We start from the raw sequence: 55429 nt of genomic DNA, 5'->3' as shown, positions 1-55429 counted from the left end.
GCGTGGTTTCTCCCGAGGGAGCCCGGTCGCTCTATGGCGAGCTGGATGACTATGATGAACCCGATCGGCGCAGCTTCGCCCATCCTTATCATTGGGCGGCTTTCAGCTATGTGGGTGTTTAGGTCACGTTGACGGCCATCATAGGAGTATGCCATGTCCCCCGCGATCAGCATTCTGGACGTTGCTCGTGAGATTCTCCCGGAGCTGCCGAAACTGTTGGGAGAAGATGCGGCAGCGGTTCGGCAAGAATTAACCAATTTGTTGGCACGAGCGCACTCGGGGAAAGCAGTCGATCATGAGATCCGCGTTGTGTTGGGGAAAAATCCAGCAACGGACCGCTGGAAGCGCGACCGTCTGCGAGAAAACGACGCTGATGGGGGCGACGAAAAATCCTACCAGCCCCTTCCCGGTCTGAGGAGCACACCCCGAGCCGTGAAATATGCGTGCCCCGTGTCCGGTTGCAATACCCCTCCGTGGTTTCCGATCGATGCCGGGGATGAGATTCCTTCGTGCGAGATTCACGGTGTCCCGTTCGAGGCCGTCTCCGATGACTGAGGCCATACGGTCGGCGGCCACGCCGGGGAGCTTTTGAGGCATGCAAGCCAAGTTCGTTGAGGGCGTCGGCGGCAAACTGGCGGAACAGTGGGTCGCCACCTTACTGACGCCCGCGTTCGCGTTTTGGGCAGGGGGATTGGCGGCCTGGGGGTATCGCCACGGTTGGGCCTCCCTGCAAACCCCGTTCACCGCGCTTTCCGAACCCCTCCAGATCGCCTTGCTCGTAGCCCTTTTTTTCGGAGTGACGACTTCCGCCTTTGTTGTCCAGCGCTTCGACCTCATGGCCTTGCGATCCCTGGAAGGTTACTGGCCGCGTTGGTTCCCGCCGCGCCAGCCGCTGCTTTGGTGGCAGAAAAAGCAGTACGAAAAATCCCGTCAACAGTGGCAAGCATTGATGGGTAAACGGGAACAGCAGGCATTGACCGCGAGGGAATCGGAGCGCCTTGCCAGACTAGACGAGTGGTTGATCCGCATGCCTCGGCGACCCGAGCAACTGCTGCCCACTCGCTTGGGCAATCTTCTGCGCGCGGCCGAACTGCGTCCGGAATACAAATACGGACTGGATACCGTCATTTGCTGGTCGCGCCTGTGGCTTCTCCTGCCCGATGCCGTCAAAAAAAGACCTGCAAGAAGCCCGTGCTGACCTCAATACCGCCGCCCGCACCTGGCTTTGGGGACTGCTCTTTATGGTCTGGACCCCGTGGGCTTGGTGGGCGGCTCCGATCGGCATCGGGGTCGCCCTCTTCGCCTATTATTCCTGGGCGCTGAACGCCGCCAAGAACTATGGAGAATTGATCGAGGCTACGTTTGATGTGTACCGCCACCTGCTTTATGAATCTCTCCGCCGGGAGTTACCTGACCCGGGTAAACCATCAGACGAGCGCGAGCGGGGGCGGAAACTGATCGAATACCTGTGGCGGGGTTAAACCGCACATCAAACAACGATCTGAATATCCTAAGAAATTATTAAACTTTTCATCAGCGGTGTCCTAACACCTCATTCACGTTCCTGTCGCGGTGCGAGCACCAATACGGTGCTGGAATAGCGTTTACCATCGATCAGTTCGCAATAGCGTTGCAACGCCTGATCGGGTGCATCTGAAGATCGTTGTTTGCCGATCCTGGCACTGGCCGACGAGGTGGTGGCCGGCGCGGGGAGTTGAGGCGGTCAGCTTTCGTCCGACGAGCGAGCCTCTGACCAAAGGCGACGCGTGAAAATGTCGTCGACGCCGCGCGCGCGGGCCTCCCGGTCGATCAGCTCGCAATAGCGCTGCAAGGCTCGATCGGGATCGTCGCGGGTCTCGAACAGCCTTTGCAGGTGATGGACCAGCGACAAAATCTTGCGGGCCGGCACCGCCCGGCCTTGATTCCAGGTGGTCGCGGTCCGGGCATTGCGGCCCAGCATCAAGCCCACCAGGTTGGACGAGGCCGGGATGGGCAAGGTCATCTCGGGATAGTTGCGCTTAATCTGTTTGATGGTGTGGGTCAGTTCAATCACGTCGGGGCCGGGCGCCAGCAACTCCGGGTACTCATCCAGCAAGCGAATGTGCAGGCACAATCCCGGATCGCTGATCGGTTGCGTTAGATCCAGGGTTATCAGGTAGTGCTCCTTGACCGTGATCCCCATCAGCGCTTGATAGTCGCCCAAGTCGAGCTGGAGCTTCTGTTGCAACCGCACATAATGCTCACCGGTGATCGGACCGGGGCCGGTCACCCGCACGTTCGCGTCTTTTTTTGGTTTTTCGGGCCATCGGATCACTAAAGGTGGTGATGGGTCGATCACAGGATAGTCAACACTGCCATTATGACAACAAATAATGAGGGCGGCCGGTTTGCCGACCGCCCTCGGAGGTCACCGCACCTCCACGGTACCCTCGACGGTCACGTCGTTACTGCTGGAGCCGAACAGGGTCGCGCCTCCCACGCCCACCACGGTGGAGTGGTAGACCATGAGCGAGCCGGCCACCACGGCGGCGATGCAGCTAAACAAGGTGGCGGGCGAGTGCATGCCCTGGTGCCGGCCCATGCGCCAAATCAGGAACACCCCGATGCCGACCAGCAAAAAGCCGATCACAAAGACCGTGGCGGTGCCGAGTTTCAACACCTCGTCCAGGTTGCCGCGTACATTGTCGGCCACCGTGCCCAACGGATCGGCGGCGTACACCGCCGTACTGAGGAGTATCAGTACGGCGCCGACGATGAGCGTCATCGGCGCCCGCGTCGGGGATTGCGGCGAAAGGGATGGATTCGTCACGACATTAACCTCCGGTGCGTGGATTAGTCCAAGGGACTGGTGGTGCCCAACGTGGCGAACACCACGCGGACGGTTTGCAAGATATTGAGGGCCAGCACGCCGGCGACGAAAAAGACGGCCGCTCGCGCCATCGCATGGCGGCCCAACTCGCCCGAACCCACCAGACGCAACAACCAGGACGCCCGCAACAGCGCGAGCACGCCCAAAAACTGGATGATGGCCAGACACGCACCCATCATGAGCGTGGACCAGTCGCTCGTGGCCGGGGCGTACATCAAGGTATCGTCGATCCCCAAGAAGGTCAGACTGGCCGCGCGATACCCTTGATTGAGGTACACCAGACTGACGCCGGCCACGACGAAAAACAGCGGCGTCCACGGGCTGCGTTGCGGATCGCGGGCGCAGGTATAAAAGCGATAGCCACCGAACCCGACCAGCAAAAAGCCGACGACAAATCCAACGTACTCGAACAGCCGATGAAAATGCCGAGCCGCCTGGGTCACCAAGGCCGCGACGGTTTCCAGACTGGGGATGTTGTCCATGCGGGTCTCACTCACCGTCCGGGGTCGGTGTGGCGGCCAGGGGCCACTCGGCGGTGGACCGCGCCTCGTCTTGAACCGGCGTGCTCGGCATCGCCGCTGGATGCCGCGCCGCCGCCGCTTGCAACACGGCGCGGGGCGTGGCCAGCGAGGCGCGCGCCTCCGGGGTCGCGGCCGTCGTGCCGACCCAACCCTCGTGGACTCGGCTTGGCGGTCCCAAGAACAACACCCCGACCAATTGCCGCGCCGGATCGACGTAGACGGTCGGTGATCGATTGAAGTAATCCGTGGCCACCCGTCGGGTGCGGGTGCCGATCTCACCCAAGGCGATGCCGAGAATCTCCCGGTCGTCGAAGTCGTGGGTCGTGGTCTGGCCCCACAAATAGCTGTTTTGGGTGCCTTGGCTCAGGTAGGCGCGTTGCGCGCCCTGTAAAACGGCCGATCCCAACAGCGCGGCCCAGCGGGTGAAGGTGCGCCGGTCCACGTCGGTGGCCAGGCCCAAGCGTCCCGTCGCCGGATCGAGGGCCACCGCCTCCACGCGATACCATGCGCCCTGAAAGGTCATTCGGTCGAACTGGATGACCACCTTCTCATCCGCCCGCTTGAAATGGCCGATCAACCGCGCGCCGTTCAGCGCCCCGTCCTTGATCGCCACCACCACCGGACCGGGTTCATCGGAACTGATGTAAACCCGCAACAGCCCGTAGTAGACGCGATCCACCGGCCAGGTCGCCCAGGGATCGGATAACGGCGTCGTGGCCGCCGCGTGGGGTTCCGGCATCGGGGCTTGCAAGGTGGCCTCGGCCGTCTGATGAATGCCACCCCACACCGCCAGGACTTTGGTCATCCCCTGGGCTTTGATCTTGATGCGCTGTTGCCGCTGTTTTTCCTGTTCAAGGTCGGCCTTGTGGCGCTGCCGCTCCAAAGCCGCCTGATCACCGGGGCGTAGGGTTTGCGGATTCAAGGTGTCCGCCGGTTGCAAGGTATCCAGCGGGGGAACGGAAGCGCCGGGACCGGGTTGACGTTCCGCCTCGGCGCGATTCCGACGCTCCGATTGGTCGTAAGCGTTTTCCACGTCGGGCATCATGCGGTCGCCGGGCAGGGAAGGGGGCGCGGGCGGCGGGCTTGCCACCCGACTGTGGATCGAGTCCGGGTCCGGGGAACGCTGCGCGAGGTGGTAGGCCACCACGCCCCCACCCAGCAACACGGCCACGCCGCCCGCGCCGACCCAGGCCACCCGTAGCATCGGGGTCATCAGCCGCTCCTCATTGCACCCGCGCGCGAAGTTCGCGGCCCTGGTCACTCAAGACCAGCACCGGAATCGGCGTCAATTTGTAGACGGTGGTGCCATCGCTGGCCTCGGCCCGGTTCAGCCACCCCGGACTGATCAAGGTACTGGCCGTTCTCAGGTAATAAGCTTGCTTGTACATCCAGACCGTCCCGGTGGCCCCACGCAAACGCTTGGCTTGTGCGCCCGCCGGGGGAATTCCATCCAGGAAGTCGTACATCTCGGGTTCAATCTCGGGCGCGGGCGCGGCGGCGGTCACGGCCGGTTCCGCCAGTGGGCCGCGTCCCGGTAACTGAAACTCCTTGTTGTAATCCACCACCCGGCTGGCGCCTTGCGCCAAGGTGATCGTCACCGGCGTATTCAGGTCCTTGAACTTGATGGCGATATTGCCGACCGTAAACAGCTTGGGGCTGCTCAGACTCAGGATGTTGACGCCCAACTGAGTGACGTTGAAGGTGCCGGCTTGTGGCGTCTGGTTGCTGACCGCCCAGCGTTCAATCGGCCACGCCGCGCCGGTCGCATCCAGAAAAGTTGCATTCGCCACCATGCCGCTGGCCAGAAACAAGGTCGGCGGCGCGTGGCCCGGCGCGAGCTGCACCGGGACGCTGGAGGTCATCGGTTTCGGGGGCGGACCGGGTGGAATCGCCAGGGCTTTGGACACACCCGCCGCCCGCGCTTTCAGTGCGCGGATCTCTTCCGGCGTCAACTGCAAGGTGTCCTCGATGGCCGCCGCCGTGTCGGCCGACACCGGCGCCGTCGAGGCCGACGGTGAAGCCGGCGGTGGCGGTGTCGCGCCCTCGATCTGTGGGCCAAGATCAGCGCCGCGCGCGCCGGTGGCGATGCACCACACCGCCAGTGAAAGCAGCGAAAGCAGCGAAAGCAGCGAAAGCGGTTTGTCACGGTATCGCACGACTAATGCCCTCCACCCACCGCCGCGACGTACTTCTCGATCCCGATTCCTTGCTCGGTTTCGGTCACCGCTCGTCGAATCACCACGACCTGGACGATCAGGCTTTGCGTACTCTGCTCGGACGAACTGAGATAGCTCGCCATGATTTCCATTTGCAGGTGCCAGGCGAACCGTTGGGTCTGCCCCTGGATCACCTTGTTCAAAATAATGGGCGGCTTGACCACCACCGCCCGCACGGTCAGCCGCTTGGTTTTCACCGACTCCAGATTGCCGATCCGAATCAAGGCGTCCCGATATTCCTGACAACCCGCCGGGGTGAAATAACGGTTGCACGCCGCCTGGAGCGCTTCGCGATAGTTGGCGAAATTCCAGTTATTGGCGGCGACGATGGCCTCGGTCGCCCATTGGGTCACCCGCTCGTCCGAATACGAGGGTTCGTTGAGCGGCACCACCCCCACCAACTGATGATCCGCCGTCTGGATGAAATAGCGCGGCGACGGTTGATAGGCAAACAGGTACACGTTCAAGCCCAATGACAAGGCCAGAATCCCCGCGCCGATCAACAGCAAGGCCAGCAGCAATCGGAAGCCGTCGCGATACCACTCGAAACGGATACCGGCCGCCAGCAACAGGTCGGTTTCCTCGGGCGGCAGTCCCGCCGGCGGCGTGGCGGTGAAATCAGCGGGTAAGGCGGTCGAGTCCGGTGGGTTCATCAGGGTTCCTTTCCGGGGTCACGGGATCAGGGGAAGACGGGGTGAGCACCGGAGCCGGGACGGATGGGACGGGGCGGCCGGCGTCTCGGGTCTGCTCTTGAATCGACTCTAGCGGTTGCTGCTGGGCAGGGGATGGAGCGAGCGCCGCTTTCGAGGACACCGCGCCCGGCGGCACCACCGCGTTCTTGAGCCGGGTGGATAAAGAGGACACGGCCGCGTTCATCTGTTGGGTCTCGCAGTATTCCGGCCCGATCCCCAACAGACACAGTGCGCCGATGGCGGGACTACTCAAGCGCGCGAACGCCCCGGCAATCCACTGTTTCAGCAAACCATCGATCCATTCGCCGATGGAAAAGCGCATCGTCAACCGGCAGAACATCGGATCGAAGCGAACCAGAAAGGGGGAAACCACCTTGGACGGTGCGCTCAAGCCGCACCGCTGGGCGGTATCCAGAAAATCCAGGCCGCAATTCACCGCCTCCCGCAAGCCGCTCAGGGATTCGAGTGCTTCGCTCGGTCGCAAACCCGGCGCGGGCGGTAAGTCCTGAAGGTGCAGGTCGATCCCGACCGCCGACCGGACCCCCAGCACACCCAAGCAAGCGATGATCAACAGACGTCGCGGCCACCCTTTTCGAGACATATTCTTAACCAATGGGTTGATAGGATTATCATAGTGTCATTAAATATACTTCAATAATGCGTAAATCAATAGTAGAAATGAAGACAACGATCCACTTTATTTTCTGGAGAAGGGTGATGCATGACGGTTTCAAGGTCGTATCCGCCACCCTGGCCGTCGCGGGCGTGGGGTTGGGAATCACCCCCGCCGCCGCGCAATCGACGGCCGGCGGCTCGACCTCGTTCTGGGCGCACGTCCAATCCTTCCTGCCATCCTCGACCGACGTGGCGATGACCCAAGTGGTGTCGTTGTTCGGTCCGGCCGTGACCACCGCGACGGGCTTTGAAGCCGCCGCGAATCACGCCGTCTTGGGGGATACCGTGGGGTATTTCCTGGTCGGGGTGTTCGTGGTGTCGATCCTGATGGCGCTGTATCTGGTGTTGGCCGGGACCGCGCAAAGCGCCCATTCGGGCGCGTTTTTGGGCGAACGCTGGCATGGGTTGTGGGTGCCGCTGCGGGCGGTGCTGGGCTGGATGCTGCTGCTACCGCTGCCCGCCCTGGGGGGATTGGCGGGGATTCATGCCCTGTTGTTTTGGGTGCTGGCGATTGGCAGCGGCTTTGCCAACCAAGTCGGGTTGGCGGGCCTCGAATCCACCACCGCCGACGGCTTCGTCGCCAACGCTTCGACCCTGACCGCCGAACCGCTCGTCAGTCAGTTGGCCCGGAACACCTTCAACTCGTTGACCTGCGTGGAAACCATCAACCGCGTGGAATCCCTCCCCGGCGGCTATTCGCCGCTGGGCGTGAGCACGCAAGACGTGGCGCCGGAACCGGGGCTGTGGAGTCGGCTGCAAGACTTGTTTTCGAGCACGCCGCGCGCGGCCCAATACAACGATTTGATCAACGCCGCCGCCGCGCAATACGGCGTGCCGGCCGCCTTGATTCATGCCGTGATTCAACAGGAATCGGGGTATGACGCTGCGGCGAGAAGTCCCGCCGGCGCCCAAGGATTGATGCAGTTGATGCCCGATACTGCTCGGGATCTCGGTGTCAGTGATCCCTTTGACCCGGCTCAGAATATCAACGGCGGGACTCGCTACTTAGCGCAACTGCTGGAGCGATACAACGGCAATATGACCTTGGCTTTGGCCGCCTACAACGCCGGGATGGGCTCTGTCGATCGGTACGGCGGGATTCCGCCGTTTCCCGAAACTCAGAATTACGTGCGGGCGGTGCTGGCGAACTACAACCGCCTCAGCGGCGGCTTGCCGGGTGACGTTGCCGGCACCACGTTGCGCCACTATCGGTTCGGCGGCGGCCAGTATGCCGTCGATCTGTGTGGCGACATCCCGGTGCCCATCCGGACCGCTGCGGAGGACACCGCCGTCAACGGCGTGCAAACCGCGATGCGCAACGACGTGCAGACCGCGCACTGGGATGCTTACGAGCGGATGCTGGAGGGCATGCGCGAGGTGGTGACCCTGATGCAGGCTGGGAGCGAAGTCGCCGCGCGCGATCGCTACGCCCGGCTGATTCAAGCGTACGCGGAAACCGTCTTTCAAGCGGGGATGGACGCCTATCAGTCCCGCCAAGCCGACATGATCGCCCAATGGAAGGAGGCCGCCACCAAGGACGGGTGGGCCACCTATGGGATGTGGTTCTGGCAACTGTCCGAAGCCAGTCTTTCCGTATCCACGGCCCTGAACGACATGATGCCGGAACAAACCGGGTTCAAGTCGGAGCTGACCTCGCTGACCCAGGAAACGGCCGATCAGGTCCGCATGGCCGTGGCGCGCAACGACGCGATGGTCGATTCACTCCAGACGGCGGCGGCGACCGGCACCCAAAATTTCGCGAGCTGGCGGGCCGTCCAGAACGGCTCGGCCCGCTTCAACTACGCGGTGCCGCGCGGGGGCCGGGTTTTTGAGGAGGAAATGACCAACAGTCTGCTCAAACAATTGAGCGCCAAGATTCAGGCCGTCTTTCGTTGGGCGCTGCCCAGCCAGACGAATGAATTTCCGTTGCTGACCTGGTATCGGTTCGGCCATGCGTTGATGGAAGCCGGCGTTGGCGCCCTGTTGGCGGGTGTCGGCGCTGGCCTGTTTTCGACCACCGGCGGTTTGTTGGTCGCCGGCCTCGGCGGCGGCTTGTACGCGCTCGGCTGGACGCTGTCGATTTACCTGAGCTATTTGCCGCTGCTGATCTGGCTGGTGCAGTTCATGGGCTGGCTGATCACGGCGGTCATCGCCGCGTTCGGGATGCCGTTGTGGATGTTGATGCACTTGAGCGGGGAAGGGGACGGCATCAGCGGCGCGCGCGCCCAATCCGGCTACGGCTTGCTGCTGTCCTTGCTGCTCCGTCCGGTCCTGCTGATCTTCGGACTGTTGGCCTGTATCGCCCTGCTCTATGTGTTGGGGTGGTTCATCGAGCAAACCTTGGGCACGACCTTACAAAATCCACCGAACTCGGTGTTCGAAGGCCTTGGCCTGATCGTCCTCTACGTCATGATGGTGATCACCCTGGCCACCCTCTGCCTGCGGACCATCACCCTGATCCCGGACATCGCCTTCAACTGGATCGATGTCGCCTTGGGGAATGTGACGGCCTCGGCGGAAGCCGAAGCCGGCGCGGGTCTGCAAGGCGGTGGACGCGGCGTGCCGGGCCTGGGTGACCGGGTGGTCGGTGCCGCGCGACCGGTCGGCAAAAAGTTCGGCGGGTGGTGGCGGCATCGTGGGAATCCAGGGAATACTGAAGCGAGGTAGGTAATGAGAATCACGATCGCTTGGAACCACAGGGTGGCCCGCTTGGCGTTGCTGGCCGTCGTCAGCGGCGTCGTACAGGCGCGGGGTGTTCATCAGGACTCGCGAAACAGTATCGATCCCCACGCCGATCGACCGCTCAACGGCGTCTGGCAATGCCATTTTCTCCAGGCGCGCAACGCGCTCGAAAAGCGCTACTACAGTCATTGGACTTTCGATGCCGCCAAGAAAGTCATGTTCATGATGTGGAGTCCGGTGCATAAAGGCAATCAGTTTCGCTATGCATGGGACGGAATCACACTGATTCTCGATGATCCTTGGGGTCCGCCCAGCCCGCGCGTCGGCACGTTCGACGCGCGCTTGCGGGATGATACCGAGTTGACCATCAAAATGCCGGCGCTGCGCTGGAAGGGTTGGATTTGCAACCGCGCGCCCAGTGAGCAGTGGCCGGACGACAAATTGCAATTTCTCGACTATACCCGGTATCCGTGGCTCTCCGGCTTGGTGGAGGATGGACCCTCGATCATGAAATATCGTGATCCGAAACAATACGAGGAATGGCTGAAAGGCCAACCGCGCTAATTTCCGGCAAGCCAGGCAGAAGGGGACAAGCAGCCATGTTTCGATCACCTTGGATTGCGGTAGCAATTTGGATAGCCTGCGCGATCGGTTTCGCGGTGGTTTATCTCTACCTCGGGCGGCGGCGGTTTTACCGAACCAACGCGGCGGGTGTCGAGGAGTTCGAGAGTTATCGTGGCGCGGTTCTCAGTCATTTGTTCGAGGTGTTTATGAGACTGATTTCCGGCATTCTTTTTATCGCGAGTTGGGTCGCCTTGTTCGTGTTTATGAAGACTCCTTACAAATACTGGTAAATCGCGACTCCAACCCCGTCCCCCGATCCTGGTGGAATCGCAGCACGGGATGGGGGACGTCCCGCGCCGCCGAAGCGAGGACATCGCTAAAAATCCAGTGGGCTTTTGGCTTCCTTCAGGGTGACGCTCCGCACCGTGTGGGTGTAAATCATGGTGGTGCGCACGTCGCTGTGCCCCAACAACTCCTGAATGGTGCGAATGTCGTAGTTTGATCTTGCCATCTTCTTGTGGACACCCGGTTCATTAAGCGGCCTTCCGATTCTCGAAATCCCTGGGTGACAGGTAATCCAAGGTCGAGTGCCGCCGGATCGGGTTGTAGTAGGTCTCGATATACTCGAAGATGTCGGCCCTGGCCTCTTCCCTGGTGCGATAGCGGCGGTCGTGGACCTGCTCGACCTTCAGGGAATGGAAGAAGCTTTCCATGGCGGCGTTGTCGTAACAATTGCCTTTTCGACTCATGCTGCACAGGAAGCCATGGAGTTCCAAGGCGGCCTGGTAACCCCCGGAGGCGTACTGGCTGCCCCGGTCGGAATGGGCGATCAACCCCGGCGCGGGACGGCGCCGCCAGACCGCCATGGTGAGGGCCGCGATGACCAGATCGCGGGTTATCCGCTCCGCCATGGCCCAGCCCACCACCGCGCGGGAATAGACATCCAGTACCACCGCGAGGTAGAGCCAGCCCTCGTCGGTTCCGACGTAGGTAATATCCGCCAGCCACACCCGGTTTGGCGCGGCGGCGGTGAAGTCCTGTTCCAGCCGGTTTGGGGCCGTGGGCAAGCCATGCTTCGACTGGGTGGTGGCCTTGAACTTCCGCGCCGCCTTGGCCCGAAGACCCAACATCCGCAGCCGCTTCGCCACCCGTCGGCGACTCGCCCGCCAGCCTTCGGCCCGCAGGTCCAGGGTCAGGCGCGGCGCCCCGTAGCGACCTTTGTGAAAGTTGTAAAGCCTTTGGAGGTCGGCGTCCAGCCGACGGTTTTCCTCGTCACGGGGACTTTCCCCACGACGCTTCCAGGCGTAGTAGCCGCTCCGCGTCACGTCCAACACCCGACACATCGCCAACACCGAAAACCGATCCTCATGGGTTTGCAGGAAGGCGTACCTTACCGGGATTCCCGCACAAAGTACGCCATCGCTTTTTTTTAAGATCGCGGCTTCCTCCTCCTTGTGGGCCAGTGCCCGCTTCAGCCGTGCGATCTCCGCCGCCTGCTCGACTTGCAACGCCCCGCCGCCTTCTGTCAGGCGGTGCCGCGTCACCCAGTTATGCAGCAGGCTCTCCCCGATCCCCAATTCCCGTGCCACCGCCGCCACAGGATGGCCCGCCAATACACGCTTCACGGCCTGCAACTTGAATTCTGGCGTGAACCTCCGCCTCGTTTTCTTTTTTTTCGCTCGTGCTCATTGAACACCTCGTTGGCTTCCATCATAAGTGAGGTGTCCACGTAAGGGGGGGCAGGATCAGTTCGCCTGCAATAGATGGCTGGCGAAGCTGTGGCGAAGTGTGTGCGCGGAAGCTCGCTTGAGAATCCGGGAGCGGCGCACTGCGTCCTTGATGGTGTGCCTCCCGCATCGCTGCGGTTTTATACGGTAGCGTATTGCACGCTAAGTCACCCCGATAGATTCAACCCTAGACGAGCCGGATAGGGAGGGCCTTTCATCGAGAGTACTGTTTGTATTGCACGCCATGTTGACCCCCCTGATACAGACCCTGTTTATGGCGTGCAATACGGAAGATGGCCTTGAAACATGGCATACATTCCATATTGTACGCCATGATTGCACGCCACAATTACTGCTGGGCAACCAATTCCCACCCGGTCAGGGCCAAATCAGCCCAAAAAGGGGCTTCTTACCGTATAAAAATGCCGGGATGCGGGAGGCACACCAACTCATGCGTCAGGTGATTGATCGGGCGGCCGATATCGCCGTCCAGGATCCTGAACGCCCGACGAATCTCCGGAGTAAAGCGACGCACGGTCAGATTCTCGTCGAGAAACAGCGTGGCAATGCGAGTGCTGGCGATCAGGTTGTCCAAATCGTTGTTGAGTTCGGTCAATTCAAGGATCTTGCTCTGATATTCGGTATTGACCGTATGCAGTTCCTCGTTGACCGATTGCAGTTCCTCATTGCCGGCCAGCAATTCTTCGTTGCCGGCCAGCAATTCCTCGTTGGAGGTTTCCATCGGGCGTCGATGCCCGGGATACTGCCACCCCCTACAATCTTCAGGACCGGCCCCTGTCTGTCTCCACTTCGGGCCACTATTGGACAGGCACGACCTTCGGCAGAAGTTTCGCCTTCGTCGGATCCTTGAGTGCATCGAACGCCGCCTTGGTGGGCGCGTAGTTCCGCATCGCCATGTAGAACGGACCTGCTGGCGCAGGCAGCCAATTGGGCTCCTTGTCCTTGCCTGGGCTATCCTTCTGCAAGTAGATCGTAATGGATCCGTCGTCGTTCTTCTTTAGATCATTATCGCTACCAAGCGTATACCGGTTTATTGGATTCTCAACAGTGAAATTGGTATTCAGGTCGTACATGGTTACAGACCAAAATCCTGGCGAAATGACTTGGAAATACGGGAAATCAGCCGGCAGTGTCATAGTGTACTTCTTCTCACCAGTCAACCTATCCATCTTGTAATCATACTGACCCCACAGGTAGAGCGCCTCCACGGCGGTATTGGCTGTAAGCCCGACGACGGCGCTGATTGCGGCAGTGAGATAATCGGCATTAGGCGGAGTGGTGGGCTCGGCGAGATTATATGGCGTGGCCATCCAACCGTTGGCGTGTGGCCCAATCACATAGACCATATTGGCCATCATGGGGCCGATTTCCGGAACCACCTTCTTCATTTCCTCAAGAAAAAGCGGATCGACATTATCCGGATTCCATTTCTTTCCCAATTCTATTCCCAAATATTTGAAGTTCTGCAATACTGCATTTATCATTGATTGTGGCGGTGGATTCTCATTCATCGCATCAACAAAGATTGTCCAGAACTGTAGTGGATCAACAAAAGTTAGCTGACTGCTGGCTACTTTTGGATTCAGTTGAGGATCTACATAATTATAAGCCTTCGGCGCAGGAGCTGCTTTACCTTCATATTCTGAAAGCCCCTTAACTTTAATTGCTTCAAGAACCTCCTGAGCTCCTTTCAGATCATCCTGATTCTTCACATGCACGCGGGGCTGGAGCTCGATCCAGGGTGTGGGAGCATCGATACGTTTTACACCCTTAGGCAGCGTTCCTTTCCAACCCGGCCCTACCAAGGCATATGTTCCACCTTTGTAGCCGGCCTCCTTGCCCGCAGCATAGGCGAAGGCGTTGTTCCACATGTCGACAATCTCGATCATGTAGTAACGGCCGTGCGAGTCAGGCGCGGTGAGGATGATAGGCTCCTGGGAAAGATCCATGAAACCGAAACCGTAGATGGTGTTGACGTTTGGCGTCACATAGCCCGATTCTTCTGCCAACTGGGGCGTGCTGATGTTTGGCATCCGCCACAACGTGCCGGGTTTGGCCTTGGGATTGGGTCCCGTAGCGACGGTCTGCCGCAGGTTGTACATGCCGACGATCGGAGCGGCGAAGGTCGCCGCCTGGACGGCAAGCGAATGCGCCCATTTAGAAACCGCCGCAGCCTGCTCGGGCGAGTATTGCGACGCCGACTCGGCAGCACTTGCGACGTCGTGTTGGGTGACGACAAAGCATGACAATGCCACGGTGACAGCACCTATGGCCATGCGATGCGTAAAGGAAAATTTCCTCTCATTGAACATTTGCTAACCTCCGATATTTGGAATCAACGAGTTGAGATGACCCAGTTACCTGCTCAAGACACACCTTGAGCACAGGCATTCGGTCCTCCATGTCCCTAGCCTCCTTGAGGCCAAAGAATGCGGGCAGTTGGCCTGGACCGCAGCATCACCCGGCTGCTCGGCTCGGACCGCCGACTCGGTCAGCACTGCGGCGAGCGATAGCGCATTTGCGGCCGCATGAGTGTTGGTGTCGTGACATTGACGATCGAGCATCATGGGTGCCGATGGTTCGCTAGAATCTAGAATGTCCGGTGCAAGGTCCGAACGAGGGCGACTCTCTCTGGCGCGGGACGGCACAAACCGTCCGGGACCGAGCGAATTCCGCAGTGGGTCATTCCGTGTTGCGAGGCCCAAGAGATTTTGCGCCAGCCAGGTAGGATGCCGATATGCAATTCCGGCAAAGTGTCATGCCCTTTCAATAACGCACGGGGATTGTTTCTTGTATCCAAAGGGGGCAGGCGAAGAATGGTTGCGACGCGTTTGGCAAGTCCTTATGGGAGGCATACATGGAATGGATCATCGAGTCTGGCCAACAGCACAATCCTACGGATACCGGGCCTCGATCCTCGATCGGACACATCGAGGTCGGAGATGTGTGCCTGTGGGAGGAGACCTCGCGCCCCTGGGAGCTGATTGCCCGCCAGCTCGACGGGGGCAAGCTCCGCAATCGAAAGGACTATCTGGTAACCCCTTCGGTCGTCCTCTACCGGGAGACCCTGACCCCGGCCGTGCGGGTGCAGGGCCTTTCCCCGGCCGGCCACTTGTCCTTTGCGATCCTCCTGACGGCGGGTCTGCGCACAGCCTATTTTGGTGTTCATCCCGACTCATCTCGGCTGATCGTGGCCGCGCCTGGCGGAGTCGACGTGACCTTGGACGCCGAATACAGCCACCTGATCCTGCTGGTACGAATGGAGCTGCTCCAGCGGCGCCTGCCGGCGCAATGCCTGGCCCGCCTGACCCGGGCCGCCGATCGGCATGGACTGTCCCTGGCACCGAACAAGCTGGCCGGATTCCGTGACTGGCTGACTCGCATCCTGGAGCACGCCTTCGCCAATCCCCAGGCCTTCGAGCATGCTGCCGTGATCGCGTCCCTGGAAGAAGGTCTGTTGCACTGGCTGGCCTGGCTCTGCGTACCGTCCGACAGCCGCCCTCACGCCGCCCGCAGGCGGTGGGGTCTTAACCGGGCCTTGGAGTACCTGCGTAATGCTGACGTCTCCCGGGTATCCGTCGCTGACCTGTGCCGCGTGGCGCAGGTCAGCGAGCGGACCCTGCGATACGCCTTTCGCGACGAGCTGGACCTGAGTCCGCTGGCCTTTCTGCGCCGTTTGCGGCTCCACGCCGCCCGGCGCGAGCTGATGAATGCCGAGAGCGTGCTCCCCCGAGTCACTGACGTTGCCAACCGACAGGGCTTTCTGGAGCTGGGGCGCTTCGCTGCCGACTACCGCCGCCTGTTCGGCGAGCTCCCCTCCGAGACCCTGGTCCACCGCCGCGCGGTCGAGCCCTCCCCTTTGCTTCTAGACGGGGTTTAGGGAGCAATGGAACGTAAAACCCGGTTAATGTAGCGCGGGTAGCGTTGACGTAGCTCACTCCGCTTGCCGGGGAATAGGGGTCATCGCAGAATCTTCCCGAAAGAGCACGCTAAGACCTGTTGCGTTAACCTGTTGCCATTCAAGTTGATTTAGCAACCGAGTTGTGCAACACAAAAAGCCTGTTTTGTTAGTTCCTACTGAATTGGTGCATAAACAAACGTTTGCGCAACACGCTGATGGAGCGTTGATTCTCGCTTAGCGTGCTCTTTCGGGAAGATTCTGCGATGACCCCCACCAATGCGGCGGGTGTCGAGGAGTTCAAAAGCTACGGCCACGCCGTCTTGAGCCAGCTCTTCGAGGCGTTTTTTGACACTGCTCAACCTCGTGTTCCTGCTGGGCGGCACGATCGCCATGATCCTAACGATCGGTGCGCCGCACCGTTATTGGTGAAGGATATTGAATCGTGATTAAACCGAAAGTTGCCGTGGTGACGGGTGGGGCGCAAGGGATTGGCAAGGCCATCTGTGAGGCTTTTATCGAGCAAGGGGTTTCGGTCTGCTCCATCGATCGGCAAGACAACGACGACTTTGTCGGCGATATCGCCGATGAAACGGTGCTCAGGGCCTTTGCATCCAAGGTGATCGCGGAGCATGGCGCCATTGATTATCTGATTAACAATGCATGTCTATCCAGAGGCGGTCTTCACACCTGTTCTTATGACGACTTTAATTACGTGTTACGTGTCGGAATTACCGCTCCTTTTCTTTTAACCCAATTGTTGATGGATCACTTCAACACCCCGGCCAGCATCGTGAATATCTCGTCGACTCGCCATGTGATGAGCCAAGCGAATACCGAAAGCTATACCGCCGCCAAGGGCGGCATCAGCGCCCTGACTCATGCCATGGCCATCACGCTGGCCGGAAAAGCACGGGTCAATTCCATTTCCCCCGGATGGATCGACACCACCCACACCTCGTTTGCAGGGGCTGATGCCAGTCAACACCCCGTGGGTCGCGTCGGCACGCCAGCGGATATTGTCCATGCCGTGATGTTCTTGTGCGATCCCAAAAGCCGTTTCATCACCGGACAAGACATCGTCGTGGATGGCGGCATGACCAAATTGATGGTGTATCACAACGATTGCGGATGGACCTACAACCCGGAAGCCAAGCCGACCTAGCCGGGATCGGGTACGGCGTTAGGTTTCTTCAAAACAGCGAAATCGGTCAACGAGTTGCACAGCATTGCCGAGATGCGGGCGGTGGTGGTGATCTCGATCCGGGTGTTCCCGTTCCGAGGAGCGGGGATTGGAGCAAGGGAAGAACAGCGGGAGGAGCGAATACCGATACAGCTTGCCCGGTTCCCGTGAGCCACGCTATCAAGGGTGTGAAGGAATTTTCTGTCGGTTTTGATATGAAGGTCTTGAAATGAGATTTATATCTCACTAAGATACTCACATATCGAAACCACCAGGAGGTTCACCATGTCACTGACACCCCAACAGATGGACCAGAAAATCGATGAGCATTTTGCTTATGAGCATCATGATGATGTCGAAGGCGTTCTTGCGACTTTAGCCCCGGACGCGATCCACGATGTCGTGGGTTGGCCCGATGGTCCCAGCCATGGCCGTGAAGCCGCGCGGAACTTCTATCAGACGTTGTTTGCGGATCTATCCGGAGATCAGGTGACCCCCTTGCGGCGGTTGCATGGCGAGGGTTTCCTAGTCGATGAATCACGGTGGCGGGGTCAGGCACCCGGACGTCCCTTTGGCCTCGAAGGTCGCGGGCGTCCCCTCGATTTCCGCTTGCTGCATGTGGTGGAGTTCACGGAAACCGGGCAGATTCAAAAGGAGCAAGTTTGGATCGATCTGGCGGCGATCCTCCAACAGCTCCCGCAAGCACAATGACGCGTCCACGGAAGCCGAGTAACCAGGAGTTGCGCACGCGCAAGGATTTGTTGTTGGCCGCTAGCCGGTTGATGAAGCAGGGCCGCACCCCCACGATGGATGAAGTGGCGGCGGAGGCCCTGGTGTCACGCGCCACGGCGTATCGGCACTTTCCGAAGATCGAGGCGCTGTTGGTGGAGGCACCGCTGGATGCGGCGGTTGCCGACCCGAGGACACTTTTTGCCGACGATCCTTCGGACGACGTGGAGGAACGGGTAGACCGGGCCGAGGCGTCCTTACATGAAATGATCTACCAGAATGAGGCGCAGCTGCGGATCCTGTTGGCGAACTCGATTCGTCGTGACTTGACGGATGATTCGATACCCGCTCGGCAGAACCGTCGGTTACCGTTGATCGAGGCCGCATTGGCTCCAGCGCGCGCCCGTCTTCCCGAAGCGGATTACGAACGGCTGTGCGCCGCGTTAGCGCTGGTTTTCGGAGTGGAGTCGATGATTGTTTTCCGCGATGTCCTGGGTGTTGATTCCGACACCGCGCGAACTGTCAAAAGCTGGGCGGTGCGGGCGCTGGTCCGCGCCGCGTTGCAAGATTCGACGTCCATCGCCGCGGAGTGAGCGCACTCACAACCGTCCCACCCCTAGGGATGCCGCCGCTTATGCAGGCTGATCTTCTTGTCGATCTTGGCCTGTTGCGGCATCGCTCGCGGATAGTCGCGGGCCGCCCGCGGCGAAACGGGCGTCTGTCCCACCCCACGGTCAAACCGTCGTCGAGCCGTGGGTGATCCTTCAATCAGAATCTGGAAAGCTCTAGGGGTGTCTTTTCCAACGCCCGCCTGATTCCTTCAGGATCATGGGCAATGACGGTCAAATAGGCTTTTGCCGGTTGATCCGGCTCGGTGCGGCCTTGCTCCCAGTCCCGCAACGTGCCCAGTGGAACGTGATACCGCGCCGCGAATTCCTCCTGCGTCAAACCCAGCGCCCGGCGCATGGTTTTCACACGCGGCACGCGGCGTGCCTTGCTGAACTCCGCCTCGGTCATGGGCCGCGCATCGGGGTCGGCCTGCGCCGCTGCGTCGATCTCCGCCTCCGTCATCGGGCGCATGGGGGTATCCGGGAACGGCCGCTCGCGTCCGTCTTCCAGCACTTCCGTGACCGTGCCGTCAGCGTGCATTTTCGCGGTGGTAGTGGTCTTGCTCATGACGTTCTGCTCGTCGGGCTGAAATCAACCGAATGCGCTCACCACGCTCGGTATAGGTCACATGAAGCAGCACTCCTTCGCATCGCCCCAACAAATTGATGCGCTCCTCGCCGTAATCATCCCGGTCGTCGATCCATTCCAGCGCAAATGGATCGCGGAAGGCGAATACCGCCCGTGTAAACGCGACCCCATGCTTGTGCCAGTTCAACGCTGCCTTCTCATCATCCCATTCAAACATCATATCTTGCATGGGGACTACTGATTACCCGTAGCTCTATCTGGCGTAAGGTAACGCCCATACGAGGTCCATGCAAGCTTCACGATCGCCCCATCACTTTTCCAAATCTTTCCTGATTTCGAAGAGCACCCCGGACTTCCGGGTAGCGGCATGATCCGTTCCTGATCGCCCTTAGCGATCACCCGCGCCGATTTGGCTGCGCCCTCCACCAATCGCCCGTCAGTAATCTTTAGATCGAGGGTTTCGCTGATGCATAGCCCGGAGTTGAGCGGCGACCGGAACAGCACTCGTGGCAGCGGCACTAACCTTCCGCTTCCGCAACGGCCTAGATCAAGAATGGCTGGGCCATCATGCACAACGCACGGGTCGGGCGTTCGACCATCAGCGCTGCATCCACCCCGCGTTGGGCTCGGCGGGAGGGGGATGGTCCGGGTGCTGGATAGCGTAGGTGATGGCGCCCACAACGATGGCAATAAGCACGGCGATCGCTAGGTATTTCATTGGCCGTTCTCCGACGTGGCCAGTTGAGTCACCGACAGGGGTTTCACCTGTTCAACCGTTAAGACCCGGACCGGCGGCGCGGTATGCGGTCGCAATCGATCCGCGATCCGCGACGACTTGGAGATAAAACCGGTGTCGATATGGATGCAGCCTTCTCTACGGACCCGGCCAAAGAATTTCCACCCGGATACCGCTCGGGTCGTAGCAGATCAAGTGCTTTGCTGGACCGCCGACTAACGGCTCTGGGGCAAACTCGATCGGCACGCCGGCTTGTTGGAGTCGCTCATAAACACTGTTCAATGTCGCCTCATCGGGGACCGTAAAAGCCACATGGTGTAAGCCAACATTTCTGTTCTTATCGAACGGCGTGGCCGGTGCCTCTTTCGTGGCCCAGAGGGTCAGCATGACGGTTCCATCGCTCACGAAGATGGCGGGATAGTCATCTCGACGTTTGACTTCATGCCAGCCCAGCATGGATTTGAAAAACGCCGCGCTTTCTTCAAGTCTGGAGACGGTCAAGCCCAGGTGATGGATACCTTTCGTCACTGGAAAAACCATGCTGTACCTTTCAGAACGCAATGAGTGGATGGGTGGGTGTCGATGTCAAAGATCGCCCGCTAGGTCGTACACCCTCAATCGGGTATCTCATCGCCTGGAGGCAGCGGTTCGTGACCGGCCTGTTCCAGACAGGGCCACAAATTCGAAGCCTATTGCATCACGACAATATCCCAAGTGTACATCGGCCATTCGCACCGCACCCGGTGCTTTCAGAGACGGGCTGGCCACACCACGCGGTGGACTTATTCCAACCCCTGCCCCTGGCTCGGTTGCCGGGCGAGCCGGTAATCCTGGGTGGTGTCCTTCTGGTGGCTGACCTGGAGTTGTGCGACCAGCGCGTCGATCGTCTGGCGCACGGTGGCGGCGTGATCGAGTGGCGGCATCCGTTCCGGCGCGGTGATCGGCGCCGGTTGCGAGGCCACGCGCCGCGCGCCAGCAGCCGGGCCGCTTGCTTCAGCTTACAACCCCTAAAAAATAGGGCAAGTGTGAAGTGGCTCACAGATCTAGAGTAGAGGAACAGGCTTTAATCACGACATATCTGGGAAGTTTCTCTTTCAAGTCAGTCTTTCGAAGAGGCCGTCGTGACACGCTTGCCCACTGATTCCCCGAAACCCACTAACCATGCGAGGGAACATCTTGAGGAATTCCGCAGGAACCGGCAGCCACAAGATGACCAGCCCGCTCCGCCACCGGCGCAGCCACCTGAGACCGATATCGCTCCGCCCAAGCAGAAACGGACGGAAAGCACCCTGCCGCCCTCATATAGGTCTCCTATACAGATTGTTAGATTTAATTTTTTTCACAGTCGCATTCATTATAAATAAATTATTATTTTCAATATATTATTCATTTCAATATGCAAGATTAAAACCACCAGCTTTAGCTGGCCAGCTTTCAGCTACGACTCTCCAGGTGGGCTCAGATGCCCTTTAAAAAGAACGTAACTAGAGCCAAGTCATACTGCTTAAAGATGACGCTCTTAAAGCGCTGGGTGCAGTAATGGGTGGATTTTTAGTCCTCTACGCCCGGTGCAGAACCCATCAGCTTTAGCTGGTGATCTTTCAGTTTCTAATTATATTTTACTGAGTTATAACTCATTCTGGTTGTGTTGTAATGATAATAGAACAGCATAAATTGCCGTGAAGTAAAATGCAGAAAAGTTGCAGATATTGAGTAGACTCAAAGACTACCGAGAGTGATCGGTGTGAAGGTCACATACGCAATGACTTATCAGAGATGACAAGCTTTGCGGACAATTTTAACCTCTTCATGAGTGTAAACCGCAGCGTTATTGGTAACTTAAAGCGAGGAGTCTTGACATGAGCACATTATCTACATGGGGGAAAAAAAGCATATTATTAACGCGTTCTCCATATTTGCTTTTCTATTTCTTTTCCTTCCAAGCAGAGTCACATTAAGCCAAGATTCTTCCTGGGTGACTCAGACCAATATTTATCAGGTTTTTGTAGAGAAGTTCGGAGGGACTCTGAAAGGGGTCGAGAGTCATCTAGACCATCTTCAGTATCTAGGGGTAAAAACCATTTGGTTGATGCCTGTCTTTGAATCTATGAGCGACCACGGCTATGACACAACAAACTATTACGCTATCAAAAACTAACTATGGAAGCATAAAACGACCTCAGAGATCTTGTGAAAGCCGCTAACGACAAAGGAATGAAAGTTATTCTTGATCTAGTAATAAACCATGCTGGCTCCAACCATCCTTGGTTCTCATCAAATAACCTATCAGAACGGAAAGATCGTTGGTTCACTTGGTCTTCTAATGATAAGGGATGGCCAGAACCGTGGGGAGGAGGTGATACGTGGTCCCACGATCCTCTTTCTAACCTGGACCGGGATCACAATGGTAATGATCATGATGACGATTTCTTTTATACAGTGTTTGGATCAACGATGCCTGATTTAAATTACAATAATGTTGTTACCAGGAAGGAGCTCATCGACGAATTCACAAAAGTGATGCAGTTCTGGATTAAAGAGACAGGCGTTGCTGGCTTTCGCTGTGATGCGGTGCGTTATTTAGTAGAAAATGGGCCTGATCCTAATGCCAGAAAGGATCAACCGGAAACCCATAAAATATGGAAGACGCTAAGAGCTAATCTTAAAGAGATTGACCCACAAGCCATTCTTCTTGCTGAGGCTCCTACAGAAACCTATGAACAAATGCGATCATATTATGGTTCTGGAGATGAATTTCACACGGCCTTTCACTTCATGTATCAAGGTGTCTTAATGAGCACCTTGATACATGAACGACGCCCAAGCAACTTACTAAAAGATCTCTACGCTATTCAATCCAGCCTTCCCGCTGGAACTCAAGATACTATCTTTTTATCCAATCATGATTCTTTTGCAGGAGCCCGAGCGGCATCGCAACTTGGCGGAAATATCGCCAAGATGAAAAGCGTTGCCTCCCTCTATCTTCTCCTCTCAGGCAATCCAGCTATTTATTATGGCGAAGAAATTGGAATGCAAGGAGCTGGTAGCGATTCTGCATTGCGACAACCCATGGACTTTACCAGCGCGGCAAATCAAAAGGCAGATCCCGACTCATTGTTAAACCACTACACACGGTTGCTCCGAGTAAGAAACCGCTACGAAGCCTTGAGAGGAGGAATCACTTATTTTGTCAAGAGCTCTGATGGGGGATGGGATTGTATGGACTGCGAAGCCAATCGGATGGCAATTATCCGTGAATATTTTGGTGAGAAGATTCTGGTTGTGCACAATTTTACCAGTAATAATCTGGACGTTCACCTCGATCTGACGAAACTCTCCACAGGGCTTGACATTCCCGATGGTACTCCAGTCAATCCTCTGATGGGCGGAGGTAATTTCCCCAATATCAATAGTTCAAACAAGTCATTTTATCCATTGGGAACCCTGTTTGGTTTTACCACTAAGGTTCTATTTTTAGGGGATATTCCACAAAAATATCGCGATGCGATGAATAATTATCTCACCTACGAGAGCGCCCTGGAGAAAGGAGGCGAAAAGCCACGAGTCGCTTTTACTTGTGAGAATGGCCAAACCGTTTTTGGCCTCAGTGTCTACGTCGTCGGTGAAACCGATGAGATAGGTAACTGGGATACGAAAAAGGCTATAAAACTTGATCCTACGGACTACCCTACTTGGACTGGAACCATTCCACTCCCACCCAACAGGTCAATTAGTTGGAAGTGCATCATCAGAAATGAACAGAGTCCTTTTGACGTGAAAAAGTGGGAGCCAGACCCAGATAACGTTGTTAATACTCCTTCATCCGGCACTATAAGTGCAAGAGGAACACTCTGAGTCAGATCTTCCCTAACACCTCTGGCGCAACTTCTCAGGCTTTAACCTGAAGTGGACCCATCCGTCAAAACAGCAATAAGGTGAGTTTAAGTTGTACTATGTGCTTCACTCGCAGCGATTCGACGGGGGCTTGCACACGGTCAAAACATTGGTTTTTTTTTTCGCAGGAGGACCAACCATGAGATCGGATGTGGATTTGTCAGTGGTTGAGCTGCTAACCGCACCGAGCGCCTAAGTGGCGAGTCGATGGGCATTCCGACAAGCCCACGACGGCTACCGGCCCGCAATGGCGCTCGCATGCACCTGACCGGCCGCAGCGAGTTTTGCCCGTTTCCGCCGGCAAGTGATGCGGGGCGTTATCACGGATGCTTCGCGCCCGCGATAACGGGACGGCGATCACCACTACTCCAACCCCTGCCCCTGGCTCGGTTGGCGGGTGGGTCGGTAATCCTGCGTGGTGTCCTTCTGGTGGCTGACCTGAAGCTGGCCGGCCAATTCCGTCATCGCCTCGCGAATGTTATCCGCAAGTTGCGCTGTGGGTGGGGATGGTCGCGCCAGCGTTGCCCGCGATTCGGGTTCTGGCGTCTCAGCCATGCGGGCCGGCGGCGGCGACCGGTTTGGGCCGTGTTCGACCCGTTCCGCCTCATAAAAACTCCGATCCACGAACAGGTGGGCGCTCTCGCGGTGCCGACTCAGTTGCACCAATCCGATTTCCCGGTCGGCCAGTTTTCCGCCCGCCAGGACGAACGCATGATCCACGGTCACACCCTGGGCTTTGTGGGTGGTCAGCGCGTAGCCATGATCGACGTGCGGATAGTGCCGGAGCGGCAATTCGACTCGCCGGGCGCCATCGTCCAGCCGCACCTGGAGGACCGCCTTTTCGCCGGTGCCCGCCATCCCCTCCACGGTGCCAAGCTGGCCGTTGCGGACTCCGTGGAAGGTCGAATTACGGGTGCAGACTAGCCGATCCCCGACCGCGAACTCGCGTGGGCCGTGGGCGGTGGCGATGGGCTGGCCCGTACCGAGTTGCCCGGCCTGTTGCAAGTGATCGCGTGCCGCCGCGTTCAGCGCCCGCACGTCGGCCCGTTCGCCGGCCAGTATCAACCGCGAAGCGGTGGGGTGTTGTTCGCCCGCCTTGACCCAGTGCGCGACCAGGGCGTGCACGGTGTCGGCTTTGCTCGCGCCGACCTGGACAAAACCGCGCTTTTCATAAGCGGCCAATGCCTCGCCGACCCGACCCTCGGCGATCGCGTCCACCGCCTCCCTGGCCCACGGTTCGGCCTGGCGGCGAATCTCGTTCAAGTGCGGCGTCTCAATGCGCTCGGTCAGGGCGCGGAACAGGCCACCGGCCTCGATGGGTTGGAGTTGGCGATGATCGCCCACCAGCACCAGCTTGGCGCTGGCGGCCTGGGTGATCTCGACCAGCGCCGCCAGTTTCCGGCTGTCCACCATGCCGGCCTCGTCCACCACCACCACCGTTTTGGCGTCCAACGCGCCGCTGGCCGCCGGCTCGCCGGCCGCCGCGCCTGGTTCCGGCGCCCATTCCTTCAGGCGCGCGTGCAGCGTGGCGCTTGGAATGCCGGCGCTCTCTTGCAACCCCTGCGCCGCTTTGCCGGACAAGGCCGCGCCGACCACCCGGTAGCCCGCCGCCTCCCACGCCGCGCGGGCCGTATCGAGCAGGAACGACTTGCCGGTGCCGGGTAGACCCTCCACGGTCGCCACCGCGCCGCCGCGCTCACATAGGTAGCGAACCGCCGTGGTCTGCTCGGCGCTGATCGTGGGTCGGTCGTGCAGGATGGATTCGAGCGCCGCCCCCGCCACGCTGTGCGACGGCAGGCTCGCCGCCCGCTCGGCACGGGTGATGGTGTCCGATTCCAGTTGTCGAAGCGCCTCGGTGGACCAGCGGGCTTCGCCGCGTCGGTCGTCTCCGAGTTCGACCACGGCGGGATCACGCCAAAAATCCTTCAGGCGGGCCTCGATGTCCCGAATCCCGCCGACGCCCTGCATCCCCTCGGCCATCGCCCGCCACGCCTCGCGTTCGGTGAAGGTCGATTGCTGGGCCACCAGCCCCTCGCGCATGTCCGCCAGCGCCGGTTCGAGCGGCCGGTCCCGCTCCCACGCGCTCCGCGCCAGTCGTTGGGCCGCTTGCTCTGGCCCCCAACCCCGCGCGTGCCCGTCCGCCTGCCAGCGGGCGAACAAGGCCGGTCGATCGATCTCCGGCTTGTGCGCCCGCGTGCTCAAGGTGGCCGCTTCCGCCGCTTTCGCCCCCTCGCCGCCGTGCGCGGCCAGCCACTCCTGAATCTGGTCCGACCGCTTGGAAAAGTGCGCCTGTATAGCCTCGGGCACGCCGTGAATCGCGAAACTGGACCTATCCCGATCGATCTGAACGGGAAGCCGGCTTTGCAGTTGCGCGGCCAGCTCCGCCCGGTACAGCGCGCCCAAGGCCATTTTCCAGCGGTACAGGTGACGGCCATCGAGGGCGCCGGCCGTGCCGTCCTGACGCAACGCGACGTTGGCGACCAGGCAGTGGGTGTGCAACTGGGGGTCCTGCTCGCGCGAGGTGGAATGCTCGAAAGTGGCAACGGCCAGACCGGCAACCCGCTCCCGATCCATTCCCGCATGACCTCGCCGCGTAAAGGCGCAATGTTTCTCCATGAATGCCACCGTCGCGGCGACGGCGGCCCGTTGCGCGTCCTGAATCGCGGCCCGTGTCGTGGGATCGCCGGTCGTCGCCCACAGAACGCTGACCGACTTCGGCGCGCTGAAGGTCAAATCCCAGCCGGCGTGATGATCGCCGCCCGCCCCTTGCACCTGGGCGTGCTGGCCCGTACCGTCGAAGCCTTGCAACACGTTTTGCAAGGCGGTGGCGTCCACCGCGCCGGCCAATCCCCACTCGGCGGCGCCCTGGCCTTGCCACTCGCCGGGCGGCTCACCGCCCTGGGTGTAATAATCGTCCCGCGCCAGTGCCGTGTAGTAGCGTCCCGCGCCACCCCCGGCGGTCCCCAAGCTGTGGAGCGACAACATGGGTCGCTACGCGCCGGAACGGGGTTGGGGGTCTTCCACCACCGCCTGCCACATGGACTCGGCAAAGCCCGTCGCGTCCATCGCGACCGGCTCGTCGTCCATCGCGACCGGCTCGTCGTCGGTCGGCTGGAGGCTGACGGACGCGGTGTCCGCCCTGGCACTCGCTGGCGCCACCCGCGATCGATCCACCCCGCCATCCGTGACCCAATCCGCTTCGAGCAGGGCCGGCCGGATCGTCGGATACCGCACCTTCGGCCACGCCAGCCGTAACAGGTGGGACCAACCCGCCACCGATAGCAGCGCGCGAAGGTGGCCTTTGTTGAAATCCGGTCCCAAGTCCGTGCTCAATTGCGACGGCAAGAGCACCGGCGTCCTCTCCCGCTCCCACCGCCAACTCCGTTGTTCGGACGGTCCCGCTTCCGCCTCGGTATAAGAAATCGAATCCGCCAACCGCTCGATATCCTGGTTCCCGAATTTTCGCGCCAGCCATTCCGCGCTGTCGCCGTCCGGGGTGCGGCCAATGTAGCGCAGTAACAGATTGGTATAGAGCAGGTCGGCAAACTCCGGGCTGTAGATTTTCTTGAGCTGGGTGATCGACTGAATCCCGACGAACAGGTGCAGACCCTTGGAGCGGCCCGCCGATGACAGACTTTGCAAGGCTTCGATCTTGCGGCTCTGGGCGATCTCGTCGAGGATCAGGTACAGACGCCAGTCCTCGCCGCGCGTGTCGGCTTCGGGAAAGGCGGTATCCACCATCCGGTCAGTCAACAGCGTGACCAAGGCGTTGGTCAGTGCTTCCGAGAGTTCGCCGAACCGGCGGCGGGATTGCAACACCATGCCGCGCGGTAAGGCCGAATCGTCGGCCAGCCAGTCCGTGATGCTGAACGTCGGCGCATCGGGATGTTGTTTCCAGGTCCAGCCCATGTCCGCCAATGGGCCGATGAAGGCCGCGATGTTGATCAGGATCGATTGCCCGGTCCGATTTTCCTTTTCCAGTTGGGCGATGACTCGCGCGGCATCGGGGTTGCCCGCCTGTACGATTTGCATCAGGTGGTCGTCGGGCTGGCGGGTCAGCTCGATGAAATCCATCAAATCCCAAGCGCCCGGCCGGGTCATGCACAGATAGTTCATCACCCCGGCGAAAATCTGCCGCGCGCCGGTGGACCAAATCGGTTCATCGGACGGCGGAATGCAGCTTTCGGCGAACAGCCGCGCTTGCGAGAGACTGGTCACGTCGCGGGCGATGTCCCAGCGCCAGCCGCGCCGGTCCCATGGGGCCACCAGCATGAAACGCTCGTCGGGGTAAGCCAGCATCGCGGTGAAATCGCCCTTGATGTCCAGAATCAGGCTACGGTGCGGACTGGTCACGATCTGCTGCAAGATCGGCAACAGAAAGTTGGTCTTGCCCGATCCCGTGGCGCCGATCACCAGCACGCCGGTATGGGTCAGGGCCGGGGGCAGCGTGAGCTGGGGATGAATGGTCAACCCGCCGGTGCGGGCAACCGGATAGCCGGCGGCCCGCAAGGCTCGCGCCGCCAAGGCGACACTGTTGTTCAGGTCGGGTTCGTACCGCAAGCCACGAACATGCGTTTCAATTTGTTGTTTGAACGAAAACCGCGACAACAACCCCGCCACCGCCAGCGGCAGCGCCACGAACGCGCCGCCCACCCGCCACAGTAAAGGCAACCCCAGTTCATGCTGGGTCAAGAACGCCAGATAGCGCGTCCACACCTGGGCGGAAATCGGATCGTGCAGGACCGCCCCCCGGACCCCTTGCCACCAGTAACCGGCGTGTCGTCCGACCCCGGCGGTCATGCCGCCCAGCGGCCAAATCGCGTGCAGGTAGACATACAACAGCGCGCCGTACAGCACGACGAACGAGCCGAACCAATACATCCAGGCGGTGGGCGGTCGGGATGGTTGCGAGGGAATGGAACCGAGCATGGGTTGACTCCTACAGTCGGGTTCGCGGGGGTATGGGAGGCAATTTGAAGGGAGGTGGCTCGTCCTTTTTTTGCTCTAGCGCCCTTTGAAGGTGCATGTCGAGTTGCTGGCTCAGCGCGACCAGCAGCGACTGGCCAAGTGCGGTAAAAGCGTGGCCGAACCCGGCGTGCATCTGTTCCAGGGAACGATGAAGCTCGACGTGGTTTTGCTGGATCGTCGCCAAGGTTTTCCGCATCTCCACCACCGTGGCGTGCGCGACGGCCTCCGCTTGCTGGAGCCGGGTGATTTCTTTTTGCAGGCCATCGACCTGCTTTTCGAGTTTGCCGAGCGCGGGTTCCTTGCCTCGTTCCTGGTCGATTCGATTCTGCGCCGCTTGCCGCAGCCAGTCGCTCGCGCTTTGTCCTGATTGTCGGATCGCCGCCCCTGTGGCTCGACTCAAACGTACACTGACTTTCTCTATCAATTCCGGCTTGCTCGTTTTCATCGCATCCTATTGATATTTCTAATATAAAAATGATCGTCCGACATTGCCGGACAAATGCCGGCATTTGCGGACAACAATTATTCATTTGTCAACATAGAGTTATCGGCGTTTTGGTCGTTTTTTTGACCGCACCGCAAGGTGCAACGGGTGTGCAGCTTCCCCTCGCCTTCTGCCTGTGGATAACTCTGCGGATTCGGGTCATCTGTCACGACATTCCCTCCACCCGAACCCCTGATCGGCCTGGATCACCCGCCAGTTCTTCACGGTACGCAGCCCCCATCCACCACGCCATCCAGACCTTTCACCGCTATTCGGCGCGCTTTCCGCTGCCGTGACCGTCTATCGATACCCTCATCCTTTTCTGAAAAAGGGGCTTTTTTCAGCCTGACAAGAGAATCATTAACCCATTAAAACATAGTCAATCGTAGAAATTGAATCATTATTTCGTTATTCTAACTGTGATTAAGGCGTGTCATGTAGTTATCAGCGCGCGATCACGAACCGGTAAGACCAGCGCCATCGTGACGGATGAAAGTTGCGGGAGGTTCGGCAACGCGCTGTCACGCGGTAGGCGAAGCGTTGTCATGTGATGCGCTGGATCAAGAGCAACATGTAGCTAACCGAGAGCCAATCGAGAGCTAGCCAGAGAGCTAACCGAGAGCTAGCCAGAGAGCTAACCGAGAGCTAGCCAGAGAGCTAACCGAGAGCCAATCGAGAGCTAAAGGCTGTCACGAAATGTCAGATGAAAATCAAGATAGTATTCAGTCGCTTAACAAATGCTTAGCAGAAATGCCGGAGACGGGGCCGCAGTTGAGCAAACGCAAAACGGTGGCCTTGCTCGCCAGCGCGATCCAGCAGGCGCGTGACAAGGGCCACACCCTTAAACAAATTGCTCAGCAACTTCAAAAGAATGGCTTTGACATCAGTTACGCCACGCTTCGCAATGCTTTGCCCCGCCAGAAAAAGGCACGATCAAGACCGAAAAAACCACGGGCGGCGGCGAAAACAGACCCGCAAACTCCCATTGTCACGTCGTTGTCAGGCGCAGCGGCACGCGAACGCGCGACAACGGTGCGCGAGGTCGCGCCGGTGAAGTCACCCCCGGCCACCCCGGACCCCTCCCCGCCGGTCGTGTTCCCACCGGGCGCGTCCTGTGTCTTCACCGCCGACGGCTGTTTCATACCCGCCCCGGATTCCGACGATCTTTAATCCCACTGGAGGTTTCCCTTCATGCCATCCGCTCTCTCATCCCATCCCCTTTATCTCGTCTGCGGCGACAAAGGCGGGGTCGGCAAATCCATGGTCTCGGTGGCGCTGGTGCACCACCTCGCGCAACGAGGAACGGCACTGCTATTGATCGAAACCGACACCTCCAATCCCGATGTCTGGCGGTGCTACGAACAAGAACCGGGGATCGTGTCTCGATCGGTTGGACTCGACGACGCCGACGGCTGGATCACGCTCGTCAATCTGTGCGAAACGCATCCCGACCACACCCTCGTCATCAACACCGCCGCGCGCAACAACACCGGGATCGCGCGGCACGGCGACATCCTGAACGGCGCGGTGCAGGAATTGAACCGCGCGCTCGTCGCGTTGTGGGTCATCAACCGCCAACGGGATTCGGTGGCGCTGCTCAAACGGTTTCTGCCGTCCATTCCGACGGCCACGGTTCACGTCCTGCGAAATTTGTACTTCGGCGACTCGGAGAAATTCGAGCTGTACAACCAATCCGCGCTCCGCCAAACCCTCGAAGCGCGCGGCGGCCGGTCGTTGGATTTCCCCGACCTGGCCGACCGGGTGGCCGACGACTTGATCAGCCGGCGCCTGAGTGTCGCCCGCGCCTTGCGGGAGCTGCCACTCGGCAACCGGGCCGAACTGCGACGCTGGGAAAAGGCGTGCGCCGCCACCTTGGGGGCGATCACCGAACTTGACGAGACGGACCATGGGCGTGACGGACTCCAAGACGCGGCAGCTTGAGCTGGCGGTGGCCACCCCCACCACGGCGCATCCCGCCACCCGACCGGAACCCCCATCCTCGCAGAGGTTGGACGGGCCGAACACGGACCCACCGGCGGACCCGCGTGATTTCGGCGCGCGGGTCCGTCAACTGCTGGGCCATGAGCCAACGGGACCGGAGCTGGCCGAATTCGTGCGGGTCCGCGACGCCCTGGACCTACGTGACAACGACGCCCTCTGGCTGGTACTGCTGGCGCTGCAACACCAGCGACGGGCGTTCGAGCAGGCCATCGAGGGCCAGCGGCGGACGTTCGAGCAGGCCATCGCCCGGCGACTGGAGGAGGCCCGGCAGACCACGGACGCTTTGATCGAATCGGCGCGGGCGCGCTTCCTGGCGCAATTCCCGGCCGCGTTGAAGCAGGCCGCCCGCCGGGTATCGATCAAGGCGCTGGGCTTCAACGGGCCGGTGGTGCTAAGCGGCCCGGTAGCGGGGGTGGCGCTGGCGCTGGCCAGCCTGGGCGCGGTCGGCGCGGGCTGGCTGGCTTACGAACTGGGTGAACGGTCAGGCTACGAACGCGGAATGCTGACGGCGCGGACCGACGCCGCGCCCAACCCCAAACCGGCCGCCCCGGCGGCCCACTAGAACCTCTTGCCCGGAGATACCCAACCATGACGAAGCCACCGGCCTCGACCGCCTTACCCGCTGATTTCACCGCCACACCGCCGTCGGCATCCCGCACGGAAGCGGGCTGGTGATGACGGTTTACGGATCGATTCTCAGCGAAAACCCGCCACTGGTTACGTTCGGGGTCGCCCAAATCGCCGATAACGGTGACGACATTTGGCGGCGGCTCACCCAATGCTTCGATGTCGCGCGAGACGGCCAGAAGCCACCCGAACCGTGGTGTGGGGTTGTCGTCCATCCAGCGCTAGCGCTGGATAGCGCGGTGATGAAATGGATCGGGGATTTCGAGCGTCACGTCGCCTGGGCGTGGATCACGAACGCAAGCCACATCAAGGCCGCAATCCACGGCGTTGTATCGCTTAAGCATGGATCACCCGCGCGCCGCACTGGCGCGCGGTGTCTGCGCGAGAAATCCATTGATCAGCGAACGGGCACCACCGGGCGCTGAACACGGTGGCCGGGAGCGCGCCGGGAGCGCGCGCCGGGGCCATGGAGGGGCCAAGGCCCGGCCACCCGGTGTGAAGCGGGCGGCCCCGAAAGACCGCCCGCGTTGCATCAGCGCTGCCCCCTCGGCCTGATGTTTATGGCCTGCCAGCTACCGTTTTCCAACCTCCAGCGCCGGATGACTTGGTCGTCCTCCAGCTCGACCACCCTGGTGCCGCCCATCTTGATGGCAATCTCCTCCGCCTGCTGAAACGTGGGAAAGCGGTACATCACCTCGGCGAATGGATCGTAAAACGCAAACCGGATCGTGGTCATCCTCGTCGTCTCCCCCGCAACGCGCCGAAGCGAGCCGATCTCGCCCCCGCCGCGCGCCGCGAACGGTTCCCGACCAGCCCGCGAGGGGCCACACCGTCCAGGCTGCGCGAAGCGCACCGCGTCGCGGCTTGGCCTGGACGGTGGGGATACGCGGGATACCATGAGAAGGAACATGCGCGCGGCCTATTAAAAAAACGTGTCCCGCTGGGAGCGGGACACAACGCCTTATCACGCATCGGGTGGTACGGGATAAGTTCGCCGCGTCGGATGGACCCGCGCGGCGGTCGTCACTGGTGGATCAGCGTGCGGTGCGGAACGCGCCGCTTCTTTGAGGAGGGCGGCGTGCCGGAACGGGTCGCCGCGCCAAGGAGGGCAAAGGTGATCGTGCGTGAAAATGCGTTTCCCCCCGCCGGCATGGTTGAACGGACGCATCGCGTCCGTGTGGGGGTTTGGGGGCGGGGCGCCCCCAATGATCGTGTGGTGAGCGTGGCGCGTTGCGGGTCCGGTGTCGAGCGCCAGCGAGGGAGCGGACCGGCGGCGCCCGCGAACGCCGCGATTCCGGCCCGGCGAGCGCAGGCCGATCAGCTCAGCGAAAGACCACGTTCACTTGGCCGGGTGTGGTCCGCCGGCGCGCGGGGTCGATGGTAATTTGGATGTCGCGGCCTAGCCGCGCGAGGCAATCCAGCAATTTCATTTCGCCGATGCCGCGAAAGTGGCCGCGCAACATCGCCGATAGCTCGGGCTGTGGAATCCCCACGACCTCGGCGGCCTTTCGCCGACTCCAGCGACGGGTTTTGATGATCTTGTCAATTTCGTTGGTGAGTTGTGCCTTTCTGAACATTTCCTCGGCATCGGGAAAGCCCAAATCGGCGTAGACGTTGGTGCTGCCTTTCTCGAATTCGATCATGGTGTTCAAGCCGCTTCCAGGCCGACGTGGACCCGGCAGCCGAGCGCCGCCGCGATGTTGACCAGCGCGTCCAGCGAAAACCGCGACAGGCGACCGCGCAACAGGTCGTTCAGGCGGGGTTGGGTCACGCCGCAGCGGCGGGCCGCCTCCACCTGCGTCCAGCCGCGTTCCCGAACGAACGCCGCGATCTGGCTCATCAGCTCGGAGCGGACCTTGAGGTTGGCCGCTTCCTGCGGCGTGTCGGCAAGGGCGTCCCACACGTTGGCGAAGGTTTCGGTCGTGGTGTCGTTCATGGTTCACCTCGATTCGATTTGAGCGAAACGCGCCTTGGCGATATCCAGGTCGCGTTTCGACGTGGCTTGGGTTTTCTTTTGGAAGGCGTGCAGCACGTAGACCGCTTCCGCCCGGCGGGCGGTGTAGATCACCCGATAGGCGCCGGTCTCGTCCCACACGCGGATTTCCTCGACGCCCTTGCCGATGGCGGGCATGGGTTTGAAATCGTCCGGCTGTTCGCCCCGCTGCGCCTGGTAGAGCTGATGCCCCGCGTCCTGGCGCGCTGCGGATGGAAACTCACGCAACCGCTTCAGGGCGTCTCCGAGAAACTGGATGGGTTTCATCAGCCCATGATATCCAAATTATATCCATACAGATATAGTCAAGCGGCCAACTGCTCAGGCGCCTCGGCGGCGTGGGCGTCCACCCGCGCCCGCAAGAAATCGGCGGCCTTCTGGGCATGGCTGGCGGCGGTGAAAATCGCCTTTTTGTCGTCTTTGAGCACCTGGAGCCAAGAGGCGATATAAGCGGCGTGATCCTCACGCACGTTCGGGGTGATCCCCAGCTCGGCGCACACAAAGGCGCTGCCGATCTCGGCCACCAGCTCCTCCATGGCATAGCCGGCGTCACCCCACTGCTTGCGGCCCAGATCGCGGTTAAGCCGGGAGGGGTGCCGCGTCCAATGGGTGGTTTCATGGGCCAAGGTCGCGTAATAGCTTTCCGTATCATGGAAGGACTCAAACGGCGGCATCTGGATCCAATCGAAATGGATCGCGTAATACGCCCGATTGCCACCGTGGCGGATCGTGGCGTCCGTCGCGGCAAAAAACGCATCGAGCTGAGCGTCACGCTCGGCGTCTGACCGGACCGGCGCGGCCAGCGTCGCATGGTAGCGGTCGGGCAAACCATCGATCTGTTCCACGTTGAACACTGTGTAGCCCTTCATGTAGGGAATCTCGACCTCCACCTCTTCACCGGTTGCCCTGTCGATCTCGGTCTTGTGGATCGCATTCGCGTACACCACCATGCTCCCGTGCTCGCCCTTGCGAACCTGACCCCCCAATGCTTGAGCCTGCCGATAGGTCATCCAGAACGGCGCGGCATACCCCTGCTCCATCGCTTCCAGCCACAACAACAACACATTGACGCCCCGATACGGCGTCCCGTCCTGGCGCAAGGGGCGGGAGACGGGACCGGCGGCCTGGGCGGCGTCCCACGGCCGCAGCCACGGCCGGGTCCCGGCCTCCAGCGCGGCCACGATGGCATGGGTGACACGCTCGTACACGTCGGCTTTCGGGGTGGCGGTCTGGGTGGTCATCGTCATTCTCCTCGTTCGGTTCGGTTCGATCCCGCGCGAAGGACGCGCGGCACGGCGCGGCAGGAGCCGCGCTCCAAGGAAGGGGGAAGGGATGCCCTTCCAGGAGCACCCCCCTGGGCCGAAGCCGCTGGGGGCGACGCGTCCGTGCCCGACGCGCCGCCGCGCGCCAGGGCGCGACCGGAAGCCGCAGCCCGAAGGGACCGGGTGAGGATCGCGGCGTAGCGCACCCTGGCACGCATCAGGCGGCGCACAGGGCAGGGTCGCGAACAAGCCCCCCCGGCTCGGCACGGGGGGAACAGCGAGTCAAAACGAGCACCACCGCCAAGGATGGCGAGCCAGGGAGGGCGAACAGTGGGGGGTACGGGGGGCGGGGGATCGCCCCCGAAAACCACAACGGAACGCGTGCGCGCCGGGAGCGCGCCGCCTACAGGGACGTCAACCGAGAGTTCATGCCATGAACCGATGGAGGGGTCGTGATCGAACCGTCATGGGCCACCGAACGCCGCTTTCGCCCGCCGGCGGGGGATGGTTCGACGATCCCGATCAACCGAAAAAGAAACCGGCTCAATCGAGCCGAAGGTCGGGAGCGGCCATTTGCCGACCGCTCCGACCACTCTCCGAGCCGTTGCACGACGCCGTGACGCCAAACCGCCACGGCGTCATGACGGCATAGCGTCAACCGTCGCCGATTTCGGCGATCCACCGCTCGCCGGCGCGTTTGGCCACCTCGACGGTGGGGTGACGAGATTTTCTCGACCGGAAGCTAGCGCCGCGAACGTACCGGAACAGCAGCGCGAAATCGCCGTGGTCTTCGACGGCCACCCAGCGCTCGTCCTTGAGAACGCCGAGATACACGATGCCGCAATACGGCGGCGTCCACGTTTTTTTGGATCGATTCGAGTGGTTGTCGTGGCCTGGCGGGCGCTGGAACCGGACCGTCGCCGGGGCGGCCGTTTTCCGTCCCGCGAGTCTCGCATCGGTCGCGTTGCATCGCTTCGCCTCCAAGTTGTTGCACGACGCCGTGACGCCAAACAGCCACGACGCCGTGCATTCATTGCGGCGCATCACGCGCCGTCGTTCGGAAAAAATTCAGTTTGAAGAAGCCGGTCGCCGAGACTCTGGTATCGGGACCAGGCTGGTGATCAAGTTGACCGTCGGATCGATGGTGTACTCGATACAGAGTCCCTCCCACTCGCCGCCCGCTTGCGCGATGGCTTGCAGAAAGCGCCGCGTATCGCAGCCGACGACGCGCTCGGGGAAGTCGAAGGCGCGGGGCGTGCCCAGCACGATGCGGGTCAAGTCGCCGTAGGTTTCATAAGATCGGATCAAGCCATAATCAGCCATGTCGAATGCTCCTATCGCTTTTTGAGAAATTCCGGCGTCGCCGGCGAACGCCGGTAGACACCGGTGATGGGCTCGTGCCGGTAGCCGATGGCCTCCAGCATCGCCGTCGCTTCCTCGGCGCTCTCGCCGAAGCGGGTGCCGTACCTGCCGTTTTCGACGAAACCATCGGCTTTGACCCAAAGCGCCTGGCTGCCGGCGACCAGACGGCGCTGGGCGTCCGACGGCGGCGGCGGCGTTCGCTCGGCGCGAGCCGCTTTGGCGGCGGCCAGCCCAGCGTGTGCTTGTCCAGCAGCTCGTACAGCGCATTGGTTGTGTCCACGCTATCCTTGTTGCAATACCACGCGAACAGGATTGATCGAACGCCTCGCTGTCCTTCTCGTTGCCGTACAGGTCGCTCAACGCCTCGCCCATGACCTCGGCGATTTCTTCCCGCGCCTTCTTTTTCTCCTGGTCTATGTAAGAAAAACGGCGCCACAAATTGAAATGATCCTCGAAAGCCGCATCCCGTGCCTCTCGCATCCGCTCCTGCTCTTCCCATTTGTCCCACGCAAAATCGTGAAGGCTGGGGCCGATGGCGTAGGGGTTGGCTTGGATGGCTGCGCTCATCGTCGTCCTCCTCCTCGAAGTTACTCGAATCAATTTGATTTAATCGTTCATCTATTTGAAATAATTATATTTAAATGAATAATAAAATGCAAACTTTATTTTCAAAAAAAATAAAGTGCTTTTATATGCAAAAAGCGGTAAATAAGTAATAAAAAAAGACAAACAAAACGAATAAACATCGTATCAATAAGCCACTGTTATATGGGTTTGCCTTTTCCTCCCGCTGGCAAAAATTGGCGTCTGGATAGCCTCTATTGGTCTAATACACCTGGCGCTATTTCCGAGTAAAGAAGAAGACAGAACTCGACCAGATGCCCGTTTGAAAACCTCGCTTGACGAGAGAGCCGAATCTGTCGCGATCCATGTCGGATCGAACCCAGAAAAAGGAAACGGAGATCGGAGACGGTTTCCCCCTGGCTCGTCTTTTTGCCGCGACGCGCGCCGGGAGCGCGCGGAAAAGCCAAGGAGGGCGAGGATCGGACCCGAACGAGGCAACCATTTCGGCCGGGCGGAGGTTTTTCGCCCCCTCGCGCCGCCGCCGGCTACGACAGAGGCGGCGCGAGGGGGCGGAACCGCCAAGCGGCGGGCGCGTCGATCCTGTGGCCGCCACTCGTTCCCGGCGCGCGTGGCCGCGTCCCGCGAGAGTCGAGCGGGCCGGCCACGGGTGCGCCGCGCGCCGGAAGCGCCCGCCACGCGAAGGTTCCCGGTGCCGCGAACGGCGTGCGCGCAGGACGCGCGCCCGCCTTACAGGGAGGTAGGGTGGTTGGTCGGGAGCGAAGGTTGAAAAGCGCGAATCGCGACAGCGCGGTTCGGTCGATGCGAGGCTCGGAGAAAGCGAGAAAGGCGAAAACCTCTCCAAGCCGCTTCCGAAAAAGTGTTACGGGGGTCATTCCGCCGAAAGCGGCGGGGGCTACCGAACCGGGAACCGGCCGCCAAAACGACGGCCAACAGCCAAGCCTAGAAGGCGGGATTCAAGCGGGGAGGAGGAACGAACTCGCGCAACAAGGCTTCGGGACGGGAGCCCGACGCGGATGGACCGAAGGAATCAAGCGGCCTTTTGACCGCCCTCGGACTCGGGCAATAAATCGGCTATCTTGCAATTCAATGCGCGCGAAATCGCCGCCAGTTTTTCAAGATCAATGGAGCGAGCCCCCTGCTCCATGTTCGACAAATGAGACTGGCTAAGACCGGCCTTGGTGGCTAGTTCGCCTTGGCGGATGCGCAACAAAGTCCGCCGCAGCATGATCCGCCGCCCGACTTGCTCGGTGACTGTCTCCATCAAAACCACTCCGGGTAATCATATTTGACATATATATATCCATTTAGAAAGTTTAATGCAATCATGCAGCGGGTGTGAAGCGGGCGGCGCACCGCCCGCCCGACGGCTCAAGCAGCTTCGTCTCACTCAGCCAGCGCGCCGGTTTCGTCGGCGTCCTCGAATCCGTTCTCGTCTTTTGCGCCATGGGCCACGCCACCCCAGCGGGTCGCCAGCCGGTCGTAGGCGATGCGGGCCTCCGTCACCGGGCGGTCGTCGGTGTAGCCTCGGGTCGGAAACTCAAAGTAGCGCGGCAACCAACCCTCGACCGGCGGGCAGCCCTCGCCGTGCAGACGGCGGCGAATCGAAGCGCGCAACTCTTTTCCGGTCGCCTTGGCGCTCGGGGCCGCGCCCACTTCCGCCGCGATCCCGGCCAGCGCCGCCTTGTCGGTCAACAACTCCAAAAATACCTCGTCGGGTTGCCAACACTGGCGCATATCGATTTGCAAGAGTTCGCCCAACCGTTCGGCCACGCCGCCCCCCGCCACCAGCGCCTCGGCGGCGATAACCGCCAGCACCTTTAACACCTGCTCGTCGTTCAATTCCAGCAAGCGGGCAAAGGTCTCGGCGGTCTGGGTTTCGCCATATCCGCGCCCCGACAGGGCCACGTCGGCGGGATCCGATCCGTCCGCCAGCGCGCCCGCGACCGTCCGCCGTTGCTCGGCGAACGTGGCCCATGCCGCGCCGGTCGCCATGCTCGCCTCGATGGTCGCATTCATCGGGTGAGTCCGGTCGGCGCGAACACTCCAGTTGTCCGCGCCGCCGATCAGACTCGCCACCGCCAGCCGCAAGGCGACGGTGGGATTTTGCACGAGGGCGATTCGCACCGCCGCCGCCTTGTGCATCGCAACATAATTCTGCAAGGCGTGAGTGGCCTCGCTCCGGGTGGGTTTGGGCGCGTCCTCGTCCGACGCCGCGCCACCCTCGATGCCCGCCGCCCGCCGGGCTTGTCGCTGGACTTCTTTCAGCGGCAAGTAGCCCTCATGAACAAGCACCTCGCCGTTGCGTTGCGGCAGGAGCAACACCCAACCGCCGTCCTTCTTGGTGGTGCGCTGATACTCCCAACCGCGGAAATAATGGCCCGTCTCCAGCACTTCGACCTTGGCCCACCCTTTCGCCAAGAGCGATTCCCGCAACTCGGCGATGGCTTGGTTTTGCAAGGTCCAAAATTGGGCGGCATCGTCGAAATAGGATTGCTCGCCGAACAGGTCGGCGACGATCCGACCGGTGTAGTCCGCCAAGGGGAACAGGGCCACCTCGGTCGAAATCGCCGCGCCGCCCAACAACCATGCCTTGAGTTGATCCCCTTGCGGCGCGTACCGCGACTTGTCCCGGTACAGCTTCATCCATTCCCGTTGTTGTTTCGGGGTCGCCAGCGCCAAGAGTTGAGTATCGGCGGAACCGACCATGCCCTTGCGAACCTCGCCTTTGATCCCGTCGATCAAGCCCGCCAAGGCCAACCGTTGCTTCACCAGTCGTTCGGTCACACCGAAGCGCGCGGCGATTTCCGCCACCCCTTGCCCCAGTTTCACCAGCTTGGCGAACGCCTCGTGCTGGTCCAGCGGTTCCATCGGCAAGCGTTCGATATTTTCGGCCAGCGAGATTTCCAGCGCCGCCGCATCGTCGGTCGCGGCCAACACCAAACATGGCAAGGGTTCCACTGGGGCGTCCTGGGCCAATCGCTGACAAGCCAGAAACCGCCGCTGGCCGGCCACGATCTCGAAACCCGCGCCCTCGGCTTCGTCCAAAGGCCGGACCAGCAACGGTTGCAACACGCCTTGTGCTCGAATGCTGGCAGCCAGCGAGTCCAGACCCTCGTTCGCGCCGTGGGTGCGGGCGTTGATCTTGGCGATGGTCAGATTTTCAAGCGGGATAGATTGAAATTCCATGATGGTGTCCTCTCGGTGGTCTTAACGGCGATTCGGCGATCAAGCATGGGTCGGTCGGTGAGGGGCGAACACTTCACGAATCCACCACTGCGGCGGATCGGTCAACGGTCGTCCGGTGACGGGGTGTACGTCCAGCAATTCGGCGGTGGCTTCCCAGTCACGACACGGGCGGTAGCTTCGAACGTCGCTCTTGCCGTCGTGTCGCCGCCAACGTTTGGTGCCGCGCTGATAGAGATAAGGCATCGTGGTGTTCCTCTCGTCGATTCGGTGAATCAAAAACCGTCCCTGGCTGTTTTTTTTCAAACATCCGCCAGCTTCATTACAGCGAAAATGGAATTCCGTTTGTTCCTGTGTAAGCTCTATTGACTTCATGCTTTGTTTATTCATTTCGTGGTTCTTTATTTGAAATACACAAATTTACTTTGAAATAACTATACCTATATGAAATAATACTGTCAATGAATATTTGCAGGAAATTGGCGAATTATTTCGCTATAATTCACTCAAAACCAATGGATTTAACTGCGATGGAGGCTTGGCAATAATGCTATTAGATACGCTCAGAATCGTCGAATCGAAGCGAGTCGATCCCACAATCTATTTGGAGGGAATGGGGTTTACCGTGAGAAAGGAAGGTCGGCATTTATCCATTCGCGCCGGCCAAGATGAGCATTACCGCATTACCCAAAAAAACGATGGACATTGGGTGGCCTGTGACAAGACTGGCCATGGCATTGGCGATAACATCGCCCTGGTACGCGATCTCGAACCGTCCCTGGGTTTCGTGGAAGCCGTCGAACGCTTGACCACCGGTCCGGTAATACAACGGGAACCGATCGCCGTCATCCCTCGACGGACCCGTCCCGCCCGCCTGCCCCAGACCCGCGCCGACCGCCAGGCCGGGCGGGTCTATTTGCAAGGACGAGGGATTTCGCCGGCCACGCTGGATCACGCCGAACGCTCGGGTTTCCTACGCTACACCGGGGGGCGGGGTACTGTTCGTGGGTCGGGATACCGGGGGTGGGTTGCGCAACGTAAGCAAACGGTTGATCTCGCCCGGTCCCGACGAAAAACCCAAGCGTGACTTATCCGGTAGCGACAAAACCTATCCGCCGATCCTGCCGGGCAACCCGCGCGTGGTCTGGATCGTGGAGGGCGGGGTCGATGCGCTGGCGGCCCGTGATCTGGCCATCCGGCGCGGCAAGACGCCACCAACGGCCTTGGCGAGTGGTGGGGCTGGGGTCCGGTTGTTCCTGGACAACCCGACCGTGCAAACCCTGCTGCTGCACGCCGACACGGTGGTGGTGGTGCGCGACAACGAATCGACCGAAAAGAAACAGGCCGAAACCGACGCCGGCCACGACCGGCAAATCGCGCGCATCGAGGAACTACGGGGGAGTTGCGCCGACTGGCGGCCTCCGGTGGGCGTCAAGGACGTGGCCGAACTGAACCAACGAGATCAACACCGGGCGGCTTGAACGATGGGCGGCATGACTGAATGGTGGTCCTAATGAAATAGATTGCTGAAGATATACTTATATTGATATATCATATTGCTTATGAACGGGAACGAGGTCATCAAGAAACTGCAAGCCGCCGGTTGGAGCCTCGCTCGAATCAACGGCAGCCACCACGTCATGGCGAAGGGCAACCAATCGGTTTCCGTTCCCGTTCACGGCAAGCGCGATCTGAAACCGGGATTGATCGCCGGCATCGCGCGACAAACTGGGGTCAAGCTCAAGTGAGGAACTCAATGGAAATCCGTTATCCCGCCGTGCTGGAGCCCGAAGAAAGCGGCGGTTTCTTCGTGCGCTTCATTGATGTGGAAGGAGCCATGACCGACGGCGAAACGCTGGACGAGGCGCTGTTCAACGCCAGCGAGGCGCTGTCGGGGATTTTGGGCTGGATGCTGGACGACAATCGGCCCATCCCCGAGCCGTCTCCCGCCGGGGAAGGGATGTATTTGATCGCCCCAGACGCTCGGACTCAGGCGGCCATGCTGATTCGCCGGGCGCGCGGGGAGCGGTCCTTGGCCGAACTGGCTCGCGCGCTGGAAACCTCCTGGCCTTCGGCGCAACGGCTGGAAAACCCCCGCCATTCCCCCGACCCTGCGGCAACTGGAAAAGGCGGCGGCGGCTTTGGGCAAACGCTTGGTGCTGGCGCTGGAGTGAGTCGGGCGGTCTGGTTTAATTCCCCCGAATTCGAGGGAATTAAAATGGTGGAATTCCACCAAATTAGAATCGCCTTGGCCGCGCCGCGTTCCCCCGCTGGCTTCTGACAGGAGCACAGACCGCCATGGGTACTCGCAAAATCGAATGGACCGAACAAACCTGGAATCCGGTCACGGGCTGCACCAAGGTGTCGCCCGGCTGCAAGCACTGTTACGCCGAACGGATGGCGCTACGCCTCCAGGCGATGGCCGCGCCGGGTTATGCCAGGGGCTTCGATCTGACTTTGCATGATGGCCGCCTCGATCAACCGCTCGGACGGAAGAAACCCACCCTCTATTTCGTCTGCTCGATGGCGGACCTGTTTCACGAGGACGTGCCCGATGCGTTCATCGACCGGGTATTGATGACGATGCACCGCACGCCCCGGCATACCTATCAACTCCTGACCAAACGCGCCGAACGGCTGCCCGATTTCTTCGCGTCCCGTCCTGTCCCGCCCAACGTCTGGTTGGGCGTCACGGTCGAGGATCGTCGCCATGGGTTGCCACGCATTGAGCACCTGCGCCGGGTGCCCGCTCGTGTCCGCTTCCTGTCGGTGGAGCCGCTGCTGGAAGACCTGGGGCTGCTGGACCCGCTCGGTATCGATTGGGTCATCGTCGGCGGCGAGTCCGGCCCGGCGGCTCGCCGGATGCGTGAAGAATGGGCCTTGTCGGTGCGGGATCGATGCCGGGCTGTGGGTGTGGCGTTCACGTTCAAGCAATGGGGCACCTGGGGACCGGACGGAATCCGCCGTGACAAGAAAGCCAACGGCCGATTGCTAGCGGGTCGGTTGTGGGATGAGCGGCCGGAGTTGGCAGGGGTGCTGCTTTGATTGAGGTGTCTGGGCTGGATGATCGCGTTGGAGTGATACAGACCAAGACCGTTCAATCAATCAATCGGATCGGATACGATCCGGTTGGCATTCCACCCGCCAAATGATCCCCATCCCAGCTAGATCGCACAGAATGGCCCATGCGGCATAGGGGATGTGTGATTCCTCACCGATCCAGCGCCGCACGGTGCGGTCGCCCCCTTTGCCGAGTGCCAAGGCACGAGCCGCCCCGCCACCGGTGAGCCGGGCGCGGCGCAACACCTCACGGATTTCCGCGCCAGTGGGAGGCGCCCAGACATCGGGTAAGGTCAAGCATTCAGGGCGGATCTCCTGTTGAGGATGTTTCATCGGTTCGTCCCACGGTGAGAATAAGAGCGGTCTCGGCGGCCCGCACGAAAAATACCCGACTGAGTGGGGATTGCCAGACGTTTCCACCGTGGCGTGAGGCGGCGGCTTGCGCCTGCGCCCGGTTTGCGAAAGTCTTTGCCCGGCCATCGGCATGGCACAGTACCGGAAACTGGAAGTTCGGATGTAAGCGGAATGCAATAAGAGCCATGAGGGATTCCTTGGCGGCGGCGATGCCCCCGACGATCAGCCGGGGGATTAGGCGGTTTGCGCCAGGTCAGTCGATGGCCGCTGCAATCTTCCCGTTCTCGGCGTGCTCATACGCGAAATTGGCTAGCTGGTAGTACCGCTCGATGATCGCGTCATCCTCCGTCCGGTTCGCCAATCCATTCAGCGCGTACAGCGTGGCGATGATGCCCGCTGCGTCGGCGGAAACCTCCCCCTCGAACCAGTTGCCTGCACACGCCATTTTAAATGTTCCTTCCCGACGAGGCGCTAGATATCCCCCGCCATTACTTAACTCATAAAAGTCCCAATAGCCCCCTTTGTATTCGCTGGAGAGGTGCCGCATCCAGTCATAGACGAGCCACTCCCCCTGTATGTAGTGGCGTCCGAACAGTCTGGGCATGAAATCCATACGTTCGTGTTCGGAGACGAGCTGGGCGGTAATGGTGGCATCGGTTTGGGTCTGAGTCATCGGGATTTCTCCGGTCTTGACCTGGGCAATGCGCCCGGCCTTCGAGAGAAATATTAGGGTAAATTGCCCTAATTGTCAAGGATTGCTTGATGCGCCGAATTGCCTTGGTATCCCGCTTGTTCCATACCCGTCGCTATTCAACCTGCTGAATCGCGCCCCAATCCTCGACCGCTCGGGCGTGGTCTCGGCGGGATCGTGATCAATCTCGGCGCGGCGTTCACTCGCGAATCAGGCTTCGTCCACGACCGGCGACCGGAGCGTTTGATAAAGCGTTTCGCGGCTGATGCCGAAGGCCCGCGCCAGTTGGGCTTTGACTTCTCCGGCTGCCGCGCGCCGGCGTAGCTCGGCGGCTTGCTCGGACGAGAGCGCCCGCTTGCGGCCACGGTAAACCCCGCGCTGCTTCGCCAGCGCGATGCCCTCACGCTGACGCTCCCGGATCAGAGCGCGCTCGAATTCGGCGAATGCGCCCATCACCGAGAGCATCAGGTTCGCCATCGGCGAATCCTCGCCGGTAAATGTCAGCCCTTCCTTGACGAACTCAATGCACACGCCCCGCCCGGTAAGCGTCCGCACTAGCCGAAGCAAGTCGTCCAGGTTCCGCGCCAACCGGTCCATGCTGTGCACCACCACTGTATCACCCTGGCGCACGAAGACGAGCAGCGCCTCCAGCGCCGGTCGATCAACGTCTTTGCCGGAGGCTTTATCTTCGAACAATTTGTCCACCGCCACCCGATCCAACTGCCGCTCCTGGTTTTGGTCCAAGCTACTGACCCGGACATAGCCCACTCGCTGCCCTTGCATGTCGAAAACTCCGAAAAGTGTCCAACAAACTCTAAGACCCTCATGGGCGAATGTCAATAAATCCGAGAATCAACCCTATTCTGACGTTCCGGTCACCGCCGTCCTGACGCCAACCTGAGGTATACCTTAACCGGACAAATAGAGACGTAACTAGCTGTCTGTTGCCTCAGCCAATCAGGGACCTCGATTTCTTAGCGTACGATATTTTCCGTTTCGTGAGGTGATCCCTATATGGGCACCTCGAAAAACCTCATTATTGAAAAATCTGAGCTTGCGAAATCAAGTACTTATATTGCTTACTTGGCAAGAAATAGAGGCTTTTCGAGTGCCCATATGCAGGTCTCGACCGAAGACCAGAACCCTAGATTTACTGCTTACCGCCTTGAAGAAGGTTGGATGCAAGCGTATCTTTATCGAGAAATCACGGGGTGCATGTCCAGTAAACGGGACTGACCCGCTGTCTCAAGACGCGTGCGGTAGGTGACACCCTCATTATCTGGAAGCTTGTGATCCTGGAATCGGTTCGAAACCGCCGCGCAAGAGTTTGCCATCCAGCGTGATGCCCGTCGAGCCGGCGGGCATCGCCGCCAGCACTGCCGCGTGGCTTCAAAAGGCCACCTCGACATCGGCCGGGGTCAACCCCCGTAGGGTTTGGCGGATTGCGGTGTGAGTCGATGCTCGCTTCTTCCAGTGCACCCCGCATTGGGTGTTCAACCGCAGCAGCCGGATGCGATGAAGCGATGAATCCTGCGATACGAGGTGGCATTCGATAGGTGCTCCAAACCATACAGTCGTTCTTGGGGATGACGATGATCGGGAATCGCGGTGAGAAACGTTGGCAACAGTATCAACTCACACTATGGTCAGAAAAAACTTTTGTATTGAACTGATTAATAAGCATTGAACAGCCCTGGTTGCTTGCCAGCTTCTGCGCATCATAAAAATGGCTAAAGTCCAGCTTAGAATTACTACTCAGCAGGTTTAAGCGAATATGTCTCCTATTCTAGATAAATTTGTAAGAATATCCGAATTTGACAATCCAGAACGGGTGGCCGATATCCTTTTCGTCCACGGACTTGGCGGCCATTCTTTAGCCACTTGGCATCCCACCGGCAGCGAGGAGAATCGCAATTCCTGGCCGTTCTGGCTCAGTAGCGATCTGCCGACAGTAGGTATTTGGTCCCTGGGATATACTGCCCAGCCATCCGAATGGAAAGGAGGCACCACGATGCCTCTAGTAGATCGTGCGATAAATATCTTGGCACAACTGGACGTACATGGCATCGGTACGCGACCTTTACTATTCATTACCCATAGCCTGGGCGGATTGCTGGTCAAGCAGATGTTACGACATGCCTTGGATTTTGGACAACCCGTTTGGACAACTTTGGTCGCCAATACCTGCGGGATCGTATTCCTATCTACTCCCCACTCCGGCTCTGATCTAGCAAGCTGGCTCAAGTATCTCAGTGGAATATTGAGACCCACCGTCACTATTAGTGAGCTAGAGGCACATCATTCGCGCCTGCGTGAGCTGAATCATCTCTATCGAAATCATAAACTTTTATCCCACATTCCAATTCAAGTCTATTATGAAACCCGCCCTACTCATGGCGTTATGGTGGTGAACCAAACCAGTGCTGATCCTGGTATTCCTGGAGTTATACCGATACCTCTTGAGGAAGATCATATTTCTATCTGTAAGCCGTCATCACCACAACAGCTCGTTTATATGCGGGTCAAGAGCTTCATAGAACGGCAACTTGCTTACACACCTCCTGATCCGCTACGACAAGAATCTATGGTACTCGCAATCGATACCAGCACTATCGGTAACAAATTTGGTGATAATACTGTTGTTAATGGGCCCATTATTGGTCGGGACCTCACACGCTAGCGCTTGATACTATGGATCCATCTACTGAACAATCCAAGTCCGAAGGTGCCGCATCCGCATCCGCATCCGCCGTCAAGTCCGGAGCCGCTGGCTTCAACTTTGAAGTTTTTTTTGGATGGCATATCCAAAAAATGACGATATCCGCAAGCACCTAAAAGAATTGAAGAGTATCTATATCGATGCGCGAACCATCGGCAATCAGTTTGGAGAAAATGCTTTTGTACATGGTTCCGTAATCGGAGGCGATTATCGAAAACCGACCATTACTTCCGCCAAGGAAGTCGTCGCCCAGGTTTCCATCGAGGATTTGAAGAAAATATCACGGGTTTATGTAGAGACCTCTAAGTTTTGCAATGCATTACAGATACTCCAACAAAAAACGTCTCGTCATACTTTACGGTTCCACGAAACTCGGTAAACGGGCATCTGCGATTCGTTTGCTGACTCAAGTAAATATCAGTGAAATACTAGAATTAGATCCCACTATCTTAGACCTAGCAACATTTAATTATGCGGTCGGCAAGGCTTATATTATTAATTCTTTGCGCCCTACGGAAACGTCAGGACTTAGAGTAACTCAGCATATCCTAAGACATTTAAGCGATATATTAAAGCAACAAGATAGCTATTTTATTATCACTGCCGATCCTTATTACTTGGATTTGTCGCATCTGCAAGATGATTATCTGTTGACATGGCAAGATCTTCCGGACAGACAGATGACACTGGCAAGGCACTTGGAATGGCACATGCCAGATGCGCAGCTTGCTGACAAGTTGCTCAGTACCAGTGAAGTCCAATCAACTTTAACCGAAATATCTAATCCATCTGATATAGATCGTTTTGCCTTCTTGTTGGCAAAAGTTGCCAGGAATGAATTATCACTATCCGACGCAATTTTCTTGCTTGGCGTCCACATACAGCAAGCGGTTGAATCATGGTTTCATGACCATCGCGACCTTCGACAGCGTGTATTTCTAATTACGTTATCTGTTCTCAGCGGAGTCAAATACCAAGTGGTAGAAGAAGAGAGTGAGCGTCTGATAAAGATGTTGTGCACCATGCCTAATTCCACTGAATCTTCTCCGGTTGAATCAACCTTCGATAAGACCCGCACAGAGCTCTTGCAGGATACTTGGGCGCAATTACAACAAGGGCAGGAAAATACTGAATGGGGCCTAAGTCCAATAGAGATTGTTAGCCTGAAAAATCCAGGCTATCAACCAGCCGTACTCGCTTATGTATGGCATGAATACGCTAATTTGAGAAAGACGTTGTTACAGTGGATTTACCAGCTTGGGATATATCATAGAACCGAAGTTCGGCAGCGTCTAGCTGTTGCAGTTGGAACCTTGAGTCGACATGATTTCAGAACTGTTTTAGATGATGTGGTACGGAATTGGGCGAAGTCAGATGATTCAAATCTTTGGGCGCTTGCAGCACTATCCCTAAGCGTTGCAGCACAGGATAACAATTTAGCGCCCCAAGTATTGAAACTACTTCGTCATTGGTCGAGATTGACTGATAGCCCTTCTCTATGCTGGACGGCTGTTCTAGCACTTGGTTATGTCTCATGGCGGTTCCCTGACGCTTCCATGCGAGACTTGCATACGATCGCGAATTCTGGGAGTGATGCATTGATTTTGGGTGTAGGTACGGCTGTTACGATGGTTTTTTCAGCTCGGGGGGGCTGCAACCGAGTCGCTATCTAATGGTCCTCATCACGCTGCAAAGTTGGGCAGAAGAGGCGAAAACTAGAAAGGAACGGCGGGTTAGTGCACTAGTATTTTGGTGCTTGATGCAACAATCGAGGATAATCCCGAACCCCGGCGACACTGAAGTTCCTACGCTGTTATGGTTGCTTTTGGAGGAACAGAAACACCACGAACAGGCTGTTAACCCCAACAAGCGTGTCTATCAAACGGTCACGGTAGCTCTACTAAGGTACGTGCTAAATATGCTTGACACACGGAGTTTAGCGCTTGAAGAAATTAGATATTGGCTCGATTTAGCCGACGCTGATTCTCGCTGGTACCCAGTACTGGGGAGCATCTTATATCGCCTCAGGGTTTCTGGATCAGCACTTGAAAAAAGAACGGATCGATCATCACTTACAGCGTTGGGCATTGAAGGATCGAAGAAATACTGCAGCTAAGATTTGGGAAAAAATTGCAGAACATTTGATAGTAACCTTTGGTGGTAGTTTGTTTTTTTACTTGAAATTCAATTGCTTATAGGACAAATATTGATGGCGCCCAGAGATCGGCTCTCATGAAAATCAATGGCTTACTGAATAAAACTAGCATCACTAGTTAGTAATAGCACGTAGAAATTTTTTGATTTATTCGAAGGGCATACGATATGGTCGAGCCAGAAACATATAACCCAATTTTGGGCGAAGAAGATTTATCAAAAAGAGGCTGGCTTAAGCCAGCTTTGATGCCAAAACCAGGAGAGGCGTTTGTTTTTTCTGGTCCCAATCGGCCGTTACTGACATGCAAGCAAGGCGAGCGGACTATAACCTGGGGAGAGTCACGATGGACCTACAAGCTAGCCTATCGAGTCGATGTGACAGAACACCCCCTAAGATTATCCTTCAGTGTTCCCAGCAAGAACGAGCTAATGAAATTTCATGTTGAGATTGCCTTTCGCTGCTTGGTTGATCAGCCGCAACTTATCGTGGAGCGGAACATTACAGATGTTGCTCAATGGTTGATAAGTCCTATTGAGGATGTAATTCGACCAGTCGGCCGAGACTGTGAAATCAAGGATACAGGGGATGCGGAACGTAAAATGAAGGAAGCCGTGATCGAGGCTGTCAGCGAAAATGGTTTCAAGGTTATCCGGGTAACATGTAAAGCTTCACCTGACGAAGAGGCAATAGCACAATTGAAAGCAGAGGCTGCTCAAACAAACTATGTAAATCTTATTGAAACTGGTGATATAGCCTTGTTAGCGCATTATCTTGTAGGTCATCGGGAAGAAGCAAAACAGGTACTGGACTATCTTACCGAGCGAGAAAGATTAGACAGGGCTCATGGAGTTACTATATTGGAGACCTTATTGCGTTCGAATGCTATAGAAGGATGGCAGCTTGAAAGTGAAGTGAAGCGTTTATTACAAGGACTTTTACCCGGGTTAAAATCATCAGTTGAAAAATCTGTTGCTTTACCTGGCATGAGAAAGACTAGCAATGGAGAGCCGCCAGAGACAGCATTAAGTATTGCTATTGATACCAGCAATTCTGACGAGAACAACCTAGAGGCAATACAAGATAAAAAAAGAAACAGAGGAGCCTAATTGGTCAAAATGACCAATTAGGCTGTAACAGTGAATCCTTTAGAGATTGCAGGGCTAGACATATGGAAGCTGTTAGCTGAAGTGCCCGATTTTTTCGCGCTACATTTTCATAGTGGGAATGGTGGTACTGCTGGTTTCGTTGCTTCTGCTGCGTGTGCTACCTTTTATGCTCGCGGTAATGGGACGGTTATTAAATCTCATCATGATTGCTGTGGCTGACCTATTAGTTTTCCCGGAGAGCTTGCTAAGTTCAATCCTTCGCGAAAAAAAGAGGGACTGTGTTCCTAGTGTCCTATATGTACGGGGATGCACTTCGTTTTTTTCGTACGTGCAGGGGATTTAATTGCTCGTGGGCTAAATAAATTATTGGTTTTTTTCTTTGAAGATTCGGTGGTTATCTAAACGATTGATTTTTTGGATTTGGATTAGTTTTTTTTGATGTCCTGGGTTGGACTTATAATATGGAAAACATACAATCCTGCTATTAATGTGGAAAAATTACCTGCACAGAGGTCCTCAATGCAATTTGTAAGGGACTACTTTAATGCAATTAAGACAGAACATTATGATGAAGCATGGGCTTACTTGTCTCCAGCGTTTCAAGATCGACAACGGAATGGCTATGATGGTTACGTAGCCTGGTGGAGAGAAGCTAATCAAGGCGGTCTGGTTGTTAACACAATTCAATCAAGATTTATCGGCAATGATTCATCAGAGGTGGACGTAAGCTTTCAGTATCAGGGTAAAAGAAAAGAAGTTCGCATTTCTCTTCGATTGACTCTAGTGAAAGCTGGTGGGCGCAATGATTGGTGGATCGACAGGGCTTTATTACATAAATCGGATGAAGGATGAGGTTTGTCTGATGGGGTTTGGGTTTAGCAAGCCACGACGGTATCGGGCATACCGAGCCGCGTCATGATGTTCATGGCGGCCAGGCGTGCCTAAGCTGAGGTGGTCTGGGTGTCGAAACGGCGGTTGCGCAAAGGGTCGTCAAAGCGTGTTTTGAGGCGAAACATGGCCGTTTCGGCCAGACTGCGGCGGTGGTAACCGCTCTCGATTTTCCACGACTTGGAACCCTGTTGCCGGAGGTGTTCGACCATGGCGGTGCGTGGATGGGTTCGCCCATCCGCCAGCGGCGACCACGCCACCGCGTCGGCGCGGGGCGGAATTAAGGCGGCGGCCTGACGGTTCAGGAGGGCAGCGTGGCCGGTCCGGGTATCGTAGGCCCCATCGGCGGCGACAGCGGTGACCGGCCCATCGGCGGGCAGTGACTCCAGCAGCGCCGGCAAGACCTCGGCATCGCCGACGAACGCAGCTTTTAAATCTACGGCGATTGCCTCGTGATTTTCGGCATCCACGTCCAGATGCAGCTTACGCCAGCCCAGGTGCGTAAGCTGCTCCCCGCGATCCTGGAGGATGCTGACAATGACCTGACCGTGCTGACACGGCAGATGTTCGCGGAGTTATATGAGCACTTGGTGGTCTTGGATGAACGTATCGCTCATTATGATCGGCAGATCCAGCAGCTTCCTCGCGTCTCATCACCAAGTTGCCGACTGGAGCAAGTACGCGCGGGGTCGGTCCTCTGATCGCGAGCGCCCTCCTGGCCAGTATCGGGGATGCAAAGGCCTTTAAAAACGGACGCCAGTTCGCGGATTGGCTGGGTCTGGTCCCGCGACGGACGGCTACCCTCAGCCAACAGACGAAATCCCGTGGCAAACGGGAGCGAGTCCATGTATATGGCCGCAATCTTCCTCGTCTCGCCGTCATCGATTGATGCTTGAGCAAACCGAGGCGACCATATATGAGCCTTGATCACATTCGACACCAGCGCGGGCAATGTGCCCCGTAAGATATGAAAAACTCAGATGATAGATTGCCGTATCCGTCTGCCAGCCACTTCGAGTTCAAACCAGGTCGAACGCTGAGGTAAGTCAAAGGTCACCTTGGCCGGCAAACCGTCGGTGAAATTCCTGATGATTTGTCCGTCCGAATCGTAAATGCGGGCGGTGGGAGCGATGATTTGGTTTTCGCTTACCACTTCGGCAAAAATTTCCTTTAAGTCACGCATTTCATTGGCGATCTTGTGATCCCAGATATCCACATCCGTTCCTGAATCCAAATCGTCGAGTTCTTCCATTTGCTCCTCGTCGATCTCTTCACCTAACCCGATCAACACACACTTGAGCGGATTGCGGCGCCCTTGCTCGATCTCTCGACAAAGATCGATGGTATAGCGCTTGACCGCTTCCAGATCGTCAAGGCGGCCGTCGGTGATGAAGAGGTACATGCCTCGTTTGGCATCTCGAAAGCGTTCGGCAAAATAGCGCACGGCGGGAGTCAAATGGGTGGCGTTGCCGAATTCCAGACTGCTGGGGCCGATAAATGCGGCTTGCTGGCAATCTTTTCCCGTCAGGTCTCCGACGATTTCAACTCGCGTGCCATCGCCGCACGCCCAGTAGATCACGGTGGTACCGCCATCGGCGTCGAGATTGTCGGCCAGATAGGCGGTGAAAGCACGCGCCTGAGGTTCCACTTCATTCTGGGTGTATACAAAATGACCGCGCTCCAGGGCATCTTGCACGGCGGGCATGGAATACATGAGGTAGCTGCCGCCATCCTGCTGTGTTTTAGTGATCCAGCCCTCGTGTTCGTATTGTGTCTGGAGTGATTCCGGTAAGGGACCTTTCGGCCCCGGCAACAGCAATCGGCCGAACGCCCCTTGCATGGAGGCGCTGGCGTCCAGCGCTACGCCGGTTTGCCAGCCTTCCGCTTCCGTGCCGGTGGGTTCCATCAAGATGGTAAAGAGAATCCGGTTATAGCTACCTATTGGTTGCACGTCGACTTCGCCGAATTCAGAAGCAACCTGCTGACTAGGTAGTTGCCGGTTTCTGCCGAGAGTGAGCTGAGGAACGGCCGGATTCGAGATTGATGGTGGTTTGTTGCCGAATAATTTATTCCATAGCGACATGGCGATATTCCTGCGATCAGGGATGAAGCGAAAGTGACTGGCGGATGCGTCGCCCCAACACATCGAGTTCGAAGGCCGTGCAGCCCGGGGGGTAGTTCAAGCTGAAGACGGGCGGGCACGCCGTCGGTATATCTCTTGATGACGGCGCCTTGGTGGTCGTACACGGTCGCGGTGGGCGCGACGGTTTGGTGCTCGCTGACCACTTCGGCAAAGATGTCGCGCAGGGAGCGTATTTCTCCAGCGTATTTACAATCCCATACGTCAATGGCCGTGCCGGTATCCAGCGTGTCCAATGCCTCCATCTGGGTGGGATCGATTTGATCGCCCAGTCCGATGAGGACGGCTTTGAGCGGATGGCGTTGGCCGGCTTCAATCGCTTGGGCAAGTTGGGTGGAATAGCGGGTAACAGCCTCGAAATCATCGATCCGCCCATCGGTGATAAACAGGTACATGCCGCGCCGCGCGGCGGTGAAGCGGTCGGCGAAGTAGCGCAGGGCAGGCAGTAGGTGTGTTTGCACGCCAAAGGTGGTTTGGATGGGGCCGTGAATCGCGGTTTGGGCGGCGCGGTCCTCGCCTATGTCGCCCAGCACTTCGATCTGTTCACCCGACCCGCATGCCCAATAAATCACTGCCGTTTCGCCGTGCGCATCCAGGTTACCGGCCAGATAGGCGATCCACTCCCGCGCGCAGGGCTCCACGGTGTTCGGGGTGAATTTCAAGTGGCCACGCGCGATGGCGTCGTCGTAGGCCGCGCGCTGAAAGACGCGCAAGGGGCGACCATCGGCTTGCCGTTCTTCCACCCAACCCTTGGTGGCGTACTCCTGGAGTAGAGCTGGCGGCACCTTGCCCAGCAAGCGGCGACCGTAGGCGTCTTGCATTGAGGAACTGGCGTCCAGGGCGATTCCGGTGCGCCAGCCCTCCGCTTCCCGGCCCTGCGGTTCGCTGAGAATGGTGATTTCCACCTTCAGGCCGGTTTGATTGGGCCAGAGAGTCACCTTGCCAAATTCTGGCGCGGTGCGGCCGGCTGGAATCACGATGGATTTCATGCGGGGCTTCTCCATCGCCGAATGGCGCGGGGGAGGCGGCTAAATCGCCTCGGAGAGATCCTGCTCGACGCTGCCGTTGGGCGTGCGGATCACGAGGGTGTTTTGCCCCTTGGGCAAGATAACCCGGAACTTGCCGGGCAACCCATCGGACCAAGACGCCAGCACTTTGCCGGAACCATCCTCGACACTGCCCGACGAGGCAACGGTGACCTCTTCATCCATCAGTTCGCCGTAAAGCACCGCCAGGATGTCGGTCTCTTCCTGCATCGAAGCCACCATGCCGTGCGACCAGAGATCGTAGTCGATACCGCTGCCCTCGAACATGTCGTCGAAGCGTTCCAATTGAGCTTCATCCACATCCTGACCGATGCCAATCAGCACCAGCTTGATGGGCTTGCGCTTGCCGTCGGCGATGGCCTTGCCCACGCTCAGGCAGTAGTTGAGGCAGTCCTGTTCGTCTTCGATGATCCCGTCGGTGACGATAACGCCCATGGTCCAGTCCGCGTTTTTGGCAACCTGCTCCACGCCGTACTGGATCGCGGGTAGCAGTTTGGTGCCGCGTCCCCATTTCTCGCGTTTCGGGCCGCTGATGGTGACCTTGGTCCAATCCGCATCATCCAATTCACCGATCATTTCGATTTTGCTGCCGTCCGGGCTGACCGCCCAGTACAGCGCCGAGACTTTGCCGTTCTTGGTGACCGAGGTCAGGATTTCGCCCATCTTGCGGGCGACGGCTTGCACGTAGTTGGGGGCGGTGTCGAAGACGGTAGCGCCGCCGTACATGGCTTTGAGAGAAGCGGAGGCATCCAAGGCCAAGAATGCCTTGGAGTTACCTTCGCCCACCAACACGTCGGGGTCGGGCATGAAGCAGACCACGACTTCGTGAGAGCCGTCCTTGCACGGCAACACGTTGACGTCGGCCAGGGGACGGTTAGAAGCTGTACAAAAACTAACACATTGATATTATTATAGTATTTTTGATAAAATAAGCCAAAATCCGGCGATTATTTTAATTTCAGAGATTCTATTCGAGGTGCTGCATGGCTTGGCCAAAAGAAATTCCTGGTAAGAGGTATCCCAGTGATTTGACAGATGAAGAATGGGAAATCTTGGAGCCGATTTTAAAAAAAGCCGATCCTTATACGACAGGTCGGCCCCGTAAAGTCGATCTCCGCGAAGTGATAAATGCCATTTTTTAACCTGAACAAGACGGGTTGTCAATGGCGGTATTTGCCTAAAGATTTTCCCCACTATACCT

At 58.6% G+C, this 55429-nt stretch carries 62 protein-coding genes and 6 pseudogenes (1 of these 68 cut by a window edge); 33 read left to right on the top strand and 35 right to left on the bottom strand.

Annotated features, from left to right (window positions below; translation table 11 throughout):
• The 4 genes in view from E4P82_RS19065 to E4P82_RS22480 are tightly spaced (at most 40 nt apart) and all read left to right on the top strand, a layout consistent with a single transcriptional unit that may run on beyond the window.
• A protein-coding gene (locus E4P82_RS19065) for a CHAT domain-containing protein (RefSeq protein ID WP_246327719.1) crosses the window boundary here: on the top strand, positions 1-122 show its end. Its footprint begins 643 nt before the window's first position; only the last 122 of its 765 coding nucleotides appear in the window; the start codon falls outside the window, past its left edge; it ends in the stop codon at positions 120-122.
• 31 nt (positions 123-153) lie between these two features.
• Positions 154-555, top strand: coding sequence for a hypothetical protein (locus E4P82_RS19060; protein ID WP_169250356.1), 402 nt, complete (start codon positions 154-156; stop codon positions 553-555).
• A 40-nt stretch (positions 556-595) separates the two neighbouring features.
• On the top strand, positions 596-1198 hold the full coding sequence (locus E4P82_RS19055) for a hypothetical protein (protein WP_246327718.1): 603 nt from the start codon (positions 596-598) through the stop codon (positions 1196-1198).
• Complete coding sequence (locus E4P82_RS22480) at positions 1161-1481, top strand: hypothetical protein (protein ID WP_246327717.1); 321 nt, start codon at positions 1161-1163, stop codon at positions 1479-1481. Before E4P82_RS19055 ends, E4P82_RS22480 begins: the two co-directional genes overlap by 38 nt.
• Before the next feature lie 242 nt (positions 1482-1723).
• On the opposite strand, the gene E4P82_RS19050 is transcribed toward E4P82_RS22480, so the two are convergent.
• The 7 genes from E4P82_RS19050 to E4P82_RS19020 all read right to left on the bottom strand — a co-directional run bounded on the left by E4P82_RS19050 (position 1724) and on the right by E4P82_RS19020 (position 6899).
• Positions 1724-2275 (bottom strand): hypothetical protein, encoded by a 552-nt coding sequence (locus E4P82_RS19050; protein WP_169250355.1) that lies wholly within the window; start codon positions 2273-2275, stop codon positions 1724-1726.
• Between the two features lie 132 nt (positions 2276-2407).
• Complete coding sequence (locus E4P82_RS19045; protein WP_169250354.1) at positions 2408-2809, bottom strand: hypothetical protein; 402 nt, start codon at positions 2807-2809, stop codon at positions 2408-2410.
• 23 nt (positions 2810-2832) lie between these two features.
• A complete protein-coding gene (locus E4P82_RS19040; protein ID WP_169250353.1) occupies positions 2833-3366 on the bottom strand; it encodes a hypothetical protein in 534 nt (177 codons plus the stop codon).
• Positions 3359-4603 carry a DotG/IcmE/VirB10 family type IV secretion system protein gene (locus E4P82_RS19035; protein ID WP_169250352.1) on the bottom strand — a complete coding sequence of 415 codons (1245 nt, stop codon included), beginning with the start codon at positions 4601-4603 and terminating at the stop codon, positions 3359-3361. Before E4P82_RS19035 ends, E4P82_RS19040 begins: the two co-directional genes overlap by 8 nt.
• Positions 4604-4613: 10 nt before the next feature.
• Positions 4614-5546, bottom strand: coding sequence for a DotH/IcmK family type IV secretion protein (locus E4P82_RS19030; RefSeq protein WP_169250351.1), 933 nt, complete (start codon positions 5544-5546; stop codon positions 4614-4616).
• Positions 5547-5548: 2 nt separating this feature from the next.
• Positions 5549-6259: a DotI/IcmL/TraM family protein gene (locus E4P82_RS19025; protein ID WP_169250350.1), complete on the bottom strand. Its 711-nt coding sequence runs from the start codon at positions 6257-6259 to the stop codon at positions 5549-5551.
• Positions 6225-6899 carry a hypothetical protein gene (locus E4P82_RS19020; protein WP_169250349.1) on the bottom strand — a complete coding sequence of 225 codons (675 nt, stop codon included), beginning with the start codon at positions 6897-6899 and terminating at the stop codon, positions 6225-6227. Before E4P82_RS19020 ends, E4P82_RS19025 begins: the two co-directional genes overlap by 35 nt.
• A gap of 878 nt (positions 6900-7777) precedes the next feature.
• On the opposite strand from E4P82_RS19020, the pseudogene E4P82_RS22475 reads away from it, so the two are divergent.
• From E4P82_RS22475 to E4P82_RS19005, 4 genes and pseudogenes are all read left to right on the top strand, one after another.
• Positions 7778-8125: pseudogene (locus E4P82_RS22475) on the top strand (lytic transglycosylase domain-containing protein); the annotation flags it as partial.
• Entirely contained in the window at positions 8102-9640 is a 1539-nt protein-coding gene (locus E4P82_RS22470; RefSeq protein ID WP_312915758.1) for a DotA/TraY family protein, read from the top strand. The pseudogene E4P82_RS22475 and the gene E4P82_RS22470, both read left to right, overlap by 24 nt.
• A gap of 3 nt (positions 9641-9643) precedes the next feature.
• Positions 9644-10219: a hypothetical protein gene (locus E4P82_RS19010; protein ID WP_169250347.1), complete on the top strand. Its 576-nt coding sequence runs from the start codon at positions 9644-9646 to the stop codon at positions 10217-10219.
• A gap of 35 nt (positions 10220-10254) precedes the next feature.
• Positions 10255-10509 carry a hypothetical protein gene (locus tag E4P82_RS19005; RefSeq protein WP_169250346.1) on the top strand — a complete coding sequence of 85 codons (255 nt, stop codon included), beginning with the start codon at positions 10255-10257 and terminating at the stop codon, positions 10507-10509.
• An 86-nt stretch (positions 10510-10595) separates the two neighbouring features.
• On the opposite strand, the pseudogene E4P82_RS19000 reads toward E4P82_RS19005, so the two are convergent.
• The 4 genes and pseudogenes from E4P82_RS19000 to E4P82_RS18980 form a co-directional block, all read right to left on the bottom strand.
• Positions 10596-10730: pseudogene (locus tag E4P82_RS19000) on the bottom strand (tyrosine-type recombinase/integrase); the annotation flags it as partial.
• A 22-nt stretch (positions 10731-10752) separates the two neighbouring features.
• A pseudogene (locus E4P82_RS18995) lies at positions 10753-11889 on the bottom strand (IS3 family transposase); the annotation flags it as partial.
• Positions 11890-12355: 466 nt separating this feature from the next.
• Positions 12356-12688 (bottom strand): PAS domain-containing protein, encoded by a 333-nt coding sequence (locus tag E4P82_RS22465; RefSeq protein ID WP_312915737.1) that lies wholly within the window; start codon positions 12686-12688, stop codon positions 12356-12358.
• Positions 12689-12764: 76 nt separating this feature from the next.
• Entirely contained in the window at positions 12765-14279 is a 1515-nt protein-coding gene (locus tag E4P82_RS18980; RefSeq protein WP_169250343.1) for a DUF1254 domain-containing protein, read from the bottom strand.
• An 800-nt stretch (positions 14280-15079) separates the two neighbouring features.
• Between E4P82_RS18980 and E4P82_RS18975 the strand changes: the two genes are divergently transcribed.
• From E4P82_RS18975 to E4P82_RS18955, 6 genes are all read left to right on the top strand, one after another.
• Positions 15080-15847 (top strand): helix-turn-helix domain-containing protein, encoded by a 768-nt coding sequence (locus E4P82_RS18975; RefSeq protein WP_211203223.1) that lies wholly within the window; start codon positions 15080-15082, stop codon positions 15845-15847.
• Between the two features lie 284 nt (positions 15848-16131).
• A complete protein-coding gene (locus E4P82_RS18970) occupies positions 16132-16314 on the top strand; it encodes a hypothetical protein (RefSeq protein ID WP_169250341.1) in 183 nt (60 codons plus the stop codon).
• Positions 16311-17030 carry an SDR family oxidoreductase gene (locus E4P82_RS18965; RefSeq protein WP_169250340.1) on the top strand — a complete coding sequence of 240 codons (720 nt, stop codon included), beginning with the start codon at positions 16311-16313 and terminating at the stop codon, positions 17028-17030. The genes E4P82_RS18970 and E4P82_RS18965 overlap by 4 nt, the downstream gene beginning before the upstream one ends.
• Positions 17031-17084: 54 nt before the next feature.
• Positions 17085-17219, top strand: a complete 135-nt coding sequence (locus tag E4P82_RS22960) for a hypothetical protein (protein WP_281383733.1) — start codon at positions 17085-17087, stop codon at positions 17217-17219.
• A gap of 114 nt (positions 17220-17333) precedes the next feature.
• A complete protein-coding gene (locus tag E4P82_RS18960) occupies positions 17334-17759 on the top strand; it encodes an ester cyclase (RefSeq protein ID WP_169250339.1) in 426 nt (141 codons plus the stop codon).
• Between the two features lie 29 nt (positions 17760-17788).
• Positions 17789-18370: a TetR/AcrR family transcriptional regulator gene (locus E4P82_RS18955; protein WP_246327716.1), complete on the top strand. Its 582-nt coding sequence runs from the start codon at positions 17789-17791 to the stop codon at positions 18368-18370.
• 175 nt (positions 18371-18545) lie between these two features.
• On the opposite strand, the gene E4P82_RS18950 is transcribed toward E4P82_RS18955, so the two are convergent.
• From E4P82_RS18950 to E4P82_RS18935, 4 genes are all read right to left on the bottom strand, one after another.
• Positions 18546-18848, bottom strand: a complete 303-nt coding sequence (locus E4P82_RS18950) for a helix-turn-helix domain-containing protein (protein WP_169250361.1) — start codon at positions 18846-18848, stop codon at positions 18546-18548.
• Between the two features lie 67 nt (positions 18849-18915).
• The gene (locus tag E4P82_RS18945) at positions 18916-19203 is read right to left on the bottom strand and encodes a BrnT family toxin (RefSeq protein WP_169250337.1); all 288 of its coding nucleotides are present in this window, start codon (positions 19201-19203) and stop codon (positions 18916-18918) included.
• A 645-nt stretch (positions 19204-19848) separates the two neighbouring features.
• Complete coding sequence (locus E4P82_RS18940) at positions 19849-20250, bottom strand: VOC family protein (protein ID WP_169250336.1); 402 nt, start codon at positions 20248-20250, stop codon at positions 19849-19851.
• Positions 20251-20492: 242 nt separating this feature from the next.
• The gene (locus E4P82_RS18935; RefSeq protein ID WP_169250335.1) at positions 20493-20672 is read right to left on the bottom strand and encodes a hypothetical protein; all 180 of its coding nucleotides are present in this window, start codon (positions 20670-20672) and stop codon (positions 20493-20495) included.
• A 914-nt stretch (positions 20673-21586) separates the two neighbouring features.
• Between E4P82_RS18935 and E4P82_RS23860 the strand changes: the two genes are divergently transcribed.
• The 3 genes and pseudogenes from E4P82_RS23860 to E4P82_RS23325 all read left to right on the top strand — a co-directional run bounded on the left by E4P82_RS23860 (position 21587) and on the right by E4P82_RS23325 (position 23565).
• Positions 21587-21868, top strand: coding sequence for an alpha-amylase family glycosyl hydrolase (locus tag E4P82_RS23860; RefSeq protein ID WP_420887143.1), 282 nt, complete (start codon positions 21587-21589; stop codon positions 21866-21868).
• A gap of 29 nt (positions 21869-21897) precedes the next feature.
• Positions 21898-22737, top strand: a pseudogene (locus E4P82_RS22460) (alpha-amylase family glycosyl hydrolase); the annotation flags it as partial.
• Between the two features lie 3 nt (positions 22738-22740).
• Positions 22741-23565 (top strand): carbohydrate-binding module family 20 domain-containing protein, encoded by an 825-nt coding sequence (locus E4P82_RS23325; protein ID WP_312915752.1) that lies wholly within the window; start codon positions 22741-22743, stop codon positions 23563-23565.
• A 402-nt stretch (positions 23566-23967) separates the two neighbouring features.
• On the opposite strand, the gene mobF is transcribed toward E4P82_RS23325, so the two are convergent.
• The 3 genes from mobF to E4P82_RS18910 are packed head-to-tail and all read right to left on the bottom strand — an operon-like array spanning position 23968 to position 29017.
• Positions 23968-26589 carry a MobF family relaxase gene (gene mobF, locus E4P82_RS18920; RefSeq protein ID WP_169250332.1) on the bottom strand — a complete coding sequence of 874 codons (2622 nt, stop codon included), beginning with the start codon at positions 26587-26589 and terminating at the stop codon, positions 23968-23970.
• 6 nt (positions 26590-26595) lie between these two features.
• Positions 26596-28533 carry a type IV secretory system conjugative DNA transfer family protein gene (locus E4P82_RS18915; protein ID WP_169250331.1) on the bottom strand — a complete coding sequence of 646 codons (1938 nt, stop codon included), beginning with the start codon at positions 28531-28533 and terminating at the stop codon, positions 26596-26598.
• A gap of 10 nt (positions 28534-28543) precedes the next feature.
• Positions 28544-29017 carry a hypothetical protein gene (locus E4P82_RS18910; protein WP_169250330.1) on the bottom strand — a complete coding sequence of 158 codons (474 nt, stop codon included), beginning with the start codon at positions 29015-29017 and terminating at the stop codon, positions 28544-28546.
• Between the two features lie 735 nt (positions 29018-29752).
• Between E4P82_RS18910 and E4P82_RS18905 the strand changes: the two genes are divergently transcribed.
• The 4 genes from E4P82_RS18905 to E4P82_RS18890 all read left to right on the top strand — a co-directional run bounded on the left by E4P82_RS18905 (position 29753) and on the right by E4P82_RS18890 (position 32109).
• Positions 29753-30226 (top strand): COG3415 family protein, encoded by a 474-nt coding sequence (locus E4P82_RS18905; protein WP_169250329.1) that lies wholly within the window; start codon positions 29753-29755, stop codon positions 30224-30226.
• Between the two features lie 21 nt (positions 30227-30247).
• On the top strand, positions 30248-30997 hold the full coding sequence (locus tag E4P82_RS18900; protein WP_169250328.1) for a nucleotide-binding protein: 750 nt from the start codon (positions 30248-30250) through the stop codon (positions 30995-30997).
• Positions 30963-31619 carry a hypothetical protein gene (locus E4P82_RS18895; RefSeq protein WP_169250327.1) on the top strand — a complete coding sequence of 219 codons (657 nt, stop codon included), beginning with the start codon at positions 30963-30965 and terminating at the stop codon, positions 31617-31619. The genes E4P82_RS18900 and E4P82_RS18895 overlap by 35 nt, the downstream gene beginning before the upstream one ends.
• A gap of 109 nt (positions 31620-31728) precedes the next feature.
• A complete protein-coding gene (locus E4P82_RS18890) occupies positions 31729-32109 on the top strand; it encodes a hypothetical protein (RefSeq protein WP_169250326.1) in 381 nt (126 codons plus the stop codon).
• 107 nt (positions 32110-32216) lie between these two features.
• Here E4P82_RS18890 and E4P82_RS18885 read toward each other — a convergent pair whose 3' ends face one another.
• The 10 genes from E4P82_RS18885 to E4P82_RS18840 all read right to left on the bottom strand — a co-directional run bounded on the left by E4P82_RS18885 (position 32217) and on the right by E4P82_RS18840 (position 40315).
• Entirely contained in the window at positions 32217-32420 is a 204-nt protein-coding gene (locus E4P82_RS18885) for a hypothetical protein (protein WP_169250325.1), read from the bottom strand.
• Between the two features lie 586 nt (positions 32421-33006).
• Positions 33007-33327, bottom strand: a complete 321-nt coding sequence (locus tag E4P82_RS18880) for a helix-turn-helix domain-containing protein (protein WP_169250360.1) — start codon at positions 33325-33327, stop codon at positions 33007-33009.
• 5 nt (positions 33328-33332) lie between these two features.
• Positions 33333-33620 (bottom strand): helix-turn-helix domain-containing protein, encoded by a 288-nt coding sequence (locus E4P82_RS18875; RefSeq protein ID WP_169250324.1) that lies wholly within the window; start codon positions 33618-33620, stop codon positions 33333-33335.
• Between the two features lie 3 nt (positions 33621-33623).
• Entirely contained in the window at positions 33624-33944 is a 321-nt protein-coding gene (locus E4P82_RS18870) for a type II toxin-antitoxin system RelE/ParE family toxin (protein ID WP_169250323.1), read from the bottom strand.
• A 38-nt stretch (positions 33945-33982) separates the two neighbouring features.
• Positions 33983-34918, bottom strand: a complete 936-nt coding sequence (locus E4P82_RS18865; RefSeq protein WP_169250322.1) for an ArdC family protein — start codon at positions 34916-34918, stop codon at positions 33983-33985.
• Between the two features lie 675 nt (positions 34919-35593).
• Positions 35594-35983 carry a hypothetical protein gene (locus E4P82_RS18860; RefSeq protein ID WP_169250321.1) on the bottom strand — a complete coding sequence of 130 codons (390 nt, stop codon included), beginning with the start codon at positions 35981-35983 and terminating at the stop codon, positions 35594-35596.
• 24 nt (positions 35984-36007) lie between these two features.
• On the bottom strand, positions 36008-36868 hold the full coding sequence (locus E4P82_RS18855) for a hypothetical protein (RefSeq protein ID WP_169250320.1): 861 nt from the start codon (positions 36866-36868) through the stop codon (positions 36008-36010).
• Positions 36869-37913: 1045 nt separating this feature from the next.
• Positions 37914-38147: a helix-turn-helix domain-containing protein gene (locus tag E4P82_RS18850; RefSeq protein ID WP_169250319.1), complete on the bottom strand. Its 234-nt coding sequence runs from the start codon at positions 38145-38147 to the stop codon at positions 37914-37916.
• A 122-nt stretch (positions 38148-38269) separates the two neighbouring features.
• Positions 38270-40072 (bottom strand): ParB/RepB/Spo0J family partition protein, encoded by a 1803-nt coding sequence (locus E4P82_RS18845; RefSeq protein WP_169250318.1) that lies wholly within the window; start codon positions 40070-40072, stop codon positions 38270-38272.
• Positions 40073-40111: 39 nt separating this feature from the next.
• A complete protein-coding gene (locus E4P82_RS18840; RefSeq protein ID WP_169250301.1) occupies positions 40112-40315 on the bottom strand; it encodes a hypothetical protein in 204 nt (67 codons plus the stop codon).
• A gap of 379 nt (positions 40316-40694) precedes the next feature.
• On the opposite strand from E4P82_RS18840, the gene E4P82_RS18835 reads away from it, so the two are divergent.
• The 5 genes from E4P82_RS18835 to E4P82_RS18815 all read left to right on the top strand — a co-directional run bounded on the left by E4P82_RS18835 (position 40695) and on the right by E4P82_RS18815 (position 43114).
• On the top strand, positions 40695-41156 hold the full coding sequence (locus E4P82_RS18835) for a hypothetical protein (protein ID WP_169250317.1): 462 nt from the start codon (positions 40695-40697) through the stop codon (positions 41154-41156).
• On the top strand, positions 41119-41550 hold the full coding sequence (locus tag E4P82_RS18830; protein WP_169250316.1) for a hypothetical protein: 432 nt from the start codon (positions 41119-41121) through the stop codon (positions 41548-41550). The genes E4P82_RS18835 and E4P82_RS18830 overlap by 38 nt, the downstream gene beginning before the upstream one ends.
• An 81-nt stretch (positions 41551-41631) precedes the next feature.
• Positions 41632-41817: a type II toxin-antitoxin system HicA family toxin gene (locus tag E4P82_RS18825; RefSeq protein ID WP_169250315.1), complete on the top strand. Its 186-nt coding sequence runs from the start codon at positions 41632-41634 to the stop codon at positions 41815-41817.
• A gap of 8 nt (positions 41818-41825) precedes the next feature.
• Positions 41826-42350 (top strand): type II toxin-antitoxin system HicB family antitoxin, encoded by a 525-nt coding sequence (locus E4P82_RS18820; protein ID WP_246327715.1) that lies wholly within the window; start codon positions 41826-41828, stop codon positions 42348-42350.
• Between the two features lie 17 nt (positions 42351-42367).
• Positions 42368-43114 (top strand): DUF5131 family protein, encoded by a 747-nt coding sequence (locus E4P82_RS18815; protein WP_169250314.1) that lies wholly within the window; start codon positions 42368-42370, stop codon positions 43112-43114.
• Between the two features lie 60 nt (positions 43115-43174).
• Here the strand turns inward: E4P82_RS18815 and E4P82_RS18810 are convergent, their stop codons facing one another.
• From E4P82_RS18810 to E4P82_RS18800, 3 genes are all read right to left on the bottom strand, one after another.
• The gene (locus tag E4P82_RS18810) at positions 43175-43462 is read right to left on the bottom strand and encodes a transcriptional regulator (protein ID WP_169250313.1); all 288 of its coding nucleotides are present in this window, start codon (positions 43460-43462) and stop codon (positions 43175-43177) included.
• Between the two features lie 274 nt (positions 43463-43736).
• Complete coding sequence (locus tag E4P82_RS18805) at positions 43737-44156, bottom strand: antirestriction protein (RefSeq protein WP_169250312.1); 420 nt, start codon at positions 44154-44156, stop codon at positions 43737-43739.
• A 228-nt stretch (positions 44157-44384) separates the two neighbouring features.
• Positions 44385-44957: a recombinase family protein gene (locus E4P82_RS18800; RefSeq protein ID WP_169250311.1), complete on the bottom strand. Its 573-nt coding sequence runs from the start codon at positions 44955-44957 to the stop codon at positions 44385-44387.
• Between the two features lie 231 nt (positions 44958-45188).
• Here E4P82_RS18800 and E4P82_RS18795 point away from each other — a divergent pair, with 231 nt between their 5' ends.
• The 5 genes from E4P82_RS18795 to E4P82_RS18775 all read left to right on the top strand — a co-directional run bounded on the left by E4P82_RS18795 (position 45189) and on the right by E4P82_RS18775 (position 51006).
• Positions 45189-45410, top strand: a complete 222-nt coding sequence (locus tag E4P82_RS18795) for a hypothetical protein (protein ID WP_169250310.1) — start codon at positions 45189-45191, stop codon at positions 45408-45410.
• A gap of 538 nt (positions 45411-45948) precedes the next feature.
• Entirely contained in the window at positions 45949-46854 is a 906-nt protein-coding gene (locus E4P82_RS21530; protein ID WP_211203222.1) for an esterase/lipase family protein, read from the top strand.
• 437 nt (positions 46855-47291) lie between these two features.
• Positions 47292-48566: a hypothetical protein gene (locus tag E4P82_RS18785; protein ID WP_169250309.1), complete on the top strand. Its 1275-nt coding sequence runs from the start codon at positions 47292-47294 to the stop codon at positions 48564-48566.
• A gap of 649 nt (positions 48567-49215) precedes the next feature.
• Positions 49216-50154 carry a hypothetical protein gene (locus E4P82_RS18780; RefSeq protein WP_169250308.1) on the top strand — a complete coding sequence of 313 codons (939 nt, stop codon included), beginning with the start codon at positions 49216-49218 and terminating at the stop codon, positions 50152-50154.
• 438 nt (positions 50155-50592) lie between these two features.
• Entirely contained in the window at positions 50593-51006 is a 414-nt protein-coding gene (locus tag E4P82_RS18775) for a hypothetical protein (RefSeq protein WP_169250307.1), read from the top strand.
• A gap of 89 nt (positions 51007-51095) precedes the next feature.
• Here the strand turns inward: E4P82_RS18775 and E4P82_RS18770 are convergent, their stop codons facing one another.
• Entirely contained in the window at positions 51096-51539 is a 444-nt protein-coding gene (locus tag E4P82_RS18770) for a transposase (protein WP_338140972.1), read from the bottom strand.
• Between the two features lie 188 nt (positions 51540-51727).
• Between E4P82_RS18770 and E4P82_RS22450 the strand changes: the two are divergent.
• Positions 51728-51835 (top strand): annotated as a pseudogene (locus E4P82_RS22450) (transposase); the annotation flags it as partial.
• 183 nt (positions 51836-52018) lie between these two features.
• On the opposite strand, the gene E4P82_RS18760 reads toward E4P82_RS22450, so the two are convergent.
• From E4P82_RS18760 to E4P82_RS18750, 3 genes are read right to left on the bottom strand one after another with little or no spacing between them, the layout of a single operon-like run.
• Positions 52019-52948: a VWA domain-containing protein gene (locus E4P82_RS18760; RefSeq protein ID WP_246327722.1), complete on the bottom strand. Its 930-nt coding sequence runs from the start codon at positions 52946-52948 to the stop codon at positions 52019-52021.
• A gap of 32 nt (positions 52949-52980) precedes the next feature.
• Positions 52981-54171 (bottom strand): vWA domain-containing protein, encoded by a 1191-nt coding sequence (locus E4P82_RS18755; protein ID WP_169250304.1) that lies wholly within the window; start codon positions 54169-54171, stop codon positions 52981-52983.
• A gap of 39 nt (positions 54172-54210) precedes the next feature.
• The gene (locus tag E4P82_RS18750; protein WP_169250303.1) at positions 54211-55080 is read right to left on the bottom strand and encodes a vWA domain-containing protein; all 870 of its coding nucleotides are present in this window, start codon (positions 55078-55080) and stop codon (positions 54211-54213) included.
• Between the two features lie 131 nt (positions 55081-55211).
• Between E4P82_RS18750 and E4P82_RS18745 the strand changes: the two are divergent.
• Positions 55212-55429: pseudogene (locus tag E4P82_RS18745) on the top strand (transposase); the annotation flags it as partial.

This window comes from Candidatus Competibacter phosphatis, assembly GCF_012939995.1.
GTDB lineage: Bacteria > Pseudomonadota > Gammaproteobacteria > Competibacterales > Competibacteraceae > Competibacter > Competibacter phosphatis.
Note: the sequence above shows the minus strand (reverse complement) of the source record. Positions and strands in the feature narration are given on the sequence as shown.

Excerpts from the sequence above, each read along its gene's own strand:
- E4P82_RS19060 (WP_169250356.1), top strand. The coding sequence starts at position 154 with ATGTCCCCCGCGATCAGCATTCTGGACGTTGCTCGTGAGATTCTCCCG.
- E4P82_RS19055 (WP_246327718.1), top strand. The coding sequence starts at position 596 with ATGCAAGCCAAGTTCGTTGAGGGCGTCGGCGGCAAACTGGCGGAACAG.
- E4P82_RS22480 (WP_246327717.1), top strand. The coding sequence starts at position 1,161 with ATGCCGTCAAAAAAAGACCTGCAAGAAGCCCGTGCTGACCTCAATACC.
- E4P82_RS19035 (WP_169250352.1), bottom strand. The coding sequence starts at position 4,603 with ATGACCCCGATGCTACGGGTGGCCTGGGTCGGCGCGGGCGGCGTGGCC.
- E4P82_RS19025 (WP_169250350.1), bottom strand. The coding sequence starts at position 6,259 with ATGAACCCACCGGACTCGACCGCCTTACCCGCTGATTTCACCGCCACG.
- E4P82_RS19020 (WP_169250349.1), bottom strand. The coding sequence starts at position 6,899 with ATGTCTCGAAAAGGGTGGCCGCGACGTCTGTTGATCATCGCTTGCTTG.
- E4P82_RS19010 (WP_169250347.1), top strand. The coding sequence starts at position 9,644 with ATGAGAATCACGATCGCTTGGAACCACAGGGTGGCCCGCTTGGCGTTG.
- E4P82_RS19005 (WP_169250346.1), top strand. The coding sequence starts at position 10,255 with ATGTTTCGATCACCTTGGATTGCGGTAGCAATTTGGATAGCCTGCGCG.
- E4P82_RS22465 (WP_312915737.1), bottom strand. The coding sequence starts at position 12,688 with ATGGAAACCTCCAACGAGGAATTGCTGGCCGGCAACGAAGAATTGCTG.
- E4P82_RS18980 (WP_169250343.1), bottom strand. The coding sequence starts at position 14,279 with ATGTTCAATGAGAGGAAATTTTCCTTTACGCATCGCATGGCCATAGGT.
- E4P82_RS18970 (WP_169250341.1), top strand. The coding sequence starts at position 16,132 with ATGACCCCCACCAATGCGGCGGGTGTCGAGGAGTTCAAAAGCTACGGC.
- E4P82_RS18960 (WP_169250339.1), top strand. The coding sequence starts at position 17,334 with ATGTCACTGACACCCCAACAGATGGACCAGAAAATCGATGAGCATTTT.
- E4P82_RS18950 (WP_169250361.1), bottom strand. The coding sequence starts at position 18,848 with ATGACGGAGGCGGAGATCGACGCAGCGGCGCAGGCCGACCCCGATGCG.
- E4P82_RS18945 (WP_169250337.1), bottom strand. The coding sequence starts at position 19,203 with ATGCAAGATATGATGTTTGAATGGGATGATGAGAAGGCAGCGTTGAAC.
- E4P82_RS18940 (WP_169250336.1), bottom strand. The coding sequence starts at position 20,250 with ATGGTTTTTCCAGTGACGAAAGGTATCCATCACCTGGGCTTGACCGTC.
- E4P82_RS23860 (WP_420887143.1), top strand. The coding sequence starts at position 21,587 with ATGGGGGAAAAAAAGCATATTATTAACGCGTTCTCCATATTTGCTTTT.
- E4P82_RS23325 (WP_312915752.1), top strand. The coding sequence starts at position 22,741 with ATGCAAGGAGCTGGTAGCGATTCTGCATTGCGACAACCCATGGACTTT.
- mobF (WP_169250332.1), bottom strand. The coding sequence starts at position 26,589 with ATGTTGTCGCTCCACAGCTTGGGGACCGCCGGGGGTGGCGCGGGACGC.
- E4P82_RS18915 (WP_169250331.1), bottom strand. The coding sequence starts at position 28,533 with ATGCTCGGTTCCATTCCCTCGCAACCATCCCGACCGCCCACCGCCTGG.
- E4P82_RS18910 (WP_169250330.1), bottom strand. The coding sequence starts at position 29,017 with ATGAAAACGAGCAAGCCGGAATTGATAGAGAAAGTCAGTGTACGTTTG.
- E4P82_RS18905 (WP_169250329.1), top strand. The coding sequence starts at position 29,753 with ATGTCAGATGAAAATCAAGATAGTATTCAGTCGCTTAACAAATGCTTA.
- E4P82_RS18900 (WP_169250328.1), top strand. The coding sequence starts at position 30,248 with ATGCCATCCGCTCTCTCATCCCATCCCCTTTATCTCGTCTGCGGCGAC.
- E4P82_RS18895 (WP_169250327.1), top strand. The coding sequence starts at position 30,963 with ATGGGCGTGACGGACTCCAAGACGCGGCAGCTTGAGCTGGCGGTGGCC.
- E4P82_RS18885 (WP_169250325.1), bottom strand. The coding sequence starts at position 32,420 with ATGACCACGATCCGGTTTGCGTTTTACGATCCATTCGCCGAGGTGATG.
- E4P82_RS18880 (WP_169250360.1), bottom strand. The coding sequence starts at position 33,327 with ATGATCGAATTCGAGAAAGGCAGCACCAACGTCTACGCCGATTTGGGC.
- E4P82_RS18875 (WP_169250324.1), bottom strand. The coding sequence starts at position 33,620 with ATGAACGACACCACGACCGAAACCTTCGCCAACGTGTGGGACGCCCTT.
- E4P82_RS18870 (WP_169250323.1), bottom strand. The coding sequence starts at position 33,944 with ATGAAACCCATCCAGTTTCTCGGAGACGCCCTGAAGCGGTTGCGTGAG.
- E4P82_RS18865 (WP_169250322.1), bottom strand. The coding sequence starts at position 34,918 with ATGACCACCCAGACCGCCACCCCGAAAGCCGACGTGTACGAGCGTGTC.
- E4P82_RS18860 (WP_169250321.1), bottom strand. The coding sequence starts at position 35,983 with ATGCGCCGCAATGAATGCACGGCGTCGTGGCTGTTTGGCGTCACGGCG.
- E4P82_RS18855 (WP_169250320.1), bottom strand. The coding sequence starts at position 36,868 with ATGAGCGCAGCCATCCAAGCCAACCCCTACGCCATCGGCCCCAGCCTT.
- E4P82_RS18850 (WP_169250319.1), bottom strand. The coding sequence starts at position 38,147 with ATGGAGACAGTCACCGAGCAAGTCGGGCGGCGGATCATGCTGCGGCGG.
- E4P82_RS18845 (WP_169250318.1), bottom strand. The coding sequence starts at position 40,072 with ATGGAATTTCAATCTATCCCGCTTGAAAATCTGACCATCGCCAAGATC.
- E4P82_RS18840 (WP_169250301.1), bottom strand. The coding sequence starts at position 40,315 with ATGCCTTATCTCTATCAGCGCGGCACCAAACGTTGGCGGCGACACGAC.
- E4P82_RS18825 (WP_169250315.1), top strand. The coding sequence starts at position 41,632 with ATGAACGGGAACGAGGTCATCAAGAAACTGCAAGCCGCCGGTTGGAGC.
- E4P82_RS18820 (WP_246327715.1), top strand. The coding sequence starts at position 41,826 with ATGGAAATCCGTTATCCCGCCGTGCTGGAGCCCGAAGAAAGCGGCGGT.
- E4P82_RS18815 (WP_169250314.1), top strand. The coding sequence starts at position 42,368 with ATGGGTACTCGCAAAATCGAATGGACCGAACAAACCTGGAATCCGGTC.
- E4P82_RS18810 (WP_169250313.1), bottom strand. The coding sequence starts at position 43,462 with ATGAAACATCCTCAACAGGAGATCCGCCCTGAATGCTTGACCTTACCC.
- E4P82_RS18805 (WP_169250312.1), bottom strand. The coding sequence starts at position 44,156 with ATGACTCAGACCCAAACCGATGCCACCATTACCGCCCAGCTCGTCTCC.
- E4P82_RS18800 (WP_169250311.1), bottom strand. The coding sequence starts at position 44,957 with ATGCAAGGGCAGCGAGTGGGCTATGTCCGGGTCAGTAGCTTGGACCAA.
- E4P82_RS18795 (WP_169250310.1), top strand. The coding sequence starts at position 45,189 with ATGGGCACCTCGAAAAACCTCATTATTGAAAAATCTGAGCTTGCGAAA.
- E4P82_RS21530 (WP_211203222.1), top strand. The coding sequence starts at position 45,949 with ATGTCTCCTATTCTAGATAAATTTGTAAGAATATCCGAATTTGACAAT.
- E4P82_RS18780 (WP_169250308.1), top strand. The coding sequence starts at position 49,216 with ATGGTCGAGCCAGAAACATATAACCCAATTTTGGGCGAAGAAGATTTA.
- E4P82_RS18775 (WP_169250307.1), top strand. The coding sequence starts at position 50,593 with ATGTCCTGGGTTGGACTTATAATATGGAAAACATACAATCCTGCTATT.
- E4P82_RS18760 (WP_246327722.1), bottom strand. The coding sequence starts at position 52,948 with ATGGAACCCACCGGCACGGAAGCGGAAGGCTGGCAAACCGGCGTAGCG.
- E4P82_RS18755 (WP_169250304.1), bottom strand. The coding sequence starts at position 54,171 with ATGAAATCCATCGTGATTCCAGCCGGCCGCACCGCGCCAGAATTTGGC.